This is a genomic window from Streptomyces sp. NPDC096311, assembly GCF_044763085.1.
Taxonomy (GTDB): Bacteria; Actinomycetota; Actinomycetes; order Streptomycetales; family Streptomycetaceae; genus Streptomyces.
In genome coordinates, this window is sequence record NZ_JBIWFN010000012.1 from 287749 (window position 1) to 345242 (window position 57494).

Annotated in this window: 47 protein-coding genes and 1 tRNA gene (2 of these 48 only partly in view); 20 read left to right on the forward strand and 28 right to left on the reverse strand. The window is 70.3% G+C overall.

From position 1 onward, the window contains the following. The 3 genes in view from ACIRA5_RS29920 to ACIRA5_RS29930 are tightly spaced (at most 12 nt apart) and all read right to left on the reverse strand, a layout consistent with a single transcriptional unit that may run on beyond the window. On the reverse strand, window positions 1–744 hold the 5' portion of the coding sequence (locus tag ACIRA5_RS29920; protein ID WP_403695660.1) for a carbohydrate ABC transporter permease. The gene continues 165 nt to the left of window position 1, outside the view; 744 of the gene's 909 nt are visible here — the first part of the coding sequence; the start codon lies at window positions 742–744; its stop codon lies beyond the left edge, outside the window. 12 nt (window positions 745–756) lie between these two features. Continuing rightward, window positions 757–1770, reverse strand: coding sequence for a carbohydrate ABC transporter permease (locus ACIRA5_RS29925; protein WP_403695864.1), 1014 nt, complete (start codon window positions 1768–1770; stop codon window positions 757–759). A 5-nt stretch (window positions 1771–1775) separates the two neighbouring features. Beyond that, complete coding sequence (locus ACIRA5_RS29930) at window positions 1776–3107, reverse strand: extracellular solute-binding protein (protein ID WP_403695663.1); 1332 nt, start codon at window positions 3105–3107, stop codon at window positions 1776–1778. Between the two features lie 440 nt (window positions 3108–3547). On the opposite strand from ACIRA5_RS29930, the gene ACIRA5_RS29935 reads away from it, so the two are divergent. Beyond that, the gene (locus ACIRA5_RS29935) at window positions 3548–4603 is read left to right on the forward strand and encodes a LacI family DNA-binding transcriptional regulator (protein ID WP_403695665.1); all 1056 of its coding nucleotides are present in this window, start codon (window positions 3548–3550) and stop codon (window positions 4601–4603) included. A gap of 36 nt (window positions 4604–4639) precedes the next feature. Next, on the forward strand, window positions 4640–5470 hold the full coding sequence (locus ACIRA5_RS29940) for a serine/threonine protein kinase (protein ID WP_403695668.1): 831 nt from the start codon (window positions 4640–4642) through the stop codon (window positions 5468–5470). A gap of 2 nt (window positions 5471–5472) precedes the next feature. Here ACIRA5_RS29940 and ACIRA5_RS29945 read toward each other — a convergent pair whose 3' ends face one another. The 5 genes from ACIRA5_RS29945 to ACIRA5_RS29965 form a co-directional block, all read right to left on the reverse strand. Then, window positions 5473–5988 (reverse strand): GNAT family N-acetyltransferase, encoded by a 516-nt coding sequence (locus ACIRA5_RS29945; RefSeq protein ID WP_403695670.1) that lies wholly within the window; start codon window positions 5986–5988, stop codon window positions 5473–5475. A 114-nt stretch (window positions 5989–6102) separates the two neighbouring features. After that, window positions 6103–6175: transfer RNA gene (locus ACIRA5_RS29950), tRNA-His, on the reverse strand. 106 nt (window positions 6176–6281) lie between these two features. Then, window positions 6282–6884 carry an oligoribonuclease gene (gene orn, locus ACIRA5_RS29955; protein WP_060901895.1) on the reverse strand — a complete coding sequence of 201 codons (603 nt, stop codon included), beginning with the start codon at window positions 6882–6884 and terminating at the stop codon, window positions 6282–6284. A 130-nt stretch (window positions 6885–7014) separates the two neighbouring features. Then, a complete protein-coding gene (locus tag ACIRA5_RS29960) occupies window positions 7015–8244 on the reverse strand; it encodes a helix-turn-helix domain-containing protein (protein WP_403695673.1) in 1230 nt (409 codons plus the stop codon). Between the two features lie 378 nt (window positions 8245–8622). Then, the gene (locus ACIRA5_RS29965) at window positions 8623–9774 is read right to left on the reverse strand and encodes a hypothetical protein (RefSeq protein WP_403695676.1); all 1152 of its coding nucleotides are present in this window, start codon (window positions 9772–9774) and stop codon (window positions 8623–8625) included. Window positions 9775–10098: 324 nt separating this feature from the next. Here ACIRA5_RS29965 and ACIRA5_RS29970 point away from each other — a divergent pair, with 324 nt between their 5' ends. Continuing rightward, complete coding sequence (locus tag ACIRA5_RS29970) at window positions 10099–10626, forward strand: universal stress protein (protein ID WP_054232865.1); 528 nt, start codon at window positions 10099–10101, stop codon at window positions 10624–10626. A 181-nt stretch (window positions 10627–10807) separates the two neighbouring features. Next, the gene (locus ACIRA5_RS29975) at window positions 10808–11377 is read left to right on the forward strand and encodes an acetate uptake transporter (protein WP_054232866.1); all 570 of its coding nucleotides are present in this window, start codon (window positions 10808–10810) and stop codon (window positions 11375–11377) included. Between the two features lie 179 nt (window positions 11378–11556). Here the strand turns inward: ACIRA5_RS29975 and glmS are convergent, their stop codons facing one another. Further along, entirely contained in the window at window positions 11557–13374 is a 1818-nt protein-coding gene (glmS, locus tag ACIRA5_RS29980) for a glutamine--fructose-6-phosphate transaminase (isomerizing) (protein ID WP_075029204.1), read from the reverse strand. A 25-nt stretch (window positions 13375–13399) separates the two neighbouring features. Continuing rightward, complete coding sequence (locus ACIRA5_RS29985; RefSeq protein ID WP_054232868.1) at window positions 13400–13657, reverse strand: hypothetical protein; 258 nt, start codon at window positions 13655–13657, stop codon at window positions 13400–13402. Between the two features lie 164 nt (window positions 13658–13821). Between ACIRA5_RS29985 and ACIRA5_RS29990 the strand changes: the two genes are divergently transcribed. Further along, a complete protein-coding gene (locus ACIRA5_RS29990) occupies window positions 13822–15393 on the forward strand; it encodes a purple acid phosphatase family protein (RefSeq protein WP_403695867.1) in 1572 nt (523 codons plus the stop codon). A 67-nt stretch (window positions 15394–15460) separates the two neighbouring features. Here the strand turns inward: ACIRA5_RS29990 and ACIRA5_RS29995 are convergent, their stop codons facing one another. Continuing rightward, window positions 15461–16330 (reverse strand): DUF4429 domain-containing protein, encoded by an 870-nt coding sequence (locus ACIRA5_RS29995; RefSeq protein WP_403695680.1) that lies wholly within the window; start codon window positions 16328–16330, stop codon window positions 15461–15463. Window positions 16331–16415: 85 nt separating this feature from the next. On the opposite strand from ACIRA5_RS29995, the gene ACIRA5_RS30000 reads away from it, so the two are divergent. After that, entirely contained in the window at window positions 16416–18002 is a 1587-nt protein-coding gene (locus ACIRA5_RS30000; RefSeq protein ID WP_403695682.1) for a beta-N-acetylhexosaminidase, read from the forward strand. Window positions 18003–18059: 57 nt separating this feature from the next. Here ACIRA5_RS30000 and ACIRA5_RS30005 read toward each other — a convergent pair whose 3' ends face one another. The 5 genes from ACIRA5_RS30005 to ACIRA5_RS30025 all read right to left on the reverse strand — a co-directional run bounded on the left by ACIRA5_RS30005 (window position 18060) and on the right by ACIRA5_RS30025 (window position 24131). Next, a complete protein-coding gene (locus ACIRA5_RS30005; protein WP_403695684.1) occupies window positions 18060–19832 on the reverse strand; it encodes an IucA/IucC family protein in 1773 nt (590 codons plus the stop codon). Beyond that, window positions 19829–20398, reverse strand: coding sequence for a GNAT family N-acetyltransferase (locus ACIRA5_RS30010; RefSeq protein ID WP_403695687.1), 570 nt, complete (start codon window positions 20396–20398; stop codon window positions 19829–19831). Before ACIRA5_RS30010 ends, ACIRA5_RS30005 begins: the two co-directional genes overlap by 4 nt. Continuing rightward, window positions 20395–21681 (reverse strand): lysine N(6)-hydroxylase/L-ornithine N(5)-oxygenase family protein, encoded by a 1287-nt coding sequence (locus tag ACIRA5_RS30015; protein ID WP_403695689.1) that lies wholly within the window; start codon window positions 21679–21681, stop codon window positions 20395–20397. The genes ACIRA5_RS30010 and ACIRA5_RS30015 overlap by 4 nt, the downstream gene beginning before the upstream one ends. Beyond that, a complete protein-coding gene (gene desA, locus ACIRA5_RS30020; protein WP_403695692.1) occupies window positions 21665–23122 on the reverse strand; it encodes a lysine decarboxylase DesA in 1458 nt (485 codons plus the stop codon). The genes ACIRA5_RS30015 and desA overlap by 17 nt, the downstream gene beginning before the upstream one ends. Before the next feature lie 154 nt (window positions 23123–23276). Continuing rightward, window positions 23277–24131 carry a siderophore-interacting protein gene (locus ACIRA5_RS30025; protein ID WP_403695694.1) on the reverse strand — a complete coding sequence of 285 codons (855 nt, stop codon included), beginning with the start codon at window positions 24129–24131 and terminating at the stop codon, window positions 23277–23279. 236 nt (window positions 24132–24367) lie between these two features. On the opposite strand from ACIRA5_RS30025, the gene ACIRA5_RS30030 reads away from it, so the two are divergent. Then, window positions 24368–26002 carry an IS200/IS605 family accessory protein TnpB-related protein gene (locus ACIRA5_RS30030; protein WP_403695697.1) on the forward strand — a complete coding sequence of 545 codons (1635 nt, stop codon included), beginning with the start codon at window positions 24368–24370 and terminating at the stop codon, window positions 26000–26002. An 8-nt stretch (window positions 26003–26010) separates the two neighbouring features. Here ACIRA5_RS30030 and ACIRA5_RS30035 read toward each other — a convergent pair whose 3' ends face one another. From ACIRA5_RS30035 to ACIRA5_RS30060, 6 genes are all read right to left on the reverse strand, one after another. Continuing rightward, a complete protein-coding gene (locus ACIRA5_RS30035) occupies window positions 26011–27060 on the reverse strand; it encodes an ABC transporter substrate-binding protein (RefSeq protein ID WP_403695699.1) in 1050 nt (349 codons plus the stop codon). Window positions 27061–27198: 138 nt separating this feature from the next. Then, window positions 27199–27471: a tannase/feruloyl esterase family alpha/beta hydrolase gene (locus ACIRA5_RS30040; protein ID WP_403695701.1), complete on the reverse strand. Its 273-nt coding sequence runs from the start codon at window positions 27469–27471 to the stop codon at window positions 27199–27201. Between the two features lie 269 nt (window positions 27472–27740). Continuing rightward, window positions 27741–28901: an acyl-CoA dehydrogenase family protein gene (locus ACIRA5_RS30045; RefSeq protein WP_403695869.1), complete on the reverse strand. Its 1161-nt coding sequence runs from the start codon at window positions 28899–28901 to the stop codon at window positions 27741–27743. Between the two features lie 11 nt (window positions 28902–28912). Further along, window positions 28913–29869, reverse strand: coding sequence for a hydroxymethylglutaryl-CoA lyase (locus tag ACIRA5_RS30050; RefSeq protein ID WP_403695704.1), 957 nt, complete (start codon window positions 29867–29869; stop codon window positions 28913–28915). Beyond that, a complete protein-coding gene (locus ACIRA5_RS30055) occupies window positions 29866–31842 on the reverse strand; it encodes an acetyl-CoA carboxylase biotin carboxylase subunit (RefSeq protein ID WP_403695707.1) in 1977 nt (658 codons plus the stop codon). The genes ACIRA5_RS30050 and ACIRA5_RS30055 overlap by 4 nt, the downstream gene beginning before the upstream one ends. Window positions 31843–31856: 14 nt before the next feature. Further along, the gene (locus ACIRA5_RS30060; RefSeq protein WP_403695710.1) at window positions 31857–33473 is read right to left on the reverse strand and encodes a carboxyl transferase domain-containing protein; all 1617 of its coding nucleotides are present in this window, start codon (window positions 33471–33473) and stop codon (window positions 31857–31859) included. A gap of 97 nt (window positions 33474–33570) precedes the next feature. On the opposite strand from ACIRA5_RS30060, the gene ACIRA5_RS30065 reads away from it, so the two are divergent. The 5 genes from ACIRA5_RS30065 to ACIRA5_RS30085 all read left to right on the forward strand — a co-directional run bounded on the left by ACIRA5_RS30065 (window position 33571) and on the right by ACIRA5_RS30085 (window position 37596). Beyond that, on the forward strand, window positions 33571–34173 hold the full coding sequence (locus tag ACIRA5_RS30065) for a TetR/AcrR family transcriptional regulator (RefSeq protein WP_403695712.1): 603 nt from the start codon (window positions 33571–33573) through the stop codon (window positions 34171–34173). Continuing rightward, window positions 34173–34301 (forward strand): hypothetical protein, encoded by a 129-nt coding sequence (locus tag ACIRA5_RS30070; protein ID WP_403695714.1) that lies wholly within the window; start codon window positions 34173–34175, stop codon window positions 34299–34301. The genes ACIRA5_RS30065 and ACIRA5_RS30070 overlap by 1 nt, the downstream gene beginning before the upstream one ends. Before the next feature lie 176 nt (window positions 34302–34477). Beyond that, the gene (locus ACIRA5_RS30075; protein WP_403695715.1) at window positions 34478–35635 is read left to right on the forward strand and encodes an acyl-CoA dehydrogenase family protein; all 1158 of its coding nucleotides are present in this window, start codon (window positions 34478–34480) and stop codon (window positions 35633–35635) included. Window positions 35636–35681: 46 nt separating this feature from the next. Further along, a complete protein-coding gene (gene tesB / locus ACIRA5_RS30080; RefSeq protein ID WP_403695718.1) occupies window positions 35682–36554 on the forward strand; it encodes an acyl-CoA thioesterase II in 873 nt (290 codons plus the stop codon). Window positions 36555–36606: 52 nt separating this feature from the next. Next, entirely contained in the window at window positions 36607–37596 is a 990-nt protein-coding gene (locus tag ACIRA5_RS30085) for a cation diffusion facilitator family transporter (protein ID WP_403695720.1), read from the forward strand. A gap of 423 nt (window positions 37597–38019) precedes the next feature. On the opposite strand, the gene ACIRA5_RS30090 is transcribed toward ACIRA5_RS30085, so the two are convergent. Next, window positions 38020–38808, reverse strand: coding sequence for a phosphatase (locus tag ACIRA5_RS30090; protein WP_403695722.1), 789 nt, complete (start codon window positions 38806–38808; stop codon window positions 38020–38022). Between the two features lie 168 nt (window positions 38809–38976). After that, window positions 38977–40548, reverse strand: coding sequence for a PucR family transcriptional regulator ligand-binding domain-containing protein (locus ACIRA5_RS30095; RefSeq protein ID WP_403695870.1), 1572 nt, complete (start codon window positions 40546–40548; stop codon window positions 38977–38979). Between the two features lie 203 nt (window positions 40549–40751). On the opposite strand from ACIRA5_RS30095, the gene ACIRA5_RS30100 reads away from it, so the two are divergent. From ACIRA5_RS30100 to ACIRA5_RS30110, 3 genes are all read left to right on the forward strand, one after another. Further along, the gene (locus tag ACIRA5_RS30100) at window positions 40752–42218 is read left to right on the forward strand and encodes a sodium:solute symporter (RefSeq protein ID WP_403695725.1); all 1467 of its coding nucleotides are present in this window, start codon (window positions 40752–40754) and stop codon (window positions 42216–42218) included. Window positions 42219–42459: 241 nt separating this feature from the next. Then, the gene (gene speB, locus ACIRA5_RS30105; protein WP_403695728.1) at window positions 42460–43464 is read left to right on the forward strand and encodes an agmatinase; all 1005 of its coding nucleotides are present in this window, start codon (window positions 42460–42462) and stop codon (window positions 43462–43464) included. Beyond that, window positions 43461–45149: a thiamine pyrophosphate-binding protein gene (locus tag ACIRA5_RS30110; RefSeq protein WP_403695731.1), complete on the forward strand. Its 1689-nt coding sequence runs from the start codon at window positions 43461–43463 to the stop codon at window positions 45147–45149. The genes speB and ACIRA5_RS30110 overlap by 4 nt, the downstream gene beginning before the upstream one ends. Before the next feature lie 26 nt (window positions 45150–45175). Here the strand turns inward: ACIRA5_RS30110 and ACIRA5_RS30115 are convergent, their stop codons facing one another. Continuing rightward, the gene (locus ACIRA5_RS30115) at window positions 45176–45979 is read right to left on the reverse strand and encodes an endonuclease I family protein (protein ID WP_403695733.1); all 804 of its coding nucleotides are present in this window, start codon (window positions 45977–45979) and stop codon (window positions 45176–45178) included. Between the two features lie 198 nt (window positions 45980–46177). Then, entirely contained in the window at window positions 46178–48529 is a 2352-nt protein-coding gene (locus tag ACIRA5_RS30120) for a glycosyltransferase family 39 protein (RefSeq protein ID WP_403695735.1), read from the reverse strand. Between the two features lie 236 nt (window positions 48530–48765). On the opposite strand from ACIRA5_RS30120, the gene ACIRA5_RS30125 reads away from it, so the two are divergent. The 3 genes from ACIRA5_RS30125 to ACIRA5_RS30135 all read left to right on the forward strand — a co-directional run bounded on the left by ACIRA5_RS30125 (window position 48766) and on the right by ACIRA5_RS30135 (window position 54646). After that, window positions 48766–49701, forward strand: coding sequence for a serine hydrolase (locus ACIRA5_RS30125; protein ID WP_403695738.1), 936 nt, complete (start codon window positions 48766–48768; stop codon window positions 49699–49701). A 53-nt stretch (window positions 49702–49754) separates the two neighbouring features. Then, on the forward strand, window positions 49755–50813 hold the full coding sequence (locus tag ACIRA5_RS30130; RefSeq protein WP_403695739.1) for an esterase-like activity of phytase family protein: 1059 nt from the start codon (window positions 49755–49757) through the stop codon (window positions 50811–50813). 77 nt (window positions 50814–50890) lie between these two features. Continuing rightward, on the forward strand, window positions 50891–54646 hold the full coding sequence (locus ACIRA5_RS30135) for an ABC transporter ATP-binding protein (RefSeq protein ID WP_403695741.1): 3756 nt from the start codon (window positions 50891–50893) through the stop codon (window positions 54644–54646). Window positions 54647–54668: 22 nt separating this feature from the next. Here the strand turns inward: ACIRA5_RS30135 and ACIRA5_RS30140 are convergent, their stop codons facing one another. Continuing rightward, a complete protein-coding gene (locus ACIRA5_RS30140) occupies window positions 54669–55145 on the reverse strand; it encodes a hypothetical protein (protein ID WP_403695744.1) in 477 nt (158 codons plus the stop codon). Between the two features lie 230 nt (window positions 55146–55375). Between ACIRA5_RS30140 and ACIRA5_RS30145 the strand changes: the two genes are divergently transcribed. Beyond that, window positions 55376–55702 (forward strand): hypothetical protein, encoded by a 327-nt coding sequence (locus ACIRA5_RS30145; RefSeq protein ID WP_403695871.1) that lies wholly within the window; start codon window positions 55376–55378, stop codon window positions 55700–55702. A gap of 139 nt (window positions 55703–55841) precedes the next feature. Next, window positions 55842–57290, forward strand: a complete 1449-nt coding sequence (locus tag ACIRA5_RS30150; protein ID WP_403695746.1) for a S28 family serine protease — start codon at window positions 55842–55844, stop codon at window positions 57288–57290. Between the two features lie 49 nt (window positions 57291–57339). On the opposite strand, the gene ACIRA5_RS30155 is transcribed toward ACIRA5_RS30150, so the two are convergent. Next, a protein-coding gene (locus ACIRA5_RS30155) for a hypothetical protein (RefSeq protein ID WP_403695748.1) crosses the window boundary here: on the reverse strand, window positions 57340–57494 show its 3' portion. The gene runs 478 nt beyond the window's last position; 155 of the gene's 633 nt are visible here — the last part of the coding sequence; the start codon falls outside the window, past its right edge; the stop codon is at window positions 57340–57342.

A 57494-nucleotide genomic window follows, 5' to 3' on the forward strand; every position in this document is an offset into this window, starting at 1 on the left:
GTTGCCGGTCTGGGTGAGCACCAGGAACGGCCACAGGAAGTCGTTCCACGTCTGCACGAACACCAGCATGCCGAGCACCGCCATGGCGGGCCGGGCGGCCGGGAACACCACGTGCCAGATCACCCGCCAGCTGCTCGCGCCGTCGACACGGGCCGCCTCGATCAGCTCGTCCGGCAGCGCCTGGATCAGGTACTGCCGCATGAAGAACACCCCGAACGCGCTCACCAGCGACGGGAAGATCACCGCCTGGAGCTGGTCCGTCCAGTCGAGCTTGGCGACCATCATGTAGAGCGGGATCACGCTGAGCTGCGGCGGCACCATCATCGTGCCGACGACGATCAGCATGAGGGCGCCCCGGCCCTTGAAGCGCAGCTTGGCGAAGGCGAACCCGGCGAGCGTCGACAGGAAGACGACGGTCACCGCGGAAACACCCGCCACGAACGTGGTGTTGACGAAGGCCTTGCCCAGGTTGGCCTCCGTCCAGGCGACATCGAGATTGTGGAAGAGGTTCGAGCCGAACCAGAACGGTGGCGGGGACTGCGCCAGCCGGTTGGTGTCGCGGGAGGCGGCGATCGCGGTCCACACCAGCGGGCCCAGCGAGCCGATCGTGAACAGCGCGAGGATGACGTACGCGAGGGGTCCCGCGTGCATCTGCCCGCCCGCGCGCGCCGACTTGGGGCGCCGCAGACGCTTCGGCGGTTCGGGTACCGCGTCCGCCGGGGGTTTCGTCAGGGTCGTCGTCACGGCCGGTTCTCCTTAACTACTGGCGCGCAGCCGGCGCGAGATGACGTAATTGACGATCCCGATGACGATGAGGATCAGGAACATCGTCCAGGCGATCGCGGAGGCGCGGCCCAGGTGCTGGTTCACCCAGCCCTGCTCGTAGAGGTACAGGCCGAGTGTCTGGAACTGGTGCTCGGCGCCGCCGGACGCGCCCTTGTTGGCGTCGAACAGCAGCGGCTCGCCGAAGACCTGGCTCGCTCCGATGGTCGAGACGACGACGGTGAACAGGATCGTCGGCCGCAGCGACGGCAGGGTCACGTGGAAGAACTGCTGCCAGCGGTTGGCCCCGTCGAGGGCCGCCGACTCGTACAGGTCCTGCGGGATCGCCTGCATCGCCGCCAGGTAGATCAGCGCGTTGTAGCCGGTCCAGCGCCAGATGACGATCGTCGAGACGGCGATCTGCGAGGGCCACTTGTCGTTCTGCCAGTCGATCTTGTCGAAACCGATGGCGTGCAGCGCCCAGTTGATCATGCCGTAGTCGCGGCCGAACAGCAGCACGAACACGAGCGAGGCGGAGGCGATCGACGTCGCGTACGGCGCGAGCATCATGACCCGGTAGAAGATCGAGCCGCGCAGCTTGTAGTTGAGGATGTGGGCGAGGCCCATCGCCATCAGCAGCTGCGGGACGGTCGAGATGATCCCGATGGTCAGGGTGTTCTTCGCCGCGTTCCAGAAGAAGTCGTCGTCGAAGATGCGGGTGTAGTTGCGCAGGCCCGCCCACTGCATGTCGGTGGGCGCCGTCAGCTCCACCGTGTGCAGCGAGGCCCAGCCCGTGTAGATCAGCGGGAACAGGCCGAACGCGAGGAACAGCAGGAAGAACGGCGAGACGAACGCGTACGGGCTCCACCGTATGTCCCGCTGCCAGCGGCGGGAGAGCCGGTTGCGGCGCCGCTGCTCCTTCTCGTCGGGTACGGCGGCGGGCGGACGGCCCGGGGCCGCGCCCCCCTCCTCGGTGGGGGGCGCGGCGGTGTCGTGCCGGGTGGACATACCGGTCACTTCTCCAGGTTGTTGTCGATGGTCTTGGTGGCCGTCTTCCAGGCCTCCGCGGCCGACTTGCCCTTCGTGACGAGGATGACGCCGTTGTCGGTCAGACCCTGCTGGATGATCTGGTCCTTCGCGCCGATCACCTGCGTCGGGATGGCCTTGGCGGCCTCGGCGAAGACCGTGCCGATCGGTGTGTCACCGGTCATCGCGTTCTTCGCGCCGGTCACCAGGGGCAGGTTGTAGGCACCGGGTGCGCTCGGGAAGCTGCCCTGCACGCTGAACAGCTTGGCCTGCTGGGCGGGCGCGGTCAGCCAGGTGACCAGCTTCTCGGCCTCCGTGACGTGCTTGCCGCTCTTGGGCACGGCCAGGAAGGTGCCGCCCCAGTTGCCGGACTTGGGCGCGGCGGCCACGTCCCACTTACCGGCAGCCTCCGGCTTCGACTTGCCCTTGAGGTAGCCGAGCATCCACGGCGGGCAGGCCACCGCGGCGAACTTGCTGTTGGCGATCGTCGTGTCCCAGGCCGGCTGGAACTGCGTCTGCGCGCCGACCAGTCCCTCCGAGGCGGCCTTCGCGGTCAGGTCGAAGGCGGACTTGATGGCCGGGTTCGTCTTGTAGACGACCTTGCCGGAGGAGTCGTAGAACTTCTCCTGATTGCTGCTGATGATCGCGTTGAGCAGACCACCGGGGGAGTCCATGAAGGTGGTGCCGCTGGGCGCCTTCTTCTTGTACGTCTCACCGGCGGCGACGAGCTTGTTCCAGTCGCCCGCCCACAGCTGCCCGACCTTGTCGCGGTCGGTGGGCAGGCCGGCCTGCTGGAAGAGGTCCTTGCGGTAGCAGATCGCCATCGGGCCGATGTCGGTGCCGAGTCCGATCGTCTGGTCGTCCTTGGTCGTGGCCTGCTGCCACTTCCAGTCCAGCCAGTTGCTCTTGCTCACACCCGAGACCTTGGACAGGTCCACGAGCTTGCTCGCCTGGGTCTGCACGACCTCGGCGATGTTGCCGACTTCGACGGCCTGGACGTCCTGCAGCCCGCTGTTGGTGGTGAGGTGGTTGACGAGCGCCGGGTAGTAGTTCTCGTTGCGCTCGACGACGTTCTCGGCGATCTTGATGTTCGGGTTGAGCTTCTCGTACTCGGCGTAGAGACCGGCCTCCTTGAATCCCTGCGTGCCGAAGAGACCCAAGGTGATCGTGGTCTTGCCCTTGCCTCCGCCCGTGTCGCTGCTGCTCCCATCGCTGCTGCCACCACTGTCGTCGGCACAGCCGGCCAGCAGCCCTGTGGTCAGCGCGGCGACGGCCGCGAGGGCCCCCAGACTGCGGGACCGACGGGTGATCGTGCGCATTGCGTCCTCCTGTTGCCTGACGTGCCGACCCCCCGGCCAACTGCACTGTTGGGCCCGTTGTTTCTCGCTGCGGCTCGGGCGGGGAACGTGCGGGATGTGTATGTGTCAGGTACCGTGGGAGCGCTCCCACAGGTGATGTGTTGAAGAGTCGTCGGTTCGCGCGGGGGTGTCAAGGGAGCCGACGCGGAGAGATGCGTTCAGTTATCGGCCTGTTAGCTAACTCCGGGGGAGGAGCGGGAGAGGAGCGGGAGAGGCGTCGCGGATGGTTGAAGTGGCTCGTGTCAGTGGGGTATTGGCCCCGGCGGGACGGTCGGTCGAGGGTCCCTGGCAGGGATGGGCGGGACCTCGTCCACGTACGGGTCGCCGAGGTCCGGATGATGAACGGGACTGTTAGATTCCAGGCCAGTCGCGGAGCGCGCGACGTCGACGGGAGGCGGACCATGGCAAGCCACGGAGCGCGGGGCCGGGGAGGCGGCCGGCCGACCTTGGAAGAGGTCGCGGCACGCGCAGGCGTGGGCCGCGGCACGGTGTCCCGGGTGATCAACGGCTCCCCGAGGGTCAGCGACGCGACCCGCGCGGCCGTCGAGGCGGCGGTCGCCGAACTCGGCTACGTCCCGAACACGGCGGCACGCGCCCTCGCCGCCAACCGCACGGACGCGATCGCCCTCGTCGTTCCCGAGCCCGAGACCCGCTTCTTCGCGGAACCGTACTTCTCGGACATGCTGCGCGGCGTCGGCGCGGAGATCTCCGACACCGAGATGCAGCTGCTGCTGATCTTCGCGGGCAGCGACCGGGAGCGGCAGCGCCTCGCCCAGTACCTGGCCGCGCACCGCGTCGACGGCGTACTCCTCGTCTCCGTCCACGCCGACGACCCGCTGCCCGACCTCCTCTCCCAGCTGGAGATCCCGGCCGTGATCAGCGGTCGCCGCTCGGCGGACGAGACACTGCCGTCCGTGGACTCCGACAACTACGGCGGCGGCCGCATGGCCGTCGAGCACCTGATCGCCGGGGGGCGTCGGAGGATCGTCCACCTGGCCGGGCGCCTCGACGTCTTCGGCGCCCAGCGCCGTGTCGACGGCTACCGCGAGGGGTTGCGCGCGGCCGGACACGACGTGGACGACCGGCTGATCGTCCCGGGCGACTTCACCGAGGAGGGCGGTCGGCGCGCGATGACCGAGCTGCTGGCCCGCTGCCCGGACCTGGACGCGGTGTTCGCGGGCTCGGACGTGATGGCGGCGGGCGCCCGCCAGGTCCTGCGCGAGCTGGGCCGCCGCATACCTGACGACGTCGCCCTCGTCGGCTACGACGACTCCGCCATCGCCCGCCACATGGACCCGCCCCTGACGAGCGTGCGCCAGCCGATCGAGGAGATGGGCCGCGCCATGATCGATCTGCTGCTCGGGGAAATCGCCGACCGTCGCCCCGCGGTTTCGCGCGGACTGGAGAAGCGGCAGGTCGTGCTGCCGTCCGAACTGGTGGTGCGGGCCTCGTCCTGACGCGCGGAAAGGCTTCGATAGTGCAATCTGATCGGTATGGTCCTCCATCCGTTGCTCGGAGTCGATGAAGTGCCCGCCATGGAGCCCTACCTGGGCAGGGTGGGGGAGGTGTTCCAAGCGTTCCCGGAGCAGGACTCGGGGTGCGTGTCGTACGGCGTCCGTCTGCTTGACGGCGCGCGCTGGTTCGTCAAGGAGGCGGCGACCGACCGCGGTCGGCACTCGCTCGAACGGGCCTGGGCCTTCCACCGGGCCGTACGGCACCGGGCGATCGTCCCGCAGGTCCACCGCATCGCCGTGGGCCGCGGCGGCGCGGCGGTGGTGATGCCCTGGCGGGAGGGCGAGGTGCTGTACCCGGCCATGGTGGGCGGGTACCGCGACCGTAGGGGCCCTGGCAGCCCCATGGCCCGCTTCCGCGCCCTGCCGATCTCCCGCGTCCTCGCCGCCTTCGAACGCGTCCTCGACGCCCATCTCGCGGTGGAGGTCGCCGGGCATGTCGCGGTCGACTTCTACGACGGCGCGCTGCTCTACGACTTCGGGGGCGACGTCGTCCATCTGGTCGACCTCGACGAGTACCGGCCGGGCCCGTTCGTGGTCGAGGAGGAACGCCTGCCGGGTTCGCGCCGGTTCATGGCCCCCGAGGAGTTCGTGTGCGGGGCCGTGATCGACACCCGTACGACGGTCTTCACCCTGGGCCGCACCGCGCGGCTCCTGCTGGACGCGGGCGACGAGGAACGTGCCTGGCGGGGCACCCCGGCCCAGCAGGCGGTGATCGTCCGGGCGACCCGGTCCGACCCCGAGGAACGCTTCGAGGACGTCCACCGGTTCGCCGACGCGTGGCGGGCCGCCAATCGCCCGCACGGGGGCTGAGGTCACCGCCGCAGCGGCAGCTCCCACCGGACTTCGCCGTCCTGGTACCGGTCGGTCGGGCCCAGGCCGGCGGCCGCGGCGACGGCCGCGGAGGCCCGGTGGTCGGGGTGGACATGCGCGACGACCGTACGGACGCCGGGCTCCTCGCCCAACCGGCCGACCAGCTCCCGCGCCGCCTCCCCGGCGAACCCCCGCCCCTGCCAGGGCGTGCCCACCACCCAGGCGATCTCCGCGACCTCCCCGGTGACCGTCGCCTGGACCGTACCGACGAGACACCCCTCCTCGCGCAGCCGCAGTACCCAGTTGCACCAGACGACGGCCGGGTCGGGGGAGCCCGCGACGAGGCGTTCATAGCGTGAACGCAAGGCTTCTGGAGTGGCGGGTGCGCCGCCGATGAACGTGTGCAGCGCCGGGTCGGACAGCACCTCGGCCATGTCCCCGGCGTGTTCGACACGCAGGGGAAGGAGATCGAGACGGGCGGTGCGCAGGGTGTGGGCGGGGAGGTGGGGTGGAGGCACTGGGTGAGCCTAGAGGGCGCGCCGGACGCGCACGGACCCGACCGCACGGCTCCACGGTAGGACCGCACGACTGAGGCCCGGTCCGCTTGTGCGGACCGGGCCTCAGTCGATCAGGGTGAGTGACGGGACTTGAACCCGCGACATCCTGGACCACAACCAGGTGCTCTACCAGCTGAGCTACACCCACCACGACCGGTCTTGGTTTCCCTGACCGGCCGAGAAAAAGTGTACAGGGTCCGAAGGGGTGCTCGCGCCAGGCTTTCTCCGGGGTCCCTCGGGGCCCCGGACAGGCGTCATTCGGCGGGCAGCACGTGCTTCGCCGCGATGGTGCGCGCGGTGTCCGAGTCGGGGCCGGGCTGCGGGACGAAGATCGCCTCGCGGTAGTAGCGGAGCTCCGCGATGGATTCGCGGATGTCGGCGAGGGCGCGGTGGTTGCCGTTCTTCTCCGGGCTGTTGAAGTAGGCCCGGGGATACCAGCGGCGGGCCAGCTCCTTCACCGAGGAGACGTCCACGATGCGGTAGTGGAGGTAGTCCTCGAGGGCCGGCATGTCGCGCGACAGGAAACCACGGTCCGTGCCGACCGAGTTTCCGCACAGCGGGGCCTTGCCCGGCTCCTTGACGTGCTCACGTACGTAGGCGAGGACCTGTGCCTCGGCGTCGGCCAGGGTCGTGCCCTCGGCCAGTTCGTCGAGGAGACCGGAAGCCGTGTGCATCTGGCGCACCACGTCCGGCATCGTCTCCAGCGCCCGCTCCGGCGGGCGGATCACGATGTCCACCCCTTCGCCGAGCACGTTCAGTTCCGAGTCGGTGACCAGCGCGGCCACCTCGATGAGTGCGTCCTCCGACAGCGAGAGCCCGGTCATCTCGCAATCGATCCACACCATGCGATCGTTCATGGCCCTAACCCTACGGCGCGCTCCGGCGCACGGGCAGATCCGGGACGGCGGTGACCTGCGTGGTGGCCTGGGACGGGGGCGGCCCGGAACCCTCGTCGGGTCCCGGGCCGCCCCGTCTCGCGTCATCGCCTCAGGGCGCGCTGCGCTGCCCCGGCAGGCGCCCGGCCGCGTACAGCTCGGTGCCCGTCCTGCCCGGCTCCGTCGACAGGGACGTCGACGGGCCCAGGGCGCTGGCGGCCGCCGTGCGGCGGGTCTGCAGCGGCACCGGGCTCTCCTGGTTCAGGACGGGCGACGGCCCGGCCTGGCCCGCGGAGCCGTCCACGTCCGACGGCCGTTCCGACTGCGGCCTGCGCGCGCGGTACGCCGCCCGGTACGCGGCCGGGGACGAGCCGAGCTGGCGCCGGAAGTGACCCCGCAGCGCGACCGGCGAACGGAAGCCGCAGCGTCCGGCGACCTCGTCGACCGAGTAGTCGGAGGTCTCCAGCAGCCGCTGCGCCTGCAGTACGCGCTGAGTGATCAGCCACTGCAGGGGAGCGCTCCCCGTGAGCGAGCGGAACCGGCGGTCGAAGGTGCGGCGGCTCATGTACGCGCGTGCCGCCAGCGTCTCGACGTCGAACTGCTCGTGGAGGTGCTCCAGCGCCCAGGCGACGACCTCCGCGAGGGGGTCGGCGCCGATCTCCTCCGGTAAAGATCGATCGAGATAGCGCTCCTGACCGCCGCTCCGGCGCGGGGGCACGACAAGACGGCGGGCCAGCGCGCCGGCCGCCTCGTTGCCGTGGTCCGTCCGCACGATGTGGAGACAGAGATCGATCCCGGCCGCCGTACCCGCGGAGGTCAGTACGTCTCCGTCGTCCACGAAGAGTTCTCGCGGGTCGACGTGGACCGACGGGTAGCGCTTGGCCAGCGTCGGTGCGTACATCCAGTGGGTCGTCGCCGGTCGGCCGTCCAGCAGTCCGGCGGCGGCCAGCACGAACGCGCCGGTGCACAGTCCGACTATGCGGGCTCCCTCCTCGTGCGCCCGGCGCAGCGCGTCGAGCGCCTCCTCCGGTGGCGGCGAGGTGATCGAACGCCAGGCCGGCACCACGACGGTGCCCGCCCGCGAGATCGCCTCCAGGCCATGCGGCGCGGTGAGTTCCAGGCCTCCTGTGGTCCGCAGCGGGCCTTCTTCGCCGCCGCACACCAGAAGTCGGTAGCGCGGCACGCCGGCGTCCTGGCGGTCAATCCCGAACACCGACAGCGGTATGGAACTCTCGAAGATGGGGCCGCCGCTGAACAGCAGCACCGCGACGATCTCCTTGCGGCGTCGCCCGGAAAGTTTCCGGGCCGCGGCTTCCGGCGCGGCAGTGGAGTCGTGGCTCATACTGCTAAGCCCCCCTCGGTGGTCGCGGCTCCTCGGTTGTGTCGCTCCTGCACGTTTCCCCTCGGTCCTGCACGAGTCCCCCGCCGTAAGACAGTCAAGATCGAATCTACTGTGTCCCGTGGCGCCAAGGTGACCAGTTCGGCAGTCGGCAGAATGTCGACATGGCAACTTGGCGTGAAGCATTCGATCACGAAGCGTTGCACTCGTGAGCCTTGCAGGGAAGTGCGCCTCGTGTCAGTGGCCAATCCCCATAGGGTGCGCGCGCCCCCCAGAGGGCTTTCGGTGCAGGTGGAACGCGGGTTGGGGGGTCGTTCGAGCAAGGGATGCGCGGGTGACCGAAGTTGGCTGAAAAGAAGCGGGGGCGTGCGCGGAAACCGGTCAGTCAACCGGCTTCTTCCCTCCGCCATGACGCCCGCCCCTGTGCGCCCCCGAGCCACTACTGCCCCGCAAGCCGTTCATGATGTGCGAGTCGGCCAAATCCTGCGCGCCACGGTGCCGTGCGGGGCGCTCGAGCGGGACGCCACCGCGAGGGGCGTCGCGCTGAATGTCCTGGTCGCCCGTGTCCCGGCCCCGGCCCTGGACGCGGGTGTCCGGATCCTGTGCGTCCCGGTTCCAGCCGCCCGGGTCCCACGTGATCAGGTTCTGCGGGGCACGGTCCCAGGTGATCAGGTTCTCCGGGTGCCCGTCTCGTTCGGCCAGGTTTCCCGGGGTCCGCTCCCATACGGTCGGGTTCGCGGTGTCGTGGGCCTGTGCGCCGGGATCGCGTCCGCCCGCATCCCGGCCGTCCGGATTCTGTGTGTCCCGGTCCTGTGTGTCCCGGTCCCGGCCGTCCGGATTCTGCGTGTTCCGGTCCCGTGTGTCCCAGTTCCGTGCGTCCCGGTTCCGTGTACCCCGGTCCTGTCCGTTCCGGTCCCCCACGTTCCTGCCCCCCGCGTTCCGGTCCCCCGCGTTCCGGTCCCGCGCGGCGCGGTTCTGGTCGCTGCGGGCCCCGGCGCCGGGGCTCCGTGCGCCGGGGGTGGTCCCCTCGGCGTGGGCCGTCTCGCTGTGGGCCCCGCCACCGCCGTCCCGGGGGCCGCCTCCCCTCTCCGCGCCGCCCGCTCCTCGGTGGCCCCCGTGGCGCCTGTCGCCCCCGTCGCCGCGATCCCGCGTGCCGGGGTCCGCCTCCCCGCGAGGCGCCTCGGTGCGACCCCGGCGCCCACGCCCGGGGCGGCCGTGGTGGTGGTGCGGGGCGCCTCCGTGCAGGCCGGTCCTGCTGTGCCGGGCCCGGGGCGAGGCCGGCTCATCCGCACGGAGGCGGGCCGCGACGCGCTCGGACTGGCGCAGCAGGACCAGGCAGGCACCGGTCACGGCCGCCAGGCCCAGCGCCGTGCCGGCCGCGCCGGCGAGGGAGGTGCCGAACCCGACGAGGACGACGGGGACCAGGACGCAGCTGAAGGCCGCCCACCGCACCACCTCGCTCGCCGTGTCCGGCCCGGGCGACGCGGCGGGCGCCGGGGAGGAGCGGTGGGACGCGGTCTCTGGTCCTGGCACGGTCTGCTCCCTGGTTCCCTGGTACTCCAGTGCTCTCCATGGCGGTGGCTCATCGGTTCAACGCGTGTTCGACCCGCCGGTCACCTACGAAAGGGCTTGAGCCCGGGTGAACCCTGTGCAAACCGCCTGTACGGGGCAGCAACCATTGCGTTAAGGGCGCCTCTCATGCATGCTCCGGGGAACACCGCGCAGTGCGCGCGAGATCTGGGCAGAGGAGGCGTGCCGCCGTACCCTTGGGGGTATGGGGTCGGGAAGATGATTCCCGGACACAGCTCTGCCGCACGTTGTCGTCCCCACCACGAGGATCTAAACGCCGAGATACCCATGGCCGGTCACGAATTCTTCGATCCCGCGGACCGCAAGCGCCCGCTCGCCGATCCCACGGCGGCCGAGCCCCTGGCGGCGGAAGAACCCCGCCAGTCCTGCGATCCTGCCTTCAAGCACGGCGTCGTCGTCGGTTTCGACGGCTCGACGTCCAGCGAGCGCGCCCTCGCCTACGCGATCGGCATGGCCCACCGCTCCGGCTCGGGCCTGATCATCGTGCATGTCGCGAACCGGCTGCCCACCACGGTGTGGGCGGGCTGTGAACCACCGGTCTTCGTCGACGTGCCCGATCACCGCACCGAGGTGCTCGGCCTCGAACTCGCATGTGCCGAATATCTGGCCGAGGTGCCCTGGATCCTCGTCGAGCGCGGCGGTGACATCTGTCACGAACTCGAAGAGGTCGGACGGGAGTACGAGGCGGACGCGATCGTCGTCGGCTCCACGCACGGCATCGTCGGGCGCATCTTCGGCTCGGTGGCCGGACGGCTCGCGAAGCGTGCGCAGCGCCCGGTGATCGTCATCCCCTGACACATCCTCCGACGCGCCCCTGACCCACCGTCAACTCCCTTTGGCGGCTGTCTGGAACGGCATGAATCTACTCGCGCGTAGAGGTGGTTTGTGCCCTTGTGAAGGGTACATACCGGTCACCGGACCAATCGCACGGCCGGTACCACGCAGCACAACTGCACATGCATGAAGGGAGCCCGCCGTGGACAAAGACGTCTCCGCGGGAAGCATCACCTCGACCCTCGGCCACCTCGCGCTCGGCCTCACCCTGTTGCTCTTCGGCCTCGGTAACACCCAAGTGATCGACGGCGTGACAGCGGCCGACTCCGTCTCCCTCGCCACCTATGTCGGTGGCATCGCGCTCTTCGTAGCCGGGCTGTTCGCCTTCCGCGACCACGACGCCTTCACCGGTACGGCCTTCACGGCGCTCGGCGCGTTCTGGTTCACCTGGGGCGTCACGGCCGGCACGCAGATGTCCGCCAACGCGACCGGTCTCTTCCTGCTCCTGTTCGCGCTCGTCGCGCTCAGTCTGACCGCCGGCGCGAGCGGCGCCCCCCTTCTCACCCGGGGAACGTACGCACTGCTCTTCGTCGCCCTTCTCCTGCTGGCCGTCGGGCAGTTCGGCGACAGCGGAGGGCTGGGGAAGGTCGGCGGCTGGTTCGCCGTCGCGGGCGGCGCGCTCGCCTGGTACGGGGCCACGGCGGCGATGGCCCACTGGCCCACCGCACTGCCCGGACGCGCCGCCGGCCGGGGGGTGACGGCCACCGGCTGATGTCGGCGCGGGCCGGGGCATGGGCGGCCCCGGCCCCCTGAAGGAACGGGTCCCTGTGCGCTGGTGGCGTGGCACAGGGACCCGTTCTCTTGGGCGTTTGGCTGCGGGTGGTGGGGGTTGCTCGCGCCCACGCGGCCCAGCCGCGTGATGTCAGCGCCCCGCGCCCTTTACGGGGCGCTCTACTCCACCGTCACCGACTTGGCCAGGTTGCGCGGCTTGTCGATGTCGCGGCCCAGGGCCAACGCCGTGTGGTAGGCGAGGAGTTGGAGCGGGATGCCCATGAGGATCGGGTCCAGCTCGTCCTCGTTCTTCGGGACGACGATCGTCTGGTCGGCCTTCTCCTGCTCCTGGTGCGCCACCGCGAGGATCCGGCCGCTGCGGGCCTTGATCTCCTCCAGGGCGGCGCGGTTCTTCTCCAGGAGGTCGTCGTCGGGGACGATCGCGACCGTGGGCAGCGCGGGCTCGATGAGCGCCAGCGGGCCGTGCTTGAGCTCGGAGGCCGGGTAGGCCTCGGCGTGGATGTACGAGACCTCCTTGAGCTTCAGGGAGGCCTCACGGGCCACCGGGTAGCCCCGGACGCGGCCGATGAACAGCATCGAGCGGGCCTCGGCGTACTCCTCGGCCAGCTTCTTGATCTCGTCCTCCTGCTCCAGGATCTCGGAGATCTGCGCGGGCAGCCTGCGCAGGCCCTCGATGATCCGCTTGCCGTCGCGGACCGACAGGTCGCGGGTGCGGCCGAGGTGCAGGGCGAGCAGCGCGAAGGCGACGGTCGTGTTGGTGAAGCACTTCGTCGAGACGACGCAGACCTCGGGGCCCGCGTGGACGTACATGCCGCCGTCCGCCTCGCGGGCGATCGCCGAGCCGACGACGTTGACCACACCGAGCACTCGCGCGCCCTTGCGCTTCAACTCCTGCACGGCGGCCAGCACGTCGTACGTCTCACCGGACTGGGACACGGCCACGTACAGGGTGTCGGGGTCGACGACCGCGTTGCGGTAGCGGAACTCGGAGGCCGGCTCGGCGTCCGCGGGGATGCGGGCGAGCTCCTCGATCATCTGGGCGCCGATCATGCCCGCGTGGTACGAGGTGCCGCAGCCGAGGATCTTCACGCGGCGGATCTGGCGCGCCTCACGGGCGTCCAGGTTCAGGCCACCGAGGTGCACGGTGGAGAACCGGTCGTCGATGCGGCCGCGCAGCACCCGGTCCACGGCCTCGGCCTGCTCGTGGATCTCCTTGTGCATGTACGTGTCGTGGCCGCCCATGTCGTACGAGGCCGCCTCCCACTCCACGGTGGTCGGCTCGGCCGTCGTACGGGTGCCCTCGGTGGTGTACGTGCGGAAGTCGTCGGCCTTCAGGGTGGCCATCTCGCCGTCGTCCAGAGTCACTATCTGGCGGGTGTGGGTGACCAGGGCGGCGATGTCCGAGGCGACGAACATCTCCTTCTCGCCGATGCCGAGGACGACCGGGGAGCCGTTGCGGGCCACCACGATGCGGTCGGGGAAGTCGGCGTGCAGGACCGCGATGCCGTACGTGCCCTCGATCACCCGGAGTGCGTCGCGGACCTTGTCCTCGAGCTTCTCGGCCTGGGAGCGGGCGATCAGGTGGGTGAGGACCTCGGTGTCGGTCTCCGAGAGGAACTCGACACCGTCCGCCTCGAGCTTCTTGCGCAGGTCGGAGGCGTTGTCGATGATGCCGTTGTGGACGACGGCGACCTTGCTGTCGGCGGACATGTGGGGGTGCGCGTTCACGTCGGAGGGGGCGCCGTGGGTGGCCCAGCGGGTGTGGGCGATGCCGGTCGTGCCCTTGAAGCGTGCGGGGACCTTGGCCTCCAGGTCACGGACCCGGCCCTTGGCCTTGACCATCTTCAGACCGGCCGACTTCGGCGTCGTGACGACGATGCCCGCCGAGTCGTAGCCGCGGTACTCCAGGCGCTGGAGGCCTTCGAGCAGCAGCGGTGCCACGTCACGCCTGCCGATGTATCCGACGATTCCGCACATATATACGTATTCCCTAAGTTTCGATTCAGCCGTAGACGATACGGCGCAGCTGCCTGAGCGTGAGCTCGGGCGGCGCGACCGCGCGGTACTTCAGGTCCGCCTCGATCCGTTCGAAGATCGTTGCGTTGACCAGGCCCTGGGCCTGGAGCTCGCGGTGGCGGCGACGGACGTAGTCCTCGGTCGTCTCGTCGAAGTAGGCGAGCACGTCCTGGATCACCCGCAGTGCCTCGCCCCGGTTCAGGGGGGTGGAGCGCGTCAGATGATCAACAAGTTCGTCGTGCACCCGTTGATCCTGAGGTACCGGGAGCCGATTCGCAAGAATCCTGCCCGATATCGGGCAAGTGGCTGTTGAAGGTCTTATGGGGGGCTGTTAGCAAGCTGTCCATCCTGCGTCTTGTGCCACGTCGACTGCCGGGAGCAACTTCTGTGGCCATGGACATTCCACGCATGGGCGTACCGGAGAAGCTCGCCGAGCGCATGACCATGGCAGAGCAGCATGAGTATCTCCGCGCCAAGTTCTCCCGGCGCAACATGATCAGAGGCGGGGCCGTGACCCTGGGCGCCGTCGCGGGCGGTGCCTTCGTCCCGGGAGCCGTCGCACAGGCCGCGGTGCCGACGCAGCGGACCGAGGCTTCGACGTCGACGCAGAAGGTCGACGGCGCGCTCGTCGCCCCCTTCGGCCGCCACCTCGCCTACGGCGCCGATCCGCGCACCGAGATGACCGTCTCCTGGCAGGTCCCGACGGCGGTCAACAAGCCGTTCATCCGCATCGGCGCCCACCCCTGGGACCTCTCCCGCAAGATCGAGGCCGAGGTCCGCAGCCTCTACACCCCGGCCGGCGTCGGCGCGAGCGGCGACCACACGCAGTACTACGTGCACGCCCAGCTCACCCACCTGCGCCCCGGCAAGACGTACTACTACGGTGTCGGCCACGCGGGCTTCGACCCGGCCGAGCCCCACCTGCTGGGCACCCTCGGCACCTTCACCACCGCTCCCTCGCACGCCAAGCCGTTCACCTTCACGGCCTTCGGCGACCAGGGCGTCAGCTACCACGCCCTGGCCAACGACAGCCTGATCCTCGGCCAGAACCCGGCCTTCCACCTGCACGCCGGCGACATCGCCTACGGCGACCCGGCCGGCCAGGGCAAGACCTCCGACACCGTGTTCGACTCGCGCACCTGGGACCAGTTCCTCGCCCAGACCGAGTCCGTCTCCAAGTCCGTGCCGTGGATGGTGTCGTACGGCAACCACGACATGGAGGCCTGGTACTCGCCCAACGGCTACGGCGGCGAGGAAGCCCGCTGGACGCTCCCCGACAACGGTCCGGACAAGAAGAACCTCCCGGGCGTCTACTCCTTCGTCTACGGCAACACGGCGATCATCTCCCTGGACCCCAACGACGTCTCCTTCGAGATCCCGGCCAACCTCGGCATCTCCGGCGGCACCCAGACGAAGTGGTTCGAGGGCCAGCTGAAGAAGTTCCGTGCCGCGAAGGACATCGACTTCATCATCGTGTTCTTCCACCACTGCGCGTACTGCACCTCCACGGCGCACGCCTCGGAGGGGGGCGTGCGACAGGAGTGGGTGCCGCTGTTCGACAAGTACACGGTGGACCTGGTCATCAACGGCCACAACCACCAGTACGAGCGCACGGACGTCATCAAGGGCAACGAGATCACCAAGAAGCTGCCGATCGGCGACACGGCGTACTCCGAGACCGAGGGCGTGGTGTACGTCACGGCGGGTGCGGCGGGCCGCAGCCTGTACGCCTTCAGTGCCCCGGACTCGTACGAGGGGCACGAGAACGAGGTCGACTCCGTGGCCTCCTTCATCAACCTCAAGGACGGCAAGCAGAACGAGACCGTCGCCTGGTCGCGCGTTCGCTACCTGAACTACTCCTTCCTGCGCGTGGACGTCACCCCCGCGCCGAAGGGCCACTACACCACCCTGAAGGTCCAGGGCATCGCCGAGACCGGCGACCGGATCGACCACTTCACGGTGGCGCGCAGGGCGAAGTAGCTCCCACCGCGCGCCCGGAAGGCGGGGCGCACGGCATCCGGGCAGGCGGTCCGCACCGGCGCTGTTCCTAGATGCGCCTGAGGACCGCCTGCTTGGCCAGCGTGAACTCCTCGTCCGTCAGGACGCCGGACCTGTGGAGGTCGCCCAGTTCGCGCAGGCGGCGGAGCAGGGCGTCGTGGTCGTCCTCCGGGGCGGTCGCGGTCGGCCGCTCCGTCGCCCGCGCGGCTTCCGGGGAGGCCGTGGGATGCGGGAGCCGGGCCTGCACAGCCGCCGCGACCAGCGCCATCAGCGGGTCCTTCTTGAAGCCCCACAGTTCGACGGAGTTGGGGTCGTACTTCGGCGGGGCCTTGGTCTCCGCGCCGCGGACGGTGAAGCGCAGGTAGCCGTTCTCCAGGCCGACCGCGGGGTGCCACTCGACGGTGGTGAGGTCGGTGAGGACGAGCGTGCGGGCTCCGGCGGCGGACTTGGAGTCCTCGGTCTTCCAGTTCCACTCCAGGCGCACGTGCTCGCCGTCGAAGCTCGCGGTGCCGTCGCCGGCGGAGACGGACAGCGGCACGCAGGGGCCCGGGAGCAGATAGCTGTCGACCGGCTCGGCCGGCACCCGGTCCAGGAGCAGCGCGTCCCGGACCTCGTCCACGACGTACTCGGCGACGCCGTAGCGGTCGGACTCCACGGCGAGCTGGTAGGGGTCGTTCGGCTCGGCGAGCTTGCCGCCGGTCGCCTGGAGCAGCGGGTCGGCGCCGTCGCGCAGCCGGAGCCGCAACCGGCCGCTCTTCCTGCCCTGTTCGAAGGAAATCCCCGCCAACGCTCCCAGTGGGACCGTCAGTTCACCCAAGGTTCTGCGGAGCAGGCTCACGTTCTTGTCGCGCCCCGGAGTCAGCCGCAGCGCGTCGCCGTCGAAGGTCCACGTCCCGTCCTTCTGGATGATTTCCGCCATGAGGGGGATTGTTTCACCGGGTCTGCGGAAGAGTGGTCTATACCCATTCGCAATTCATTTGCAGGGCCCTTCGAAGGGAGCGCATGTGAGACAGCACAGAACGCCCCGTCTACTCGGTACGCTGCTGCTCGTGGCGGCCGCCGGTGTCTCCGTCGCCGGTGCCGCACACTCCGAGTCGGGCCGCACCGCGACCCCGCTCGGGCAGGTGGTGCCGGCCCCCGCCTCGGTCCACGCGGGCGGATCCCCGTACCGCATCACCGACGGCACCCGTATCCGGGTCGAGGACTCGCCTCAGGCCCGCCGGGTCGGCGCGTATCTGGCCGACGTCCTGCGTCCCTCCACCGGGTACCGACTGCCCGTCACCACGCACGGCGCGGGCGGTATCCGGCTGCGGATCGCGGCGGGGCCGACGGGCGCCGAGGGCTATCGCCTGGACAGCGGGCGGGACGGTGTCACCATCACGGCCGCCGCGCCCGCCGGGCTCTTCCACGGCGTCCAGACGCTGCGCCAACTGCTGCCCGCCGCCGTCGAGAAGAACTCCGTGCAGCCCGGCCCCTGGCTCGTCGCGGGCGGCACCATCAAGGACAGCCCGCGCTACGGCTACCGCGGCGCGATGCTCGACGTCTCCCGGCACTTCTTCGGTGTCGCGCAAGTCAAGCGGTACATCGACGAGTTGGCCCTCTACAAGGTCAACAAACTGCATCTGCACCTGAGCGACGACCAGGGCTGGCGCATCGCGATCGACTCCTGGCCGCGGCTCGCCACGTACGGAGGGTCCACACAGGTCGGTGGCGGGCACGGGGGTTACTACACCAAGGCCGACTACAAGGAGATCGTGCGGTACGCGGCCTCCCGCTATCTGGAGGTCGTCCCGGAGATCGACATGCCGGGCCACACCAACGCCGCGCTCGCCTCGTACGCCCAGCTGAACTGCGACGGGACCGCGCCCCCGCTCTACACCGGCACCGACGTCGGGTTCAGCTCGCTGTGCGTGGCGAAGCCGGTGACCTACGACTTCGTGGACGACGTCGTGCGGGAGCTGGCGGCGCTCACGCCGGGCAAGTACCTCCACATCGGCGGGGACGAGGCCCACTCCACCAGCCACGCCGACTACGTCACCTTCATGGACAAGGTGCAGCCGGTCGTCGCCAAGTACGGGAAGACGGTGGTCGGCTGGCACCAGCTGACCGGGGCGCACCCGGTGAAGGGCGCGATCGCGCAGTACTGGGGGCTCGACGACACCAGTGCCACGGAGAAGGCGCAGGTCGCCGAGGCCGCGCGGAACGGCACGGGGCTCGTGCTGTCGCCCGCCGACCGGGTCTACCTCGACATGAAGTACACCGCCGACACCCCGCTCGGGCAGGACTGGGCGGGCCTGGTGGAGGTGAAACGGTCGTACGACTGGGATCCGGGCGCCTACCTTCCGGGAGCGCCGGCTTCCGCGATCCGGGGCGTCGAGGCGCCGCTGTGGACGGAGACCATCGTCACGGGCGCCGACATCGACTACATGACCTTCCCGCGGTTGCCCGGCGCGGCCGAGCTCGGCTGGTCGCCCGCGTCGACGCACGACTGGAACACCTACAAGGTGCGGCTCGCGGCGCAGGGGCCGCGCTGGGAGGCCCTGGGGATCGGCTACTACCGCTCGCCCCAAGTGCCCTGGCCCACGGTGTAAACGGTGTAACGGGAAAGATGGGGCTCAGGAGGACCGTACTCCTGAGCCCCACCGGTTTCACAAGCCCGCGATCGGGTTCTTCAGGCTGCCGACCAGCTGGAGTGCGCCGGACGGATCGGCCAGGTCCACCATCTGCTTGTTGTTGCGCAGCTGGAGCCGGTTCAGGCAGGACAGCGCGAACTCGGGCGCGAACATGTCGTACTGCCGGAACCTGTCGGCGAGTTCGGGCGCCGACTCCTGGTACTCGCGGGTGACCTCCGCGACCGTACGCCAGAAGTCGTCCTCCTCCAGGATCCCCTCGGCGGCGAGGTCGGCCGCGAGGAAGCGGAAGAAGCAGTCGAAGACGTCCGTGAAGATCGACAGCAGTTTCTTGTCCTCGGGGACCTCGACGCGGATCCGCCGGACCTCGGGCGGCAGCACCGCGTCCGGGTCCATGACCGCGATCTCCTCGGCGATGTCCTTGTAGATCGCGCGCCGGACCACGCCGTCCTTCAGTACGAGGATCGTGTTCTCGCCGTGCGGCATGAAGACGAGGTCGTAGGCGTAGAAGCTGTGCAGGAGGGGCGTGTAGTACGCCCGCAGGTAGTGGCGGAGCCACTCCGTGGGCGCCAGACCGGACCGCTCGATCAGCGCGCCGGCGAAGGACGCGCCCTCGTGGTCCACATGGACCAGGGAGGCCATGGTGGCGAGCGACTCGCCCTCCTGGAGGTCGGGGACGGGGCTCTCGCGCCACAGCGCGGCCAGCATCTTGCGGTACGGCGAGTACCGGTCGGTGGCCGCCTCGTACTCCAGATGCCGGTAGCCGACGGCCGCCCGCTCCCGGATGATCGACAGCCCGGTCGACTTCAGCACCGGGTCGTTGTCGATCAGCTGGGCCAGCCAGTCGTTGATCGCCGGGGTCGCCTCCATGTAGGCGGCGGAAAGCCCCCGCATGAAGCCCATGTTGAGGACGGACAGGGCTGTCTTCACATAGTGCTTCTCGGGGCTGGTGGTGTTGAAGAACGTCCGGATGGACTGCTGGGCCAGGTACTCGTCGTCGCCCTCGCCGAGGCAGACCAGGTGGCGCTGGGCGACCTCGGCCGCGAAGGTCACCGAGAGCTTGTTCCACCACTGCCAGGGGTGGACGGGGATGAGCAGGTAGTCCTCGGGGTCGAGGCCCTGTTCGGTGAGGGTGGCGGTGAACCGCTCGACCGTCCCGGCACCCAGCTCCTCGCGCACGAAGGACTCGTACGCGATGCCCACACCCGCGGTGAAGGAGGCCCGGGAGCGGTGCGCGGCCAGCCACACCAGCCGGATCGGGCTCGCGGTCTCGGGGGCGTACGAGAGGTAGTCGTGCACGCCGAAGCCGAGCCGCCCGTTGTTGGCGACGAAGCAGGGGTGTCCCTCGGTCATGCCGGTCTCGATCTCCTGGAAGGAGGACTTCACGAGTTCGGCGGAGGGGATCTGCGGCTTGGTGAGTTTGAAACAGGTGCCCGAGAGGGTGGAGGAGATCTCCTCCAGATAGACCGGCAGCACCTCGTCGCTCAGGCCCAGCGACGTCTTCAGCTCGATGAAGAAGTCGAGTGCGGCCGACGGGAGTTCGGCCCCGTCGCGGTGGCGGGTGATCGACTCGGGGTCGACCTGCCAGTGGTCGAGGGAGCGGAGGATGGCGGTGAAGCGGTAGTGGGTCAGGCCGTCGTCGCTGCGGACGACGTACCTGCCGTCGCCCTCGGGCTCCGGAGTGATGAGGCGCTCGTGCGCGAACTCGGCGAGGGCCTTGCGGACGAGAAGGCGGTTGGCGCGCTCCCAGCGCTCGGGGGAGAGGTGGGCCACGGCGTCGGCGAGGCTCATACGGTCACCCCCGCCGTCCGCTCGAACCGCTCCCGGGTGCAGAAGCTCAGCAACGCCCTTTTCTCCGGCTTCTGTATCTCGCGCTCGGGCACGAACCCGACGGCTTCGTTCAGTGCGTGCACGGCCGTGTTGCGCACGTCGGGCTCGACGACGACCCGCGCGGTCGTCGGGTCGGCGAACAGGTGCTCCATCACCGCGGTGATCACTGCACGGGTGAACCCGTGCACCGGCGTCTGCGTCGGCGCGACCAGGAAGTGCATGCCGACGTCTCCGGGCGCGGGCTCGTACAGACCGACCAGCTCCACGTGCGCCGGGTCGTACCGCTCCATCAGGAACACGGGTTCGCCGTCCAGCGACCCCAGGAACGCGTCGTGGTACTCGCTGGCCGCGATGGCCATGTACTCGCGCTCCACGTCGTGCAGTTTCGCCTCCTGCATCATCCAGAAGGCGGCCTTGGGATGCGTCACCCAGCCGTGCAGCAACTCGGCGTCCTGGAGGGCGTCGAGAGGGCGGATGGTGAAGGTGCCCACGTCGGTGGTCGTGCCTGTCCGGCTCGTGGTGCTCATACGGCGAACTCCTGGAACGCGATCGTCTTCTCGACCGGGTAGTACTCGGTGCCGAGCAGCTCACGGATGATGGAGGCGTTGCGGTACGGGCCCATGCCCAGGTCGGGGCTGGTGATGCTGTGGGTGTGGACGCCCGCGTTCTGCAGGAAGACGCCGCTGCCCGTGGTGTCGATGGAGTAATTGCGGGCCACGTCGAAGTTGCCGCGGGTGTCGTAGCGCAGCCGCTCGCGGACCGGCTTCAGGAACTCCGGCTCGGCGTACTTGTAGCCGGTGGCCAGGATCAGGCCCTCGGAGCTCAGCTCGTAGTCCTTGCCCTGCTCTTCCTGGCGCAGGCCCAGGGTGTACGTGCCGTTCTCGTGAACGGCCGTGTTCAGGGAGGAGTTGGTGAGCAGCCGCGTCGGGACGGGGCCGCCGAGGTTCTTCTGGTAGAGCAGATCGAAGATCGCGTCGATCAGCTCGCCGTCGATGCCCTTGAACAGGCCCTTCTGCTCCGTCTGGAGGCGGTAGCGGGTCGGCTCGGGCAGCGCGTGGAAGTAGTCGATGTACTCCGGGGAGGTCATCTCCAGCGTGAGTTTGGTGTACTCGAGCGGGAAGAAGCGCGGAGAGCGCGTGACCCAGTTCAGCCGGTAGCCGTGGACGTCGATCTCGCTGAGCAGGTCGTAGTAGATCTCGGCGGCGGACTGGCCGCTGCCGACGAGCGTGATCGACTTCTTCGCCTGGAGCTCCCGCTTGTGCTGGAGGTAGCGGGAGTTGTGGATGAAGTCGCCGCCGAGGTCCGCGCAGGCCTCGGGGATGTGTGGGGGTGTCCCGGTGCCGAGGACCAGGTGGCGGGCGCGGAACACCTCGCCGGCCGCCGTCCGTACGTGGTACAGATCGCCCTCGTACGTGACTTCCTCGACCGTCGTGCTGAAGCGGACGCTGCTCAGTTTCGAGGCGGCCCAGCGGCAGTAGTCGTCGTACTCGACCCGGAGCGGGTAGAAGTTCTCGCGGATGTAGAAGGAGTACAGCCGCCCGGACTCCTTGAGGTAGTTGAGGAAGGAGTACGGGGAGGTCGGGTCGGCGAGGGTCACCAGGTCCGACATGAACGGGGTCTGGAGGTGCGCCCCCTCCAGGAACATCCCGGAGTGCCACGCGAAGTCCGGCTTGGACTCGAGGAAGACGCCGTCCAGTTCGGCGATCGGCTCGGTGAGGCAGGCGAGGCCGAGGTTGAAGGGCCCGAGCCCGATCCCCACGAAGTCGTAGGTCTTTCCAGTGGCTTCGACGGATTCAGGAAGCGCGGTCAAGGGACTCTCCCAGGTACTGCTCGGCGTGGCCGGCGATCAGATCGAGCACGGCGGCGATGTCGTCGGCCGTGGTCTCGGGGTTGAGCAGGGTGAACTTCAGGTAGTGGCGGCCGCCGACCTTGGTGCCCGCGACGACGGCGTCACCGGAGGCGAACAGGGCCCTCCGGGCGTAGAGGTTGGCGCGGTCGATCTCGGCCGGGTCGGTGACGGCGGCCGGGATGAAGCGGAAGACGAGGGTGGACAGGGACGGCTCGACCACCACGTCGAAGCGGGGGTCGGCGACGAGCAGCTTCCAGCCCTCCTGGGCCAGGTCGCAGACCTCGTCGAAGAGTTCGCCGATGCCGTCGGCGCCCATCACCCGCAGCGTCATCCACAGCTTGAGGGCGTCGAAGCGGCGGGTGGTCTGCAGCGACTTGTCGACCTGGTTGGGGATGCGCTCCTGGACCATGCGGCGCGGGTTCAGGTACTCCGCGTGGTAGGTGGCGTGGCGCAGGGTGGCGGCGTCGCGGACCAGCACGGCGGACGAACTCACCGGCTGGAAGAAGGACTTGTGGTAGTCGACGGTGACGGAGTCGGCGCGCTCGATGCCGTCGAGGCGGTCCCGGTTCTTGAGGGAGGTGAGCAGTCCGCAGCCGTAGGCCGCGTCCACGTGCATCCACGCGCCGAACTGGGCGCACAGCTCCGCGATCTCGGGCAGCGGGTCGATGGAACCGAAGTCGGTGGTGCCGGCGGTGGCGACGACGGCCATCGGGACCAGGCCGTCGCGCTCGCAGCGCTCCAGCTCGTGGGCGAGGGCGAGCGTCTGCATGCGCTTGTCGTGGTCGACGGGGATCGAGACGACCGCGTCCGCGCCGAGGCCCAGGAGTTTGGCCGACTTCTTGACGCTGAAGTGGCTGACCTCGGAGGCGAAGACACGGAGTCTGGCGGCGTGGTCACCGGGTTCACTCCCCGCCTTGGCCTCCTCGCGGGCCAGCAGCAGGGCCTGGAGGTTGGACTGGCTGCCGCCGCTGGTGAACACGCCGTCGGCGGCCGGGCCGAGGCCGATGCGCTCGTTGGTCCAGTCGATGAGCCGGCGCTCGATGAGGGTGCCGCCGGCCGACTGGTCCCAGGTGTCCAGGGAGGAGTTGACGGCGGACAGGACGGCCTCGCCGAGCACGGCGGGTATGACCACCGGGCAGTTGAGGTGCGCGAGGTAGCGCGGGTGGTGGAAGTAGATCGCGTCCCGGAGGTAGACCTCTTCGAGCTCGTCGAGGACGGCGCTGGTGTCGTGCAGCGGGCGGTCCAGGTCGATCCGCGCGATACGGGGAGCGAGGGCGTCGACCGTGACACCCGTGAACGGTCGGTCGGTGGTGGCGAGTTTGGCCGCCACCCGCTCGATTCCTTCGGTCACGGAGCGGCGGTACCGCTCCGCGGTCGTGTCATTGAGCAGGTGCGAGCGCATGTGGGGGTCCTCCGTGCGGGAGAGTCCGAGCGGGACGGGTGGGGCGAGGGCTGGGCCGGGACGAAAAGCGGGGCGGGGTCCCGGCGTTCGACTTAGGTTAGCCTAACCTAAGTCGAACGGCGACCCCGCCCCACCTGTGACTTTTCGTGAACGGTCACTCCTGCTCGCGCAGTTGCTCCTCGGTCAGCCCGCGCCGCCAGTAGCCGACGAAGGTGACCCGCCTGCGGTCGATGCCGCGCTCGCGCACGAGATGACGGCGCATCTCCTTCACGCACCCGGACTCGCCCGCGATCCAGGCGTACGGACTCCCGGTGGCCGGAAGCCGGGCGGCGCGTACCGCGTCGACGGCCATGGGGGCCCCGTCGTCGCGTACGAGCCAGGTGATCTCCGCCTCGGCGGTGATCAGCAGGTCCTGGACGTCCTCGGCGTGCTGGACCTCCAGCCAGGCGCGGACGCGGGTGCCGGCGGGCAGGGACTCGAGGATCGCGGAGGCGGCGGGCAGCGCGGTCTCGTCCGCCCACAGGACGACCAGGTCGGTGTCGGCGGGCGGGCGGAAGCGGATCGCCCGGTTGTCCTCGACCGCCGGGCCGAGCAGTACGACGCGGTCACCGGCCGACGCGCGGGAGGCCCACTGGGACGCCGGCCCCGCGGGGACCTCGGCATCCGGCTCCACGCCGTGCAGGACGAAGTCGATGTCGATCTCGCTCGTATGGCCCCGGGCGTCCCGGCGCAGCGCCCGCAGCGTGTACGAGCGCATCACCGCCCTTATGTCGTCGGGGAGTTCGCGCCAGCCCTGCCACCAGCCGTCGCCCAGTTCGTAGGGCACGGCGGGGTGGGTCTGGCCGGGGTGCGGCAGGAAGAGGGAGAGGCTCTGGTCCCGGCCGTGCGAGGCGAAGGTCACCAGGTCGTCGCCGGCGAAGGTGATCCGGACCAGCGACGGGCCGAGCCGCCTCGTCCGTGCGACCTGGAGGGAGAAGAAGCGGAACGGGGCGGCTGTGGCCGTCGTCATGGGTGCTCCTGAGTCATCGTCAGGTGATCACGGCAGGGGTTGGGAACTGCTGTCGGTGTACTGAGGCGTAGTGAGTTCTGGTGTGCGGGAGTGAGGCTCGGGTCGTCCTGTCCGTGATGCGCGCCCGGGACCCTTGCCGGAGGGGAACGGAGGTTCTTGCGCCGAACGGGTGACCTTCGCGGGTGGCGCTCGTTGGGTGCAGTGGCTGGATCTTCAGGGCGGGATGGGGGTGGCAGGTGGACAGGCTGAGGGAGCTGGCAGCGTCCTACGTGGTGCCGGGTCCGGCCGGGGTGGCCATCCGGGACCGGCTGCGGGTGTCGCAGGCGGATGCGGCCGTGTTGCGTGAGGTCGGTTTGCTTCTCGGCTCGCTGGCCGCCGGTGATCTCGCGGTCCGGTCCAGGGAGGGGCTGGCGCATGATGCGGCCGCGTGGGCAGCGCGCAAGCGGGGGCTGACCGGGCGCTCGTCGGCGCGCTGGGCGGGGAGTATCACCAGGGCCACACAGGACCAGTGGGCCCTGGCCCGGCGCGGCCAGGCCGCCCACATCGGCTGGCTGCGGGGACAGGTCGGGCAGATCGAGGCACGACTGGCCCGGCCGCTGGGTGCCAAGGCCGACAAGCCCGAAGGGCTGGTGCGCGGGTACGCCTCGCGGGTCGAGTGGCATGCCAAGTCCCGCCGCCTGCAGTCCTTGAACCAGCGGCTGGCGGCGGTTGAGGCCGACTGGGCGGCGGGCCGGGTGCGCGTGGTGCGCGGTGGCAGGCGCCTGGCTACTACCCGTCACCACCTGGACGAGGCCGGGCTGAGCGGGCAGGCGTGGCGGGAGCGGTGGCAGGCGGCGCGGATGTTCCTGGCCGCTGACGGGGAGTCCGGCAAGCGATTCGGCAACGAGACCATTCGCATCACCGACACCGGACACATCTCGATCAAGCTCCCGGCCCCGCTGGCGCAGTTGGCCAACGTGCCGCACGGCCGGTACGTGCTGGATGCGACGGTGCAGTTCAAGCACCGGGGTCAGGAGTGGCTCGACCGGATCGCGGTCAACCGGGCGGTGGCCTACCGCATCCATCACGACGCGGGGCGGGGCCGCTGGTATGTGACCGCCTCCTGGCAGCGCGCCGCAGCGCCGGTGCTGCCGCTTGAGGCGGCGCTGGCCCGGGGGGTGGTCGGGGTAGACATGAACGACGATCACCTGGCGGCCTGGCGTCTGGATGTGCACGGCAACCCGGTCGGCGAACCGCAGCGCTTCTTCTACGACCTCACCGATACTGCCGGGCACCGGGACGCGCAGATCCGGCACGCGCTGACCCAGCTGCTGCACTTCGCCCGCCGCCGTGGCGTCGCTGCGATCGCCGTCGAGGATCTCGACTTCACCGACGGCAGGAGCCGGGAGAAGCATGGCCGCAACAAGCGCTTCCGCCGACTGATTTCCCGCTTCCCCACCGCGAAGCTCAAGGCCCGGCTCCTCTCGATGGCCGCCGAGCAGGATGTGGCGATCGTCGCGGTCGACCCGGCCTACACCAGCCGGTGGGGCGCCCAGTACTGGCAGAAATCGCTGACCACTCCACGACGTGAGACCACCCGGCACGATGCGGCGAGCATCGCCGTCGGGCGACGCGCCCTCGGACACCCGATCCGGCGACGGACGGCACCGCCCCCTGCACACCGGAGCGATGTGCAGGGGCATCGGACCGTCCAGGCTGGAGCGGAGATTCGAGGGCGCGAGGGAACCCGCCCCCACCTTCCCGGACCACGCACACGATGCGTGCTGCCCGGCGGCGGAGCGAAAGCGGGGGACCAGTGTGCCCAACACCGTTCGGGGCACGCGGCTGAGCATGCGTTCTGGCAACAGGACTCACTCCCGCTCAGTCTTTAGGAACGGTGTCAGGCGACCTTCTTGGCCTTCTCGATCGCCTCGGCGAGGTTGTCGAGAAGCGGGGTGCACTTGTCGTACGACACGATCGGCTCGGGGGAGCGGGCGATGACCTGGCCGGCCTTGACGGCGGGCAGCTTCTTCCAAGTGGCCTCGGTGATGTCGGCCGGCTGGATGGTCGCGCTGCGGTCGTCCATGATGATGACGTCCGCCGGGTACTTGTCGACGTTCTCCCAGCTCAGGTTCTCGAACCAGCCGCCGCTGGCCTTCAGGGCCTTGGCGGAGGGCTCGACGATGTTCACGCCGAGCGCCTTGAAGTACTCCAGGTCGATGGAGAGGTTCGAGCCGGAGACGTAGAAGATGTCCTGGCTCGCGGAACCGGCGAGCACCTTGATCTCGGGGCGGGCCTTGGCCGCGGTGCGCAGCCGCTCGGCGGCCGTCTCGAACTTCTTCTTCGCCTCGGCGATCTTGGCGGACTTCTCGTCGGCGCCCAGTGACACGGCGAGCGCGAGCATGCGCTGCAACGACATGGGCATCTGGCGGTCGTAGACGGAGATGCCGACGCTCGGGGCGAGCTTGAGGATCTTCGCCTTGGACTCCTCGGGGACATACCAGAGGGTGCCCGCGGAGTCGAACATGGTGGAGATCAGCACGTCGGGCGCGAGGGTCGCGTACTTCTCGATGTTGAACTGGCCCCACTCGTTGCCGAGGACGGTCAGCTTGCTGACGTCCATGTCGCCCGCCTGGACGTCGGCCTTGCCGTCGTTGGTCGTGGTCGGGCCGAAGACGCCCTTGACCTCGATGCCGTAGTCGTGGAGGGCGGCGGCGACGCCGGTGAAGGCAACGATGTTCGCCGGGATCTTGTCCAGCTTCACCGTCGTGCCGCGGTCGTCCTTGAAGGTCCAGGGGCCGGACTTGGCGGCGGCGGCCTTCGTCGACTCCGAGCCACCGCTTTTGCCGTCGTCGTCGCCACAGGCGGTGAGGACGGCACCGAGACCGAGGGCGCCGCCGGCGGCGAGGATGCCGCGTCGGGTGAGGTGGGTGGCACGGGCGTTGGACATGTGTGTGGCTGCTTTCGGCACGGGGCGGTGGCGCCCGCCGGACAAGTTCGAAGGTAGGTTAGCCTAACCTCACTGCTTGTCCAGAGGGCGGGCGCCGTCCGCCGGAACCTGTGGGCCGCCCGTGTGCCGGTCGGGCGGTCAGGCCTTGCCCTTGGACACCACCCACTTGCCGTGGACCCTGTTGCCGACCGTTGCGGTGGTGTTCCCGCCGCTGTCCATGGACATGGTCGTCAGACTGCTCGGTGCCTCGCCCTTGGTCACCCAGTCGGTCACCGCGCTCAGCGCGTCGAAAGTGTCCGGGCCCCGGCCGCCGCCGCAGTGCGCGACGCCGGGGAGCAGGAACGGCCGGGCGAAGCCTTCCGTGGCCGCGCTGCCACCCATGACTTTTTCAACCGCCTGGCAGTACGTCATGGTTCAGACCGCCGGGATGTGCTGGTCGCCCAGGTCGTGCCGGGGGCGGGCCGTCAGCCCGCGCCCGGCACGGACTTGTCGTCGCCGGCCTTGCCGCAGCGGCGGAACGCGAAGGTCTCCACCGTCCAGGCGCCGAACGGCACCGAGTCCCGGTAAATGTACGGGTCCTTGCCGCGGTAGCGGTCGCCGCTCGGACCGGAAAGTCCTTGGCGTGGGTGAGCGCGGAGAAGGAGCCTTCGGGACCCGCGCGGCTGTGCCTCCGCGCCCGCTCAGCCCACCAGCCCCAACTCCCGTGCGATCAGCATCCGCTGCACCTCGCTCGTGCCCTCGCCGATCTCCAGGATCTTGGAGTCGCGCCACATGCGGGCCACCGGGTACTCGTTCATGAAGCCGTAGCCGCCGTGGATCTGAGTGGCGTCGCGGGCGTTGTCGACGGCGATGGTGGAGGAGTAGAGCTTGGCGACGGCCGCCTCCTTCTTGAAGGGTTCGCCGGAGACCAGGCGGGACGCGGCGTCACGCCAGCCGACGCGGGCCATGTGGGCCTTCATCTCCATGTCGGCGATCTTGAACTGGATGGCCTGGTTCGCACCGATCGGGCGTCCGAACGCGTGCCGCTCCTTGGCGTACTTCACCGACTCGTCGACGCAGCCCTGCGCGAGGCCGGTCGCCAGGGCCGCGATGGCGATACGGCCCTCGTCCAGGATGCGCAGGAACTGGGCGTAGCCGCGGCCCTCCTCGCCGAGCAGGTTCGCGGCCGGGACGCGGACGTCGGCGAAGGACAGCTCACGGGTGTCGGAGGCGTTCCAGCCGACCTTCGAGTACGGGGCGGCGACCGTGAAGCCGGGGGTGCCGGACGGGACGATGATCGCGGAGATGAGTGGTTTGCCGTCGGGCTTGCGGCCGGTGACCGCGGTGACCGTGACCAGGCCCGTGATGTCCGTACCGGAGTTGGTGATGAAGCACTTGCTGCCGTTGATCACCCACTCGTTCGTCGACTCGTCAAGGCGGGCCGTCGTGCGGGTCGCGCCCGCGTCCGAGCCGCCGTCCGGCTCCGTCAGGCCGAAGGCGCCGAGGATCTCGCCGGAGCACAGACGGGGGAGCCACTCCCGCTTCTGGGCCTCCGTGCCGAAGAGGTGGACCGGCATCGCGCCGAGCGAGACGCCCGCCTCCAGGGTGATGGCGACGGAGGAGTCCACCCGGGCGAGTTCCTCCAGGGCGATCCCGAGGGCGAGGTAGTCGCCGCCCATGCCGCCGTACTCCTCGGGGAAGGGCAGTCCGAACAGGCCCATGCGGCCCATCTCCCGCACGATCTCGTACGGGAACTCGTGCCGCTCGTAGAAGTCGCCGATCTTCGGCGCCACGACGTCGTGGGCGAACTCCTCGACCGTACGGCGGAGTTCTTCGAGTTCGGGGGAGAGACGGTGGTCCAGGGACATGGGGATCATTCCTTGTGGGAGAGGGCTTTGACCGTGCGGGACGGGCTGGGTCGGCCCAGTCGCTCGGCCATCCACACGCTGGTGGCGGTGAGGCGGGCGAGGTCGACACCGGTCTCGATGCCGAGGCCCTGGAGCATCCATACGAGGTCTTCGGTGGCGAGGTTGCCGGTGGCGGACTTGGCGTAGGGGCAGCCGCCGAGGCCGCCCGCGGAGGCGTCGACGGTGGTGACGCCGTGCTGGAGGGCGGCCAGGGTGTTGGCGAGCGCCTGGCCGTAGGTGTCGTGGAAGTGCACACCGAGCGCGCTGGTCGGCACGCCCTCCTCGTTCAGCTCGTCGAGGAGGGTCTGCACATGACCCGGCGTCGCCACGCCGATCGTGTCGCCGAGGCTCAGCTCGTCGCAGCCCATGTCCATCAAGGCCTTGCAGACGCGTACGACGTGGTGGATGGGTACGGGCCCCTCCCACGGGTCGCCGAAACACATCGAGATATAGCCGCGGACGTGGACCTTGTCCGCCTTGGCCCGGGACACCACCGGCTCGAACATGGCCAGGGACTCGTCGACGGTCCGGTTCAGGTTCGCCTTCGCGAAGGATTCCGTCGCGCTGGCGAACAGGGCGACATGGCGGGCGCCGAGGGCCAGCGCCCGGTCCAGACCCCGTTCGTTGGGCACGAGGACCGGGAGGTGCACCCCCGAGGACCCGCCCAGGTCGCTCACGAGCGGGAACAGCTGCTCCGCGTCCGCCAGCTGGGGCACCCACTTGGGGTGGACGAAGCTGGTGGCCTCGATGGTGGTCAGGCCCGAGTCGGCGAGACGCCGGACGAACTCGGCCTTCACCTCCGTCGGCACGGTCGCCTTCTCGTTCTGCAGCCCGTCGCGCGCGCCGACCTCGTAGATCCTCACTCGCGCGGGCAGGTCCGGGGCCGGTACGGCCATGGGGAGGCCGAGTTCGGGGGTGCTCATGTCGTCTCCTCGTACGGTGTCGCTTCCTCGTACGGTGTCGTCTCCTCGTACGGCGTGATCACGGCCAGCACCTGGTCCATGGCGACCGTGGTGCCCGGTGTGACGTCCAGCTCGCTGACGGTCCCGGCGTGCGGGGCGGAGATGACGTGCTCCATCTTCATCGCCTCGACCACCAACAGGCTCTGGCCCGCGGCCACTTCGTCGCCCACGGCCACCTTCACGACGGTCACGGTGCCGGGCATGGGCGCGGTGAGCGAGTCCATCCCGGCGTGCGCCGCGCCGGTGAGGGAGGCGGCCACGGGGTCGTGGTCGCGCACGTGCCAGGCGTCGCCTTCGCGGCCGAGCCAGTCGCCGGCGCGGTGGAAGGTGTGGCGTACGCCGTCCAGCACCACCGACACCTGGCCGGCGGTGACGGTGCTCGCGCCTCGCGGGTGGTGAGCGACGGGTTCGAGTCCCGGCACGCGCAGGTGGAACACCACGGGTGCGGGCTCGCCGCCCAGGCGCCAACCACTCGGCACCGAGAAGGGGTCGGTCCAGCCGCCCCCCTCCGGGGCCAGTGACGACAGCCGTACCGCGGCAGCGGCGTCGTACACCTCCTCCGGGACCTCACCGGAGCCGGAGAGCAGTTCGTCCGCCTCCCGTTCCACCAACCCCGTGTCCAGGTCCCCCGCCACCACCGCCGGATGGGCCAGCAGCCGTCGCAGGAACCCGGCGTTGGTCTGCACGCCGAGCGTGACCGTCTGCGCGAGGGCGGCGCGCAGCTTGCGCAGCGCGGTCGCGCGGTCGGGCCCGTAGGCGATCACCTTGGACAGCATCGGGTCGTAGAGCGAACCGACCTCCGTGCCCTCGCTCAGCCCCGAGTCCGTGCGCACGCCGTCGCCCTGGGGTTCGTGCAGGGCGAGGACCGTGCCGCCCGAGGGCAGGAAGCCGCGTGCGGGGTCCTCGGCGCAGATGCGTGCCTCCACCGCGTGCCCGGTGAGGCTGATGTCCTCCTGCCCGTAAGGCAGTCGCTCGCCCGCGGCGACCCGGAGCTGCCACTCCACCAGGTCGAGTCCCGTGACCAGCTCGGTGACCGGGTGCTCCACCTGGAGGCGGGTGTTCATCTCCATGAAGTAGTACGACGACGGGTCGGAGCCGGGGACGATGAACTCGACCGTGCCCGCGCCCTCGTACCCGCAGGAGCGGGCCGCCTGGACCGCCGCCTCGCCCATCGCGGCGCGGGTGCCGGCGTCGAGGAACACGCTCGGCGCCTCCTCGATGATCTTCTGGTGGCGGCGCTGGAGGGAGCACTCGCGCTCGCCCAGGTGGACGACGTTGCCGTGGCCGTCGGCCAGGACCTGGATCTCGATGTGCCGGGGGCGGTCGACCCAGCGCTCGACGAGGAGGGTGTCGTCGCCGAAGGAGGCGCGGGCCTCGCGGCGGGCCGCGGCGATCTCCTCGCCCAGCGCCGACGCGTCCCGCACCAGCCGCATGCCCTTGCCGCCGCCGCCCGCCGACGGCTTGAGCAGCACGGGCGTGCCGATCTCCCGCGCGGCCTCGGCCAGCTGAGCGTCCGTGAGGCCGCTGCCGGACGAGCCGGGGACGACCGGGACACCGGCCGCCTTCACCGTCTCCTTGGCGCGGATCTTGTCGCCCATGAGCGCGATCGCGTCCGCGGGCGGGCCGATGAAGACCAGCCCGGCGTCGGCGCACGCGCGCGCGAACGAGGCGTTCTCGGCGAGGAAGCCGTACCCGGGGTGCACCGCCTGGGCCCCGGTGCGGGCGGCGGCGTCGAGGAGCCGCTCCACCGACAGATAGCTCTCGGCGGCCGGCGCCGGACCGATCCGTACCGCCGTGTCCGCCTCGCGCACGTGCCGGGCGTCGGCGTCCGCGTCGGAGAAGACGGCGACCGAGCGGACGCCGAGCGCGCGCAGGGTGCGGATGACGCGTACGGCGATCTCGCCCCGGTTGGCCACAAGGACTGTGTCGAACATCTCGGGCACCCTCATCACATCCGGAAGACGCCGAACTGGGGGTCACCCAGTGGCGCGTTGGCGCAGGCGGTCAGTGCGAGCCCCAGCACCTGCCGGGTCTCCAGCGGGTCGATCACGCCGTCGTCCCAGAGGCGGGCCGTCGCGTAGTAGGCGCTGCCCTGCCGCTCGTACTGGGCGCGGATCGGGGCCTTGAAGGCGTCCTCGTCCTCGGCGGGCCAGGAGTCCCCGCGCGCCTCCAGCTGGTCGCGCTTGACGGTCGCGAGGACGGAAGCGGCCTGCTCGCCGCCCATCACGGAGATCTTGGCGCCGGGCCACATCCACAGGAAGCGCGGCGAGTACGCCCGGCCGCACATCGAGTAGTTGCCCGCTCCGTACGAGCCGCCGATCACCACGGTCAGCTTGGGCACGCGGGTGCAGGCGACGGCCGTGACCATCTTGGCGCCGTGCTTGGCGATGCCACCGGCCTCGTACTGACGCCCCACCATGAAGCCCGAGATGTTCTGCAGGAACACCAGGGGGATGCCGCGCTGGTCGCACAGCTCGATGAAGTGGGCGCCCTTCTGGGCGGACTCGGAGAACAGGATGCCGTTGTTGGCGACGATCCCGACCGGGTGTCCGTGGATGCGCGCGAAGCCCGTGACCAGGGTCTGCCCGAACTCCGCCTTGAACTCGGCGAAGCGCGAACCGTCCACCACGCGCGCGATGACCTCGCGTACGTCGTAGGGGGTGCGGGAGTCGACGGGCACCGCGCCGTAGATCCCGTACGGATCCACCTTGGGCTCGACGGACTGCTCGACCGCCCAGGGGAGGGGCCCGCGCGCGGGGAGCGTGGCCGCGATGTTCCGTACGATCCGCAGCGCGTGCGCGTCGTCCTCCGCGAGGTGGTCGGTGACGCCCGACACACGCGCGTGGACCTCGCCGCCGCCCAGCTCCTCGGCGGTGACGACCTCGCCGGTGGCGGCCTTCACCAAGGGGGGCCCGCCGAGGAAGATCGTGCCCTGATTGCGCACGATCACGGCCTCGTCGCTCATCGCCGGGACATACGCGCCGCCGGCCGTGCACGAGCCGAGGACGGCGGCGATCTGCGGGATCCCCGCCCCCGACATCCGCGCCTGGTTGTAGAAGATCCGTCCGAAGTGCTCGCGGTCCGGGAAGACCTCGTCCTGCATGGGCAGGAAGGCGCCTCCGGAGTCGACGAGATAGACACAGGGGAGGCGGTTCTCGAGCGCCACCTCCTGTGCCCGCAGGTGCTTCTTCACGGTCATCGGGTAGTACGTGCCGCCCTTGACGGTGGCGTCATTGGCGACGATCACGCACTCACGGCCGCTGACCCTGCCGATCCCGGCGATCACGCCCGCGGCCGGTGCCTGCCCGTCGTACATCCCGTGGGCGGCCAGCGGGGCCAGCTCCAGGAAGGGCGAGCCCGGGTCGAGGAGTGTGTCCACGCGCTCGCGCGGGAGCAGCTTCCCGCGCGCGGTGTGGCGCTCCCGGGCCCGCTCACCGCCCCCGAGGCGTGCCTCGGCGAGCTTGGCGCGCAGCTCCTCGCCGAGGGCGCGATGGGCCGTCTCGTTGGTCCGCCAGGCCTCCGACGCGGGATCTGCCGCGCTCGTCAGCTCCGGTGCTTCGTGCATGTCCCGCGGTCCCCTCACCAGTGGTCCACCAGTTAATGAGCGTTAACGCTGTCGTCCAGGTTAACGACCGCTAACCTCCCTGTCTAGAATTGCTTCCATGGCCACGAGAACCGACGCCCCCACCCGACGCGAGCAGATCCTCCGGGAGGCTGCCCGGCTCTTCGCCGAGCGCGGCTTCCACGGCGTCGGGGTGGATGAGATAGGAGCGGCGGTCGGCATCAGCGGCCCCGGTCTGTACCGGCACTTCGCGGGCAAGGACGCGATGCTCGCCGAACTGCTGGTGGGGATCAGCGGGCAGCTGCTCACCGGCGGCAAGCGCCGGGTGGCGGAGGCCGACGGGGGTGCGGAGGCGGTCCTCGACTCGCTCGTCGAGGGTCACATCGACTTCGCGCTCGACGACCGCCCTCTGATCACCCTGCACGACCGCGAGCTGGACCGCCTGCGGGACAGCGACCGCAAGCTCGTACGGCAGTTGCAGCGGCAGTACGTCGAGCTGTGGGTGGAGGTCGTGCGCGAGGTGTATCCGGCCCTCGCCGAACCCACCGCCCGCTCGGCGGTGCACTCGGTCTTCGGCCTCCTGAACTCGACACCCCACCTCGGGCGGCCCGGGGCGCTGCCGGGGCGCGGCGTGACGGCGGCCCTGCTGCACCGGATGGCGCGGGGCGCCTTCGCGGCGGCGGCGGGGGATGCCGTTCTTTGATGGGGCGCTTCCGGTTCTCGGTGTCGATGAGGTCGGACTCCGGGGACCGCTGGACCCCGTTCCGGCTGACCGCCGCGGAACTCCCCCAGCGCGTTCTCGCCCGGCCGGCGGAGCTGGAGCGAGCGTGACGAGCGTCATGGGGGAGGGCGGCCGATGACCCTGGACGGTCGTCGTGACCGACGGGTAACCTGACATCTGAGCAAGCGCTTAGCCAAGGGGCCGCAGTCATCCGTTGAGCAACCCCGACGGCGAGCAACCACATCCGCGAGAGCGGCGCCGGTTCAGGCGCAGAGAGGGGCCGGCGGTGCGCCGTACGGTGTTCAACGAGGACCACGAGGCGTTCCGGGAGACCCTGCGGGCCTTCATAGAGGCCGAGGTCGTTCCCGTCTACGACGAGTGGTTCGCCGCGGGCCAGGCGCCGCGCGACTTCTACTACAAGCTCGCCGAGCTCGGCGTCTTCGGCATCCGCGTGGACGAGGAGTTCGGCGGCGCCGGCATCGACTCGTACAAGTTCGAGGCGGTGATGTACGAGGAGACCGCGCGCGCGGGTGTGCAGTTCGGCGGCTCCGGTGTGCACGTGCTGCTCGGCCTGCCGTACATCAAGATGCTCGCCACCGACGAGCAGAAGAAGCGGTTCCTGCCGAAGTTCGTCTCCGCCGAGGAGATGTGGGCCCTCGCGATGACCGAGCCGGGCACCGGCTCCGACCTCGCGGGCATGAAGACCACCGCCAAGCTCTCCGAGGACGGCACGCACTACGTCCTCAACGGCTCCAAGACCTTCATCACCGGTGGCGTGCACGCCGACCGCGTGATCGTCTGCGCCCGCACCTCCGCGCCCACGGCCGAGGACCGCCGCCATGGCATCTCCCTCTTCGCCGTCGACACCAAGTCCGAGGGCTACTCCATCGGCCGCAAGCTCGACAAGCTGGGCCTGAAGACCTCCGACACCGCCGAGCTGGCGTTCGTCGACGTCAAGGTCCCGGTCGAGGACCTCCTCGGCGAGGAGAACAAGGGCTTCTACTACCTCGGCCACAACCTCGCCTCCGAGCGCTGGGGCATCGCCTTCGGCGCCTACGCGCAGGCCAAGGCCGCCGTCCGGTTCGCCAAGGAGTACGTGCAGGAGCGCACCGTCTTCGGCAAGCCGGTCGCGCACTTCCAGAACACCAAGTTCGAGCTGGCCGCCTGCCAGGCCGAGGTGGACGCCGCCGAGGCCGTCGCCGACCGCGCCCTGGAGGCCCTGGACGCGGGCGAGCTGACCCCGGCCGAGGCCGCGTCGGCCAAGCTGTTCTGCACCGAGGTCGCGCACCGTGTCATCGACCGCTGCCTCCAGCTGCACGGCGGCTACGGCTTCATGAACGAGTACCCGATCGCCCGCCTGTACGCGGACAACCGCGTCAACCGTATCTACGGCGGCACCAGCGAGATCATGAAGTCGATCATCGCCAAGGACATGGGCCTGTAAGGCCCGCGGAAGATCACCGGAAACAACCGCACGATACAACTGACGCATGAGTCAGGCACTTGAGTCCCTGCTCGATCTGCTCGACCTTGAGCGGATCGAGCGGGACATCTTCCGCGGCCAGTCCCGCTCCGCCGTCGTCCCGCGCGTCTTCGGCGGGCAGGTGGCGGCGCAGGCACTGGTGGCCGCCGGGCGCACGGTCCCCGAGGACCGGCACGCGCACTCCCTGCACGCGTACTTCCTGCGTCCGGGGGACCCCGGCGCGCCCATCGTGTACACGGTGGACCGCATCCGTGACGGGCGCTCCTTCACCACCCGCCGCGTCGTCGCCATCCAGCACGGACAGCCGATCTTCCACCTCTCCGCGTCCTTCCAGACGTACGAGGAGGGCATGGAGCACCAGGCCCCGATGCCGCCCGCGCCCGACCCGGAGTCGCTGCCCACGGCCGCCGAACTGCTGCCGCTGTACGCCGATGTCATCAAGGACCCGTTCGTCGTCGAACGGCTCCTCGAAGCGCGCGAGTCCGTCGACCTGCGCTACGTCGACGCGCCTCCGTACGGCACGGTCGGCGAGATCCGCGAACCGCACTCCCAGGTGTGGTTCCGCACCAACGGCAAGCTGGCCGACGATCCCCTCCTCCACGTCGTCCTCGCCACCTACGTCTCGGACATGACGCTCCTCGACTCGATCCTGCTCGCGCACGGGCGCGGCGGCTGGGTGACCGGGGACGTCGTCGGGGCCTCGCTGGACCACGCGATGTGGTTCCACCGCCCCTTCCGCGCCGACGAATGGCTGCTGTACGACCAGGAGTCGCCGTCCGCCTCCGGCGGCCGCGGCCTCGGCCAGGCCCGCATCTACACCCAGGACGGACGGCTCGCCATCTCGGTGATCCAGGAGGGCGTCGTCCGCATCCCCCGGTAGGACCGGGCCTGCCCGGTGAGACTGACGGGGGCCTGCCCGGTAAGACTGGGGCATGGCCATGACTGGAGCGGGAGCCGGACAGCAGGACGACGACGGCGGCGGCGAGAGCACCTTCACGGTGATCGTCGCCGCTGTCGCCAATCTCGGGATCGCGGTGGCCAAGGCGGTCGCGGGCGTCATCAGCGGATCGAGCGCGATGCTGTCCGAGGCCGCGCACTCGGTGGCCGACACGGTCACCGAGCTGCTGCTGCTCACCGCGCTGAAGCGCAGTGAGAAACCGGCCGACGAGGACCACCCGCTCGGCTACGGACCCGAGCGCTACATCTGGGCGATGCTCGCCGCCGTCGCCACCTTCGTCGGCGGCGCGGTGTTCTCCCTTTACGACGGCATCCACACCCTCGTCGCGGGCGAGGAGCCGGGCGACCCCCTCGTCTCGTACATCGTCCTCGCGGTCGCCTTCCTGCTGGAGGGCTACTCCCTGCGCACCGGCCTACGCCAGGCGCGCGGGGAGGCGGAGCGTATGGGGGCGCCCTTCAAGCGCTACCTCCGGTACACCCCGGACACCGCCGTGAAGGCCGTGGTCCTGGAGGACTCGGCCGCCCTGATCGGCCTCGTCCTCGCGGCGGGCGGCCTGCTCGGCGGACAGCTCACCGGCTCCGGCGTCTGGGACGGCATCGCGTCTCTCTGCATCGGTCTTCTCCTGCTGTACGTCGCCTGGGTCCTCGGCCGCTCCAACGCCGAGCTGCTGATCGGCCGCCCCCTCCCCAAGCCGGTGCGCGAGCGGATCCGGGCCGAACTGCTCGCCGTGGAGCACGTCGAGGCCGTACTGGAGCTCACGACCCTCGTACAGGGGCCGCGCGAGGCGCTGGTCGCGGCCAAGGTCGACTTCAGGGACGTCTCGACCGCCGCCCAGATCGAATGGGCCTGCGAACAGGCGGAGGCCCGACTACGAGAGGCGTTCCCCGTGGTGAGCCGGGTCTACCTCGACCCGACACCGGGCTACGCCCAACGCCGCCACGAGGGCCTGAACCCTTGGCCGTGAGGGTGCCCCGGAGCGCTCGGTCGCGGCGGATCAACTCCGGGTTCACGCGGCGGCCGATCAGCGGGAGCGTGCCGAGCGCGGCCACCACCACCGCGCCCACGGCGACGAGAGCGAGCGGCGCGAGGCCGGCACCGTCCCAGCACACCGCACCGCCGCCGCTCCAGTTGACGTAGTCGAGCGGGACGGACTTCTTCTGGGTGCCGTTGTAGCGGTTCCCGTCGTAGCCCTCGACGCGCACCTGCGTGTAGACGTCGTGTCCGTCGCCGTTGTCGGCAGGTGTGGGTGGGGAGTTGGTGTTCTGTCAGCTCTGTGACGTTCTGAGGCGCGGGGCATTTGTGATGGTCTTGCCGTCGCGTGGTGGTCGTCTGCCGACTTATTGCCGCCTATTTGACCTGGGCATGATCTCCGGTGGCTCGGAACGACTCAGATCAGACCGGCGGAAGCCAGCAGATACGCCGTCAGCGGGTCGTAGAACCGCGGGCTTGTGACGTGGTCGTCGAGGGGGACCGTCACCTGGACCGTGCCCTCGGACTCGGCGAGGAAGAGGGCCGGGTCGTTGCAGTCGGCGTAGCCGACGGAGTCGATGCCGAGCTGGCCCGCGCAGCCGGCCCAGCCGTGGTCCGCGACGACCAGGTCGGGCAGGGGTTGGCCCGCGCCCTCCAGGCCCTTGAGGATCGCGCGCATCGGCTCGCCCGAGTGGGTGTGCCACAGCGTGGCCCCGTGCTCCAGCACCGCCACGTCCGCGAACTGCATGACGTACCCCTCGTCCGTCTGGAGCCCGTCCGGAATGACGACGATCTCGCAGCCGACGCCGCGCAGCGCGGCGGCGGTGGCACGGTGCACGTCGAGCAGGCCGCCGGGGTGGCCGGTCGCGAACAGCACCCGCTGCTCACCGTCGGCAGCCTTGCGCAGCCGCGCCGCCATCCGGTCCAGGGCGTCGACGGTCAGCTCGGGGTCGATGGTGTCCTGGCCGTAGCGGTACTCCGGGTCGTCGTTCACACCGCACCGCTCCGCCATCACGGCGAGCACGTCCTGCTCATCGGTCCAGCGGTCGCCGAGTTCCAGGCCGAGCCAGAAGTTGCGGTCGCCGTTGGCGAGCTTGCGGTAGTGGGAAAGGTTGTTCTCGCGGGGCGTGGCGACGTCGCCCGCGATACGGGTCTTCACGAGGTGATCGACGAGCTCGGCGCGGCTGGGGGTCCCGGATATCGGCATGCCACCCATTGTGCCGGGGCGCTCCGCTGGGAGGGTGGTTGTCCTGAACCGTGGGATGTGGGTCACTCGGCGTGAGGAGACCGTTGTTGTCGTCCCGCCCACCCACGCGTCCGGGCACGTTGAGAGGCGAGCGTCGAGGGGTGTGTTTCCCGGGTTCTTCCCGGGTTCTCAGGTTTCCCTCAGTGCGAACCACAACTCCATCCGTACGTCCGCGTCGTCGAGGTCCGCCTCCAGCAACGCCGCACACCGTGCGATGCGTTGGCGGACGGTGTTGCGGTGGACGGAGAGGGCGACGGCCGTGCGGTCCCAACTGCCGTGCAGGGAGAGCCAGGTGCGGAGGGTCTCGGTGAGGGCGGGAGTGGCGGCGATGGGGGCGAGGAGGGCGCGCGCGTGGGCCGCGGCGTCGGCCGGGGGCACGAGGTCCGCCAGGGCGGGGCGCTCGCCGTGGCGGACGAGGGGCGTGCGGGTCGCCCGGGCGCGGGCCAGGGCGCGGGCCGCCTGCCCGTCGGCGGACGCCCACTCGTGCGGGCCGACCGCCGCACTCACCCCGCAGATCCAGCCCTTCTGCGCGGTCGGCTCGCGGTCGCCGGGGACGAGGACGCGTACGACACTCCCACCGGTGTCGATGAGCGCGGATCCCAGTGCCGTCCCCAGCGCGGACGCGGCGACGGCGTCCGGCGCCGGGCTGTCCGCCGCGGGGCGGGCGTGCACGACGGTCCACCGGTCCCCGCCGAGCAGCGGGGCCACCTCCTCGGGCGCGGCGCCCAGCAGGAGCCGTACGAGCGCCGCCGAACGCGCCGAGCCGCTCCCGCTCTGCTGTTCCCCGGTGAGGAGGGAGAGGAGGACGGCCGCGACGGAGGCGATGGTGTGGTCACCCGGGTCCCGGCGCGGCGCCGCGACCCCGAGGACGAAACCCCGCCCGCCGCCGAGGGCGTACGCGGCCAGGTGGGTGCCGCCCACGGTGTCGGTGGCGGAGGAGGGGGTGGGAGTGGAGGCGGGAGCCGGGGCGGGGGGTGGAGTGGGGCCCTGGGGGACCGCGGGCCGGTGTGGCCCGGGGCGTACGACGGCGGCCAGGGCGCCGAGTGCGGCCACGGGGCCGTCCTGCGGTGTTCTTCCCGCGCGTGCCAGCTCCGCGCCCTCCGGTCCGTACAGCACCGCCCAGCCGCCCACCCGCTGGGCCAGCTGCCGCAGCACCGCCGCCACCGGGTCCGGGCGCGCGGCGGCCGCCGCCAGACTCTGCTGGGCCTCCGTGACCCGCCGCAGCTCCGCCAGCCGGGCCTGCGCCATCAGCTGCCACACCGCGCGGGCCACGCCCGAGAAGGTGGTCTGGGGCGGGACCTCCAGCAGGGGCAGGCCGTAGGTGTCGCAGGCCGCGACCAGCGCGCGCGGGACCGTGTCGTGCACCGGCGCCAGGCCGAAGCCGAGCGCCGCGCCGCCCGCCGCCACGATCCGGGAGACGTAGTCGTCGAAGTAGGTGCCCGAGCCCGCCGCCTGCGGGATGTGCACCCCGGCGGTCAGCAGCAGCTCACCGCCCAGCAGATACGGGTACGGGTCCGCCATCTCCGACGTGTGCGCCCAGTGGATCACCGTGTCCGGGCCGACGGGGCCCGCGATGTGGCGCAGGCCGAGGTCCTCCCGGGCCAGGAGGGCGGACAGCGGGACCGGTGGGGTGGGTGGGACAGGTGGGACCGGTGTGGCGGATGTGGCGGATGTGTCCGGCACGGTGGACGTTCCCTCCATCCGGATCGGCTGCAATGGATGAAACGTACACTTCAGAGTCATCTTCCGGCCACCTAAGGTCAGTGCCGTCGGCAGCCGCGGGTACGGGCGTATGTCCCCGCGATCAGCTGCCGGACTCCCGGCCGGGTATCGCTCGCCCGGCCCGCGTCCCCACGTCCATCTGCACGACACGCCACCGATGAGTGCGCGAAGGAGGCCCCCCTATGGCCGTCGACTACACAGTGATCGTCATCTATCTGGCCGGCATGCTGGCCATGGGCTGGTGGGGCATGCGCCGCGCCAAGTCGAAGAGTGAGTTCCTGGTGGCCGGACGGCGTCTGGGCCCCGCGATGTACTCCGGGACCATGGCCGCGATCGTCCTCGGCGGCGCGTCCACCATCGGCGGCGTCGGGCTCGGATACAAGTACGGGCTCTCCGGCGCCTGGATGGTGTTCACCATCGGCCTCGGACTCCTCGCCCTCTCGGTGTTCTTCTCCGCCCGCATCGCCCGACTGAAGGTCTACACCGTCTCCGAGATGCTCGACCTCCGCTACGGCGGCCGGGCCGGTGTCATCTCCGGTGTCGTCATGTGGGCGTACACCCTGATGCTCGCGGTCACCTCGACCATCGCGTACGCCACCATCTTCGACGTCCTCTTCGACATGAACCGGACGCTCGCGATCATCATCGGCGGCTCCATCGTCGTCGCGTACTCCACGCTCGGCGGCATGTGGTCGATCACCCTCACCGACATGGTGCAGTTCGTCGTGAAGACGGTCGGCGTGCTGCTCCTCCTGCTCCCCATCGCGGTGATCAAGGCCGGTGGGTTCAGCGAGATGAAGGCCAAGCTGCCCACGGAGTACTTCGACCCGCTGGGCATCGGCGGCGAGACGATCTTCACCTACGTGCTGATCTACACCTTCGGCATGCTCATCGGCCAGGACATCTGGCAGCGCGTGTTCACCGCCCGCAGCGACACGACCGCCAAGTGGGGCGGCACCGTCGCCGGCACCTACTGCCTGGTGTACGCCGTCGCCGGCGCCGTCATCGGCACGGCGGCCAAGGTGCTCTACCCGACACTGCCCAGCGCCGACACCGCCTTCGCGACCATCGTCAAGGACGAGCTTCCGGTCGGCGTACGGGGCCTGGTGCTCGCCGCCGCCCTCGCCGCCGTGATGTCCACGTCCTCCGGCGCCCTCATCGCCTGCGCCACCGTCGCCAACAACGACATCTGGGCCAAGCTGCGCGGGGCCGTACGGCCCCGGGGGGACGACCACGACGAGGTCAAGGGGAACCGGGTCTTCATCCTCGTCATGGGCATCGCCGTGATCTGTACCGCCATCGCCCTCAACAACGTCGTCGAGGCGCTGACCGTCGCGTACAACCTGCTCGTCGGCGGTCTGCTCGTCCCGATCCTCGGCGGACTGCTGTGGAAGCGCGGGACCGTGCACGGCGCGCTCGCCTCCGTCGTCGTCGGCGGGCTCGCGGTCGTCGGACTGATGGCGACGTACGGCATCCTTGCGAACGAGCCCGTCTACTACGGGCTGCTTTCCTCGCTGGTCGCGTACGTGATCGTCTCCCTGGCCACACCCGCGACCGACCCGGCGGTCCTGGCCGCCTGGCGCGAGCGGCTGGCAGGGCGCGGCGCGGATGCCGAGGCCGAGTCCGAGCCGGCGGCCGTGGTCGCCTAGCCACCGTCACCCCAGCCCCCGAAGAGCTTCGGCCCGGCCGCCGCACGGCGACCGGGCCGGGCGGCCCCCGGTCAGCGGGGTCCGCGACACTGGAAAAGCATCACGTGTACGACGCATCACCTGTACGACGCATCACGTGTACGACGCATCACGTGTACGACGCATCACGTGTACGACGCATCACGTGTACGACGCATCACCCGTACCACGCATCACCCGTACCACCTGGAGGAGTCCGACGATGAGCAGCACCGAGTTCCCGGCAGCAGGCGACAGTCAGCCACGCGGCCCCGTCGACTCGTCCCGCGTCCCGCGGTACGCGGGCCCCGCGACCTTCGCCCGGCTGCCGCGCCTCGACGAGGTCGGCCGCGCCGACGTCGCCGTGGTCGGCGTGCCCTTCGACTCCGGGGTCTCCTACCGGCCCGGCGCCCGCTTCGGCGGCAACGCCATCCGCGAGGCCTCCCGCCTGCTGCGCCCGTACAACCCGGCGCAGGACGCCTCCCCCTTCGCCCTCGCCCAGGTCGCCGACGCCGGTGACATCGCGGCGAACCCGTTCCACATCAACGAGGCCGTGGAGACGGTCGAGGCCGCGGCCGACGAGCTGCTCGGCACGGGCGCCCGCCTGATGACGCTGGGCGGCGACCACACCATCGCCCTCCCGCTCCTGCGCTCCGTCGCCAAGAAGCACGGCCCGGTGGCCCTGCTCCACTTCGACGCGCACCTCGACACCTGGGACACCTACTTCGGCGCCGAGTACACGCACGGCACCCCGTTCCGCCGGGCGGTGGAGGAGGGGATCCTGGACACGGAGGCCCTCTCCCACGTCGGCACCCGCGGCCCGCTGTACGGCAAGCAGGACCTCACCGACGACGAGAAGATGGGCTTCGGCATCGTCACCTCGGCGGACATCTACCGCCGCGGCGCCGACGAGGTCGCCGACCAGCTGCGCCAGCGCATCGGCAACCGCCCGCTCTACATCTCCATCGACATCGACTGCCTCGACCCGGCGCACGCCCCCGGCACGGGCACGCCGGAGGCCGGTGGCATGACCTCCCGCGAGCTGCTGGAGATCCTGCGCGGACTGTCCTCCTGCAACCTGGTCTCCGCGGACGTGGTCGAGGTCGCGCCCGCGTACGACCACGCCGAGATCACGGCGGTGGCCGCGTCCCACACGGCGTACGAACTGACGACGATCATGTCCCGCCAGATCGCGGCGGCCAGGGCTCAGGAGGCCGGGAACAAGTGACTCACGACCACGACCTGGTGCTCCGTCCCTCGGCGGCGCAGACGGAGGCCGCGCTGAATCCGCCCCCCGGCCGCAACGGCGGAGACCTGGTCGTGGAGACCCTCTCCGGTCTCGGCGCCACGACCGTCTTCGGCCTGCCCGGCCAGCACGCGCTCGGCATGTTCGACGCCCTGCGCCGGTCCTCGTTGCAGTACATCGGGCTGCGGGTGGAGAACAACGCGGGGTTCGCGGCCGACGCGTACGGCCGCATCACGGGTGAGGCCGCGCCCCTGCTGCTCTCCACCGGCCCGGGAGCGCTGACCTCCCTGGCCGCGCTCCAGGAGGCCGCCGCGGCCTCCGCCCCCGTCCTCGCCATCAGCAGCCAGATCCCCACCGCGGGACTGGGCGGCGGACGCCACGGCTATCTGCACGAACTCCCCGACCAGCAGGCCTCGTTCAGGGGTGTCGTCAAGTCCGTCCACACGGTCCGTACGCAGTCGCAGATCCCCTCCGCGATCGCGGCGGCCTGGGAGTCGGCGCTGACCGCCCCGCACGGCCCGGTCTGGGTGGAGATCCCGCAGGACGTCCTGCTCGCCGAGACCCACCTGCCGCAGGTCACGGCGATGGACGCGACCCCGGAGGACGTCGTCCCGCGCCCCGAACTGACGGCGCTGGCCGCCCACTTGCTGTCCTCGGCGGCCCGCCCCGCGATCATCGCGGGCGGCGGGGTCGTACGGTCGGACGCGTCCGGCAAGCTGAGGTCCCTGGCGGAGAAGCTGAACGCGCCGGTCGTCACCACCTTCGGCGGCAAGGGCGCCTTCCCCTGGACCCACCCGCTCTCGCTCCAGTCCTGGCTGGAGGACCGGCACACCACGGACTTCCTGGAGGACGCGGACGTCCTGCTGGTCGTCGGCTCCGGCCTCGGCGAACTGTCCTCGAACTACCACACGTTCAAGCCCCGCGGCCGGGTCATCCAGATCGAGGCAGATCTCGGCAAGCTGGAGTCCAACCACCCGGCGATCGGCATCCACGCGGACGCCAGGCTCGCGCTCTCCGCGCTCCTGGAGACCGTCGAGGACCGCCCCGACCCGACGGCGGCGGACCGCGTCCGGGCGCTGCTCGACCGGGTGGGGGAGCGCATCGCCGCACAGGAACTCACTCTGGAACAGGAGGTGCTGGCGTCCGTCCGCCGGGCCCTGCCGTCCACCTCCCCGTCCTTCTGGGACATGACCATCCTGGCGTACTGGGCGTGGTCCGCGTTCGACCCGCGCGGAAAGAACACCATGCACTCCGCCCAGGGCGCGGGCGGCCTCGGCTACGGCTTCCCGGCGGCCCTCGGCGCGGCGGCGGCCGATCCCACCCGCCCGGTCCTCGCGGTCTCCGGCGACGGCGGCGCGTTGTATTCGATCGCTGAACTCGCCACGGCGAGGCAGTACGACCTGAACGTCACCTGGCTGATCGTCGACGACGGCGGCTACGGCATCCTGCGCGAGTACATGACCGACGCCTTCGGCCAGGCCACGGCGACGGAGCTGACCCGCCCCGACTACGTGGCACTGGCCGAGTCCTTCGGCGTCCCGGGGGTCCGTACGAGCCCCGAGACACTGGAGGAGGACCTGGCGAAGGCCTTCGCGAGCCCCGGCCCGTCCGTGGTGCTGCTCCCGGCGGTGCTGCGGATGTTCGCGGCGACACACCTCGGGAGCTGACGGCCCGGTCGGCCGGCTACGACCGTCTACCAGATCGCGTCGACCCACTCCGGGTGGTCGATGAACGGGTTGCGGTTGTGCTGGTAGGTGTCGTAGATGACCTGGTTGCGCTTCTCCTCGAAGGCGCTCGGCGGGTCCTCGTCGCTCCACGCCTTGAGCACGGAGAGCTTGCCGATGTAGGGGTTGCTTCCGTTGTTCACCTTCTCGTTGGGCTCGAGGTCGGCGAAGCCGTCGCCGCCGTCGTAGCGCACCGCCATGTAGAGGATCATGCGGGCCACGTCGCCCTTGTCGGCGTCGCGCGGCTCGAACGAGTCGGAGTCGGTGAGGCTGCCGCCCCCGCCGCTGACCGTGCTGCCGCCGTTGTCGAAGTCCTTGTTGCCACGGATGCTGTTGACCTGGACGTCCGCGGGACGCAGGTGGTGCAGGTCCGTGCCGGGACCGGTCACCTCGCCGAAGTCGCCGTGGGACTTGGCCCACACGTGCTCGCGGTTCCAGTCGCCGACGTCTCCGCCGTTGAGCGACTTGGCGCGCGAGGTGCCGCTGTACAGCAGGATCACGTTGTTGCTGTTGTTCGGGTCCTGGTCGGTGACCATGAGCGCGTTCCAGACCGCGGAGTACGAGATCTTGGTCTGGCTGCTGATGATCGTGTGCAGCGAGGACTTCAGGCTGCTGCCGGTCTTGCCGATCGCGTTCTTGTAGTACGTGCTGTCGTACGCGGTCGTCGTGGCGCTCGCGGGAGTGGCGGTCATCGTCGGCAGGGTGAGGCCTACCAGGACGGCCGAGGTGGTCAGCGCCAGCGTCTTCCAGCGGCGTATGTGCGTGGCGGGCATGGTGGGGGCGTCCGTTCTACGCGGGTTGATTGAGCGGGCAACCGGAGCGTGACATGGACATGCGTTTCAGGGAATGAACGGAGCGTGTCGGTTGGGTGACGGAAACCGGCAAGTCGCTTGTTGTGGGCGCGAGATGGCATGGCGAAGGGCCCCTGGCCGGAGGCGGGCGGATCAGGGGCCCTTCGTTGTGAGGGGGAGTCAGTTCACGTCGGACGGGTCCAGGCGGTAGAGCGTCGAGGCCGACTGGGCCGACTGGTCGTTCTCCGACTCGGAGCTCGTGGTCGCACTCGACTTGGATGAACTCGACTCGGACGACGAGGTCTTGCTGTAGGCGCTCTCCTTCACCGCCGTGGCGTTCTTCTGCACCCAGGCGGTGACGGCGGAGCTGACGCTGTTGTTGCCGCCCATGCCGCCGCCCATGCCCGAGCCGCCGACCTGGATGTAGTGCAGCTCGCCCTTCTTCACCAGCTCCTTGAGCTTGGCGACCGTCATGCCCTTGTCGGTGCCGGTGAAGCCGTACATGGAGATGACGGGCTTGTGGGTGCTCAGGATCAGCTGCCCGGCGCTCTGCGAATTGGACACCGCGAGCAGCCACTTGGCGCCGTCCTGGTGCTTCTCCAGGTACGAGATCAGCTCGCTGCTGGTCTCGCCGCCCATGCCGCCACCGCCGCCGAAGCCGCCGCGCTGACCGCCCGTGCCGCCCGGGGCGCTGCCGTTCTCGCCACCGGCCTGGCCGCCCGTGCCGCCGCCCGGGAACTCGCCGTTCTGGCCGCCCGTGCCGCCGCCCGTGCCGCCGCCCGTACCACCGCCGGGGAGGCCGCCGTTCTCGCCGCCCTGCGGGGCGCCGCCGGGCAGTTCGCCGGTTCCACCGCCGCCGGGCGTCATCTGGCCGCCCTCCTGGCCGCACTCCTGGCCGGCCGCCTGGCCGCCCTGCTGGGTGCCGCCGGGCATCTCGCCGCCCGGACCGCCCGCGTTGCCGCCCGGACCGCCCCGTCCGCCGCCGCCGAAGCCGCCACCGCCGGTGGACGGTCCCGCGGTCGGATTGGTGCCGCCCATGCCGCCGCCCGCGCCGCCCGCACCGGCCGGCACGGCGAACGAGTACGCCGCCGGGCCCGCGAGAGCCGCGACGACCGCCGCCGCCAGGGACGCGGCCAGCAGCCGTACGCGGTGGCCGGAGCGGAAGACGTACAGGCCGACGACGCCCAGCGCCATGACCACCGCGATGGCCGGCCACAGCCAGGTGTTCCAGTCGGTGGCCCGGCGCAACAGCACGACCGCCCAGATGCCGGTGACCGCGAGAGCGGCGGGCAGCACCCAGGACCAGCGGACGTCGCCGCCGCGCAGGGCGCGCAGCAGCATGACGCCGCCGCCACCGCACAGGGCCGCGATACCGGGGGCGACCGCGGTCGTGTAGTACGGGTGCATGGTGCCCTCGGCCGTGGCGAACGTCAGGTAGTGCAGCAGCAGCCAGCCGCCCCACAGCACCAGCGCCGCACGGGTCGGGTCGATGCGCGGGGCGCGCCCGCACAGCACCAGGCCGCCGACGAGGGCGATGCCCGCGAAGGGGATCAGCCAGGAGATCTGGCCGCCCAGGATGTCGTTGAACAGCCGGCCGAGGCCCGCGGACCCGGAGAAGCCGCCGCCACCACCTCCGCCGCCACCGCCGTTGCCCTCACCGCCGAGGACGCGGCCCAGGCCGTTGTAACCGAAGATCAGGTTCCAGGCGGTGCCGTCCGTCGAACCGCCGATGTAGGGACGGTCGTCGGCGGGCACCATCGAGACGGCCGTCGCCCACCAGAAGCTGGACACGGCCAGAGCCACGGCGGCCAGCAGCAGGTTGCGGATCCGCTTCGCCCAGCCGAGGTGCGACGCGTACAGGTAGACCGCGAAGACGGCGGGCAGCGCGATGTAGCCCTGGAGCATCTTCGTGTTGAAGGCGAGCCCGAAGCAGACCGCCGAGCCGAGCAGCGGCAGCAGCCTGCCGTCGCGGGTCGCGCGCAGTCCGAGGGCCGCGCCCGACACCATCAGGAGGAGGAGCAGGGTGTCGGGGTTGTTGTCGCGGTTGATGGCGACGGTGATCGGGGTGAGCGCGAGCACGAGCGCGGCGATCGCGGCGGCGGCGTGGCCGAACACCCGCTTCACGGAGGAGTGCAGGATCCAGATCGTGCCGAGGGCGGCCACGATCATCGGCAGCATCATCTGCCAGGTGCCGAAGCCGAAGATCCGGCACGACAGGCCCATGACCATGAGGGCGAGCGGCGGCTTGTCGACGGTCAGGAAGTTGCCCGCGTCGAGCGAGCCGAAGAACCACGCCTTCCAGCTCTGGGTTCCGCTGTAGATCGCGGAACTGTAGAAGCTGTTGAGGCCGGAGCCGGACAGGTTCCAGGAGTACAGCACCGCGGCCAGCGCCATGATCGCGATCAGGGCGGGGAGGGACCAGCGGGGCGCGGCGGAGGTGGGGGACGGCTCCTGGGGCGGCGCGGCGGCCGGTGCGCCGGGGGCCACGGAGCGGCCGGGGGCCGGGGGCAGTGGGTCGGTGGCAGATGTCACCAGTGCACCATGCATACCGCCGATGGGTGCGGGCTGTGCTCTGTCTGGGGGCGAGCTGTGGATGGATGAGATCCCGGTAAGAGAGCAGCCGGAAAAACCGGAAAGGGGAAAACCGGCCCCGGTCGCCCGAACCCCCGTCCTTTGAACACCCGTACAACTTTCGGTCACCCACGCGAGTCATGAGAGGCGAGTGCGCCACAGGCGCGCTCGTACGTTCAAGGGGATGGGGAACCTCCATGACTCACCGGATATCCCGGCGTGCCCGTGTGCTCGCGGCGAGCCTCGGCGCCGGGGTGATCGTGCCGTTCGCGGCCGCCGCCGCACCGGCCGCCGCCGCGGCACCGCAGGTCAGCTGTACGTCGAGCAAGGCGGGCCTGGCCACCAAGCTGCAGAAGGACATCACCACGGCGCTCAGAGGCCGCGCCGGCACCGTCGCCGTCGGTCTCTACGACCGTACGGCGAAGACCACCTGCTCCCTGCGGAGCAGCTCGGCGTACGACTCCGCCAGCGTCGTCAAGGCCACCGTGCTGGCCACGCTGCTGTGGGACGCCAAGAAGCACAACCGGTATCTGACCACCCGTGAGCAGAGCCTCGCCACGGCCATGATCACCAAGTCGGACAACAACGCCACCAGCACGCTGTGGAAGCAGCTCGGTGTGACCAAGGTGAAAGGTTTCCTCGCCGCTGCCGGGATGACCCAGACCAAGCCGGGTGCCAACAACTACTGGGGTCTCACCCAGATCACCGTCCGGGACGAGCAGAAGCTGCTCGCGCTGCTCACCGCCAAGAACTCCGTGCTGAGCGACAACTCCCGCGCCTACGAGCTGAAGTTGATGGGCAAGGTCATCTCCTCGCAGCGCTGGGGCACCCCGGCCGGAGCACCCTCCTCGGTCGCCGTGCACGTCAAGAACGGCTGGCTGTCGCGTGCCACGCACGGCTGGCGCGTGCACAGCATCGGCACCTTCAACGGCGCGGGCCACGACTACATGATCACCGTGCTGACGCAGGACAACAGCACCATGCAGTACGGCGTCAACACCATCCAGGCCGTCGCCAAGGCCATCCACAAGGACCTGGTGCCGACCGCCTCCACGACCAGCGCGAGCGTGCTGCGCTACGTGCCCACGGCCAACCCGCAGGAAGCGATCCCGGCGGTGCCGTCCGCGGGCTGACGCTTCACGAGGCGGTCTCCCGCGCGTCACCCGGCCGTCCTACCGTGACCGGCATGCGTATGAGATCCGTACTCGCCACCGTCACCGCCGGCCTGGCGGCGGCCACCTGTGTGACCGCCGCCGCTCCGGCCGACGCCCACAGCGGCAGCGCCCCGGGCGTCCACGCCTGCTCGCCCGCCGTCTCGATCACGAGCTACTCCGACGCGCTCGACAAGACGACCTACGACGGCACCTTCGTCGGCAACCTCTCCGCGCTCGCCGTCGACCGCGGCGGCCGGATCGCCGCGCTCTCCGACCGGTCCTCGCTCTTCACCCTGGACCGCGAGACGCTGAAGCCGACGAGCGTCGTGAACCTCGTCGACGAGAAGGGCGCCGCGCTCGACTCCGAGGGCCTGGCCGTGGACCGCGACGGCACCCGTCTCGTCACCTCCGAGACCGAGCCCTCCGTACGCCGCTACGAGCGCGACGGCACCCTCGTCGGGAGCCTCCCCGTACCGGACGCGCTCAAGGTCGCTCCCGCGGGCCGCGCCACCTCCAACCTGACCTTCGAAGGGCTCACGCTCCTCCCCGGCGGCCACACCCTGCTCGCCGCCATGGAGGGGTCACTGAGCGGTGACACCGCCGGCATCGTGCGCTTCCAGACCTGGGACCGCGCGACCCGGCAGGGCGACTTCCGGCTCTCCGCCCGGTACGGCTACCGCGCCGACTCCGGCCTCGGCGTCTCCGAGGCGCAGGCCACCCCCGACGGCCGCCTCCTCGTTCTGGAGCGCGGCTTCACCGCGGGCGTCGGCAACACCGTCCGCCTCTACCTCGCCGACCTCCGCCACGCCACGGACACCCGCCGTGTCGACACCCTGACCGGCCAGGACGGCGTGCGGCTCGCCCGCAAGACCCTTCTCGCCGACCTCGTGAACTGTCCTTCACTGGGCGCCCAGGCCAAGCAGCCCCAGCCCAACCCCCTCCTCGACAACATCGAGGGCCTGACGATCACCGGCCGCACCCCGGACGGCCGTCTCAAGCTTCTCCTGGTCAGCGACGACAACCAGAACGCCGTCCAGACCACCCGCCTGTACTCCCTGAGCGCCCGCCTGCCGCACATGGGGAACGGCTGATTATTGCGGAGGGATGAAATCCGCTTGTTTCAGCGTTGGTGCCTTCCGGTGGAGTGAGATCTACGGAAGGCACCGGCGTGGCATTTGAGCAAGGGGACAAGGGCGGCTGGGCACAGCGGCTCGCGGGGTACGCATGGCGGTACCCGAAGTACGTCCTGCTCGCGCTCGGCTCCTCGCTCGGCGGCATGGCGGTCCTGGCGGTCGTCCCGCTGATCACCAAGGTGATCATCGACGACGTCATCGGGAACCACAGCAAGCCCATGGCGCCCTGGGCGGGCGCCCTCATAGGCGCCGCCGTCCTCGTCTACGTCCTCACCTACATCCGCCGCTACTACGGCGGCCGCCTCGCCCTGGACGTCCAGCACGACCTGCGGACCGAGATGTACGGGACGATCACCCGGCTCGACGGACGACGCCAGGACGAGCTGTCCACCGGCCAGGTCGTCGGCCGCGCCACCAGCGACCTCCAGCTGATCCAGGGCCTGCTCTTCATGCTTCCGATGACCATCGGGAACGTGCTGCTCTTCCTGATCTCCCTCGGGATCATGGCCTCGCTCTCCTGGCCCCTCACCCTGGTCGCGCTCGCCGTCGCCCCCGCCCTCTGGGTCGTCGCCAAGCGCAGCCGCTCCAAGCTGCACCCCGCCACCTGGTACGCGCAGGCGCAGGCCGCCGCCGTGGCAGGCGTGGTCGACGGCGCCGTCAGCGGCGTACGCGTGGTGAAGGGCTTCGGGCAGGAGGAGCAGGAGACCGGGAAGCTCCGGGACGTCGGGCGGCGGCTCTTCGCGGGGCGGCTGCGGACCATCCGGCTCAACGCCAGGTACACCCCGGCCCTCCAGGCCGTGCCCGCCCTCGGCCAGGTAGCGATGCTCGCGCTGGGCGGCTGGCTCGCCGTACGGGGACAGATCACGCTCGGCACCTTCGTCGCGTTCTCCTCGTACCTCTCCCAGCTCGTGGGACCCGTACGGATGCTCGCCGTGGTCCTCACCGTCGGGCAGCAGGCCCGCGCGGGCGCCGAGCGCGTCCTCGAGCTCATCGACACCGAGCCGTCGATCAAGGACGGCACCAAGACCCTCCCGGCCGACGCGCCCGCGACCGTCGAGTTCGACGACGTGTCCTTCGCCTACCAGGGCACCCCGAAAAATCAGCCGGTGCTCGACGGGCTGAGCTTCGAGATCCGCCCCGGCGAGACCCTCGCCGTGGTCGGCTCCTCCGGCTCCGGCAAGTCGACGGTCTCGCTCCTGATACCCCGCTTCTACGACGTGACGCACGGCGCCGTCCTCATCGGCGGGCACGACGTCCGCGAGCTGACGCAGGAGTCGCTGCGCGCCGCGATCGGCCTGGTGCCCGAGGACTCCTTCCTCTTCTCCGACACCGTGCGCGCCAACATCGCCTACGGCCGCGCGGACGCCACCCAGGAGGAGATCGAGACCGCGGCCCGCGCCGCCCAGGCGGACCGTTTCATCGCCGAGCTGCCCGAGGGCTACGACACCAAGGTGGGCGAGCACGGCCTCACCCTCTCCGGCGGCCAGCGCCAGCGCGTCGCCCTCGCCCGCGCCATCCTCACCGACCCCCGCCTGCTCGTCCTGGACGACGCCACCTCCGCCGTGGACGCCCGCGTCGAGCACGAGATCCACGAGGCCCTCAAGGGGGTCATGGAGGGGCGCACCACCCTCCTCATCGCCCACCGCCGCTCCACCCTCAACCTCGCCGACCGCATCGCCGTCCTCGACGGCGGCCGCCTCGCCGAGATCGGCACCCACGAGGAACTCCAGCAGCGCTCCCCGCTGTACCGTCGGCTCCTGACCGACCCGGACGAGCTGGGCGGCGTCTCGCCCGGCCACGCCCTGCCCGCCGTGCCCCAGGAGGACACCTCCGTACGGGACGAGCTGGACGCCGAGTTCGACGCCGAGCGCGGGGTCACCCCCCATCTGTGGACCGGCGACCGGGAGCCCAAGGACAACGCCCTGTCCGGCATGCCCGCCACGCCCGAACTCCTCACCCTGGTCGAGGCGCTGCCCCCGGCCACCGACACCCCCGGCATCGACGAGGCGCGTGCGGTCAGGCCCGAGGAGTCGTACGGGCTGCGCAGGCTGCTGCGCGGCTTCGGCCTCCCGCTGCTCGTCAGCCTGGGTCTCGTGGCCGTGGACGCGGGCATGAGCCTGCTGCTGCCGGTGCTGATCCGGCACGGCATCGACCAGGGCGTCACCCGGATGGCGATCGGCGCGGTGTGGGCCGCCGCCGCGCTGGCGCTGGTCACCGTGCTCGTCCAGTGGGCCGGGCAGATCGGCGAGACCCGGATGACGGGCCGGACCGGCGAGCGGGTCCTCTACTCCCTGCGCCTGAAGATCTTCGCGCAGCTCCAGCGCCTCGGGCTCGACTACTACGAGCGGGAGCTGACCGGCCGGATCATGACCCGGATGACGACGGACGTCGACGCGCTGTCGACGTTCCTCCAGACGGGCCTGGTCACCGCCTTCGTCTCGGTCGTCACCTTCTTCGGCATCATGGGTGCGCTGCTGGTGATCGACGTACAGCTCGCGCTGGTCGTCTTCGTCACCCTTCCGCCGCTGGTCATCGGCACGTTCTTCTTCCGCCGGGCGAGCGTGAAGGCGTACGAACTCGCCCGCGAGCGGGTGTCGGCGGTCAACGCCGACCTCCAGGAGTCGGTCTCCGGACTGCTGATCCTCCAGGCGTTCCGCCGCGAGCGCGTGGGCAGGCAGCGGTTCGCGGAGGGCAGCGACAGCTACCGCACGGCGCGCATCCGCGGCCAGTGGCTGATATCGATCTACTTCCCCTTCGTCCAGCTGCTGTCGTCGGTCGCGTCGGCAGCCGTGCTGATCGTGGGCGCGCACCGGGTGGACGCCGGCACCCTCACGACGGGCGCGCTGGTCGCCTACCTCCTCTACATCGACCTGTTCTTCGCGCCCGTGCAGCAGCTCTCGCAGGTCTTCGACGGCTACCAGCAGGCCACGGTCTCGCTGGGCCGCATCCAGGAACTGCTCCAGGAGCCGACCTCGACGAAGGCCGCCGACGAACCGCTGGAGGTCCTCTCCCTGCGGGGCGACATCGCTTTCGAGGACGTCGACTTCGCGTACGGGTCCGCCGCCGAGGCAGACGCAGAGGAGGCGCTCAGCGCCGTCTCGCTGAGCATCCCGGCCGGACAGACCGTCGCCTTCGTCGGCGAGACCGGCGCGGGCAAGTCCACGCTGGTGAAGCTGGTCGCCCGGTTCTACGACCCGACGGGCGGGCGGGTGACGGTCGACGGCACGGATCTGCGCTCGCTCGACCTGACCTCGTACCGGCACCGGCTCGGCGTCGTCCCCCAGGAGGCGTACCTCTTCCAGGGGACCGTCCGGGACGCCATCGCCTACGGGCGTCCCGACGCGACCGATGCCGAGGTGGAGGCCGCGGCCCGCGCGGTCGGCGCCCACGACATGATCGCCACGTTCGACGGCGGCTACCTCCACGAGGTCGCCGAGCGCGGTCGCAACCTCTCCGCCGGCCAGCGCCAGCTGATCGCGCTGGCCCGCGCCGAACTCGTGGACCCGGACGTGCTGCTCCTCGACGAGGCGACGGCGGCGCTGGACCTGGCGACGGAGGCCCTGGTCAACCAGGCCACCGACCGCATCGCCGGCCGCCGTACGACCCTCGTCGTCGCCCACCGTCTGACGACGGCCGCGCGCGCCGACCGGGTCGTGGTCATGGACCACGGCCGCGTCGCCGAGGACGGCACCCACGACGAACTCCTCCAACTGGGTGGCCACTACGCGGAGTTGTGGAGGACGTTCGTCGGGGCCCCGGAGGAGGAAGAGCCGGTTCCCTCATCGGCCTGAGAGGGAGCGTGCCGCGGACCTGTCAGCTCTTCGCCTTGATGTCGGAGATCTTCTTCGTGGCCAGGTCCGACTGCACGGTCAGATAGGTGTACGTGGGGTGCTGGGCGGAGCCCCAGGTGAGGCGCACCGTCGACCAGGTGTGGCCCGCGCCGCTGTCTCCCGCCGTCACCTTCCACGCCCGCGGCACGTCCTGTGCGCGCAGCACCCCGTCGGCGTGCTCGCGGCTCTCCCACTTCGCCAGGCGGGTGCGGAGATCCTTGGTCAGGTAGAACGTGCGCAGCTGGGAGCCGAGGTGACCGCTTCCCTCGTCGGTGACCGCGTCGACGTAGGCGCCGTAGAAGTCGGCCACCCGGTCGTAGGCGGGACCGTTGGCGCCGCTGCGGGCGGGCGGGGGAGCGCTGGAGCCGGCGAACGCGGGCACGGAGGCACCCGCCGTGGCGAGGAGCGCCGCGGCGACGAGCGCGCCGACGGCCGTACGTGAACGTGACGTGCGGGACATGGATGAGTACCTTTCGTTCGGTTTTCTGACCAGTTGGACACCGAACAAAGGGGTGTGGTTGTCCCAAACGCGGAAGAAAACCTCTCTCGGGTGAAGGCAACCATCCGATGTACGTCCTGCGTCCGTACACCAGTACGCTGAATGGCCGGGGGAGGACGACAGTGGACCGTGGTGGTGCGATACGCCGGCGCCTGGCGCTGGGTCTTGCGGTGTTGGCCGCGGCCGGGCTGATGGCGTTGATGAGTCCGGGCAGCGCGCAGGCCGCCGACTCGTATTGCTCGGGTCGCAAGGTCAGAACGCTCAGCTTCTCGACCGGCTCCGTGCAGATCTTCAAGCGCGACGGCTACGTCTGCGCGATGACCGTCCCGAAGGATCAGCAGTCCCGCAAACGGACGATGTCCGTCAGCGTGCAGGCGCGCGGCAGCCGACCCGTGGTCGACCGGGGCAGCTTCTCGCACCATGCGGGCCCGGTGACCGTCCACGCGGGCCACCGCTGCGTCCGCGTCAAGGGCTCGGTCGGCTCGGGTTCGGTGAGCTCGAACTGGATCCTCTGCTGAGCCGGCCGGGTGCTTGACCGGCCGAGTGCTGATTCGGCCGAGATGCCGCCGTCCCTCAGGGTTTTCCCCATCTCCCCTGGTGCGCCTGTGAGTTGCTCCGATAGCTTCCAGCGCACATCCGTTTCACAGGGGAGTGTGCATGCGCAAGGCGCTCAGATGGCTGCTGGCGCTCACGGTGCTCATAGGCACGTTGAGCACGGCCGGGGCGGCCACCGCCGCCCAGCCGGAGGCGGCACCAGGCACCACAAGCACGGACACCGACATCAAGGACCAGCTGCTCGCGATACCGGGCATGAGTCTGATCGAGGAGAAGCCGTACACCGGTTACCGCTTCTTCGTTCTGAACTACACCCAGCCGATCGACCACCGGCACCCGTCCAAGGGCACGTTCCAGCAGCGGATCACCGTGCTGCACAAGGACGTCTCGCGCCCGACGGTCTTCTACACCGGCGGCTACAACGTCTCCACGAACCCGGGCCGCCGTGAGCCCACCCAGATCGTGGACGGCAACCAGGTCTCGATGGAGTACCGCTTCTTCACCCCCTCCCGGCCTGATCCGGCCGACTGGTCGAAGCTCGACATCTGGCAGGCGGCGAGCGACCAGCACCGCATCTTCGAGGCCCTCAAGCCGATCTACCGCCAGAAGTGGCTCTCCACGGGCGGCTCGAAGGGCGGCATGACCGCCACGTACTACGAGCGCTTCTACCCGCGCGACATGGACGGCGTCGTCGCCTACGTCGCCCCCAACGACGTGGTGAACGACGAGGACTCGGCGTACGACCGCTTCTTCAGGAACGTCGGCACCAAGGAGTGCCGCGACAAGCTGAACGCCGTGCAGCGCGAGGCGCTGGTGCGGCGCGCACCACTGGAGAAGAAGTACGAGGCGTACGCCGCCGACAACGGCTACACCTTCACCACCATCGGAAGCCTCGACAAGGCGTACGAGGCGGTCGTGCTCGACTATGTGTGGGGCTTCTGGCAGTACAGCCTGCTCTCGGACTGCGCCTCGATCCCGGCCGACGCCGCCCACGCCACCGATGACGCGATCTGGGACTCCGTCGACACCATCTCCGGCTTCTCGGCCTACACCGACCAGGGCCTGGACACGTACACGCCGTACTACTACCAGGCGGGTACGCAGCTCGGCGCGCCCACGATCCACTTCCCGGCCATCGAGAAGAAGTACATCCGCTACGGCTACCAGCCGCCGCGGAACTTCGTGCCGCGCTCGATCCCGATGAGGTTCCAGCCGTGGGCCATGGCGGACGTGGACTCCTGGGTCCGCCACCACGCCGATCACATGCTCTTCGTCTACGGTCAGAACGACCCCTGGGGCGCGGAGCGCTTCCGGCTCGGCAAGGGCGCGCGTGACTCGTACGTCTTCACCGCCCCCGGTCTGAACCACGGTGCCAACGTCGCCGGGCTCGTCCCTGACGAGAAGGCCCTCGCGACGGCCCGCATCCTGGAGTGGGCGGGTGTCGCCTCGGCGACGGTCCAGGAGAACCCGTCGGCGGCCAGGCCGCTCGCGAAGTTCGACGCGAAGCTGGACCAGCGGGACATCGAGCGCGAGCCCGCGCTGCGACCGTAACCCGGTTCCTCCGCTGCGACCCGGTTCACCGGCTGCGTCCGCCCCTCGGCTACACGGGGCGGGCGCAGCCCACCGGTCTGCTGCCGCCCAGTTGGACGTAGAGGGCCGTGGACGACGGGCATTCGGCGCGGTCGAGGACCGCCGACGTCACCTTGTAGTCCGGGGGCTTCTTGCCCTTGCCGTCGCACGCGGTCTCCCGCACCT

What these genes read in the sequence shown, in the direction of transcription:
- ACIRA5_RS30060 (WP_403695710.1), bottom strand. Translation starts at nt 33,473, where the DNA reads ATGCACGAAGCACCGGAGCTGACGAGCGCGGCAGATCCCGCGTCGGAG.
- ACIRA5_RS30095 (WP_403695870.1), bottom strand. Translation starts at nt 40,548, where the DNA reads ATGGAGGGAACGTCCACCGTGCCGGACACATCCGCCACATCCGCCACA.
- ACIRA5_RS30035 (WP_403695699.1), bottom strand. Translation starts at nt 27,060, where the DNA reads ATGTCCAACGCCCGTGCCACCCACCTCACCCGACGCGGCATCCTCGCC.
- orn (WP_060901895.1), bottom strand. Translation starts at nt 6,884, where the DNA reads ATGAACGATCGCATGGTGTGGATCGATTGCGAGATGACCGGGCTCTCG.
- ACIRA5_RS29925 (WP_403695864.1), bottom strand. Translation starts at nt 1,770, where the DNA reads ATGTCCACCCGGCACGACACCGCCGCGCCCCCCACCGAGGAGGGGGGC.
- ACIRA5_RS30005 (WP_403695684.1), bottom strand. Translation starts at nt 19,832, where the DNA reads ATGAGCCTCGCCGACGCCGTGGCCCACCTCTCCCCCGAGCGCTGGGAG.
- tesB (WP_403695718.1), top strand. Translation starts at nt 35,682, where the DNA reads ATGAGTCAGGCACTTGAGTCCCTGCTCGATCTGCTCGACCTTGAGCGG.
- ACIRA5_RS29940 (WP_403695668.1), top strand. Translation starts at nt 4,640, where the DNA reads ATGGTCCTCCATCCGTTGCTCGGAGTCGATGAAGTGCCCGCCATGGAG.
- ACIRA5_RS30150 (WP_403695746.1), top strand. Translation starts at nt 55,842, where the DNA reads ATGCGCAAGGCGCTCAGATGGCTGCTGGCGCTCACGGTGCTCATAGGC.
- ACIRA5_RS30130 (WP_403695739.1), top strand. Translation starts at nt 49,755, where the DNA reads ATGCGTATGAGATCCGTACTCGCCACCGTCACCGCCGGCCTGGCGGCG.
- ACIRA5_RS30140 (WP_403695744.1), bottom strand. Translation starts at nt 55,145, where the DNA reads ATGTCCCGCACGTCACGTTCACGTACGGCCGTCGGCGCGCTCGTCGCC.
- ACIRA5_RS29990 (WP_403695867.1), top strand. Translation starts at nt 13,822, where the DNA reads ATGGGCGTACCGGAGAAGCTCGCCGAGCGCATGACCATGGCAGAGCAG.
- ACIRA5_RS30090 (WP_403695722.1), bottom strand. Translation starts at nt 38,808, where the DNA reads ATGCCGATATCCGGGACCCCCAGCCGCGCCGAGCTCGTCGATCACCTC.
- ACIRA5_RS29970 (WP_054232865.1), top strand. Translation starts at nt 10,099, where the DNA reads ATGGCCGGTCACGAATTCTTCGATCCCGCGGACCGCAAGCGCCCGCTC.
- ACIRA5_RS29995 (WP_403695680.1), bottom strand. Translation starts at nt 16,330, where the DNA reads ATGGCGGAAATCATCCAGAAGGACGGGACGTGGACCTTCGACGGCGAC.
- ACIRA5_RS30070 (WP_403695714.1), top strand. Translation starts at nt 34,173, where the DNA reads ATGGGGCGCTTCCGGTTCTCGGTGTCGATGAGGTCGGACTCCGGGGAC.
- ACIRA5_RS29930 (WP_403695663.1), bottom strand. Translation starts at nt 3,107, where the DNA reads ATGCGCACGATCACCCGTCGGTCCCGCAGTCTGGGGGCCCTCGCGGCC.
- ACIRA5_RS30040 (WP_403695701.1), bottom strand. Translation starts at nt 27,471, where the DNA reads ATGACGTACTGCCAGGCGGTTGAAAAAGTCATGGGTGGCAGCGCGGCC.
- ACIRA5_RS29935 (WP_403695665.1), top strand. Translation starts at nt 3,548, where the DNA reads ATGGCAAGCCACGGAGCGCGGGGCCGGGGAGGCGGCCGGCCGACCTTG.
- ACIRA5_RS30115 (WP_403695733.1), bottom strand. Translation starts at nt 45,979, where the DNA reads ATGCCCGCCACGCACATACGCCGCTGGAAGACGCTGGCGCTGACCACC.
- ACIRA5_RS30145 (WP_403695871.1), top strand. Translation starts at nt 55,376, where the DNA reads ATGGCGTTGATGAGTCCGGGCAGCGCGCAGGCCGCCGACTCGTATTGC.
- ACIRA5_RS30085 (WP_403695720.1), top strand. Translation starts at nt 36,607, where the DNA reads ATGGCCATGACTGGAGCGGGAGCCGGACAGCAGGACGACGACGGCGGC.
- ACIRA5_RS30125 (WP_403695738.1), top strand. Translation starts at nt 48,766, where the DNA reads ATGACTCACCGGATATCCCGGCGTGCCCGTGTGCTCGCGGCGAGCCTC.
- desA (WP_403695692.1), bottom strand. Translation starts at nt 23,122, where the DNA reads ATGCGCTCGCACCTGCTCAATGACACGACCGCGGAGCGGTACCGCCGC.
- glmS (WP_075029204.1), bottom strand. Translation starts at nt 13,374, where the DNA reads ATGTGCGGAATCGTCGGATACATCGGCAGGCGTGACGTGGCACCGCTG.
- ACIRA5_RS30010 (WP_403695687.1), bottom strand. Translation starts at nt 20,398, where the DNA reads ATGAGCACCACGAGCCGGACAGGCACGACCACCGACGTGGGCACCTTC.
- ACIRA5_RS30100 (WP_403695725.1), top strand. Translation starts at nt 40,752, where the DNA reads ATGGCCGTCGACTACACAGTGATCGTCATCTATCTGGCCGGCATGCTG.
- ACIRA5_RS29960 (WP_403695673.1), bottom strand. Translation starts at nt 8,244, where the DNA reads ATGAGCCACGACTCCACTGCCGCGCCGGAAGCCGCGGCCCGGAAACTT.
- ACIRA5_RS30025 (WP_403695694.1), bottom strand. Translation starts at nt 24,131, where the DNA reads ATGACGACGGCCACAGCCGCCCCGTTCCGCTTCTTCTCCCTCCAGGTC.
- ACIRA5_RS30065 (WP_403695712.1), top strand. Translation starts at nt 33,571, where the DNA reads ATGGCCACGAGAACCGACGCCCCCACCCGACGCGAGCAGATCCTCCGG.
- speB (WP_403695728.1), top strand. Translation starts at nt 42,460, where the DNA reads ATGAGCAGCACCGAGTTCCCGGCAGCAGGCGACAGTCAGCCACGCGGC.
- ACIRA5_RS30055 (WP_403695707.1), bottom strand. Translation starts at nt 31,842, where the DNA reads ATGTTCGACACAGTCCTTGTGGCCAACCGGGGCGAGATCGCCGTACGC.
- ACIRA5_RS30050 (WP_403695704.1), bottom strand. Translation starts at nt 29,869, where the DNA reads ATGAGCACCCCCGAACTCGGCCTCCCCATGGCCGTACCGGCCCCGGAC.